Annotated in this window: 40 protein-coding genes (1 of these 40 running past the window's edge); 18 read left to right on the forward strand and 22 right to left on the reverse strand. The window is 60.6% G+C overall.

Going from position 1 to position 57671, the window contains the following annotated elements:
• Window positions 1-345: 345 nt before the first annotated feature.
• A complete protein-coding gene (locus P3G66_RS29590; protein ID WP_276117544.1) occupies window positions 346-522 on the forward strand; it encodes a hypothetical protein in 177 nt (58 codons plus the stop codon).
• Between the two features lie 80 nt (window positions 523-602).
• Here the strand turns inward: P3G66_RS29590 and P3G66_RS29595 are convergent, their stop codons facing one another.
• Window positions 603-1637 carry a DUF6615 family protein gene (locus P3G66_RS29595; RefSeq protein WP_276117545.1) on the reverse strand — a complete coding sequence of 345 codons (1035 nt, stop codon included), beginning with the start codon at window positions 1635-1637 and terminating at the stop codon, window positions 603-605.
• Window positions 1638-1947: 310 nt separating this feature from the next.
• Between P3G66_RS29595 and P3G66_RS29600 the strand changes: the two genes are divergently transcribed.
• Window positions 1948-2823 carry a helix-turn-helix domain-containing protein gene (locus P3G66_RS29600; RefSeq protein ID WP_276117546.1) on the forward strand — a complete coding sequence of 292 codons (876 nt, stop codon included), beginning with the start codon at window positions 1948-1950 and terminating at the stop codon, window positions 2821-2823.
• A gap of 22 nt (window positions 2824-2845) precedes the next feature.
• A complete protein-coding gene (locus P3G66_RS29605; protein ID WP_276117547.1) occupies window positions 2846-3070 on the forward strand; it encodes a hypothetical protein in 225 nt (74 codons plus the stop codon).
• A gap of 137 nt (window positions 3071-3207) precedes the next feature.
• Here P3G66_RS29605 and P3G66_RS29610 read toward each other — a convergent pair whose 3' ends face one another.
• Window positions 3208-3537, reverse strand: a complete 330-nt coding sequence (locus P3G66_RS29610; protein ID WP_276117548.1) for a hypothetical protein — start codon at window positions 3535-3537, stop codon at window positions 3208-3210.
• A 119-nt stretch (window positions 3538-3656) separates the two neighbouring features.
• Between P3G66_RS29610 and P3G66_RS29615 the strand changes: the two genes are divergently transcribed.
• The 5 genes from P3G66_RS29615 to P3G66_RS29635 all read left to right on the forward strand — a co-directional run bounded on the left by P3G66_RS29615 (window position 3657) and on the right by P3G66_RS29635 (window position 12838).
• Complete coding sequence (locus tag P3G66_RS29615) at window positions 3657-5162, forward strand: pentapeptide repeat-containing protein (RefSeq protein WP_276117549.1); 1506 nt, start codon at window positions 3657-3659, stop codon at window positions 5160-5162.
• 69 nt (window positions 5163-5231) lie between these two features.
• Window positions 5232-5906, forward strand: coding sequence for a hypothetical protein (locus tag P3G66_RS29620; protein ID WP_276117550.1), 675 nt, complete (start codon window positions 5232-5234; stop codon window positions 5904-5906).
• Window positions 5907-6628: 722 nt separating this feature from the next.
• Window positions 6629-10378 carry a P-loop NTPase fold protein gene (locus tag P3G66_RS29625; RefSeq protein WP_276117551.1) on the forward strand — a complete coding sequence of 1250 codons (3750 nt, stop codon included), beginning with the start codon at window positions 6629-6631 and terminating at the stop codon, window positions 10376-10378.
• Window positions 10379-10556: 178 nt separating this feature from the next.
• Window positions 10557-11729, forward strand: a complete 1173-nt coding sequence (locus P3G66_RS29630) for an ATP-binding protein (protein WP_276117552.1) — start codon at window positions 10557-10559, stop codon at window positions 11727-11729.
• A gap of 860 nt (window positions 11730-12589) precedes the next feature.
• Window positions 12590-12838, forward strand: coding sequence for a hypothetical protein (locus P3G66_RS29635; RefSeq protein WP_276117553.1), 249 nt, complete (start codon window positions 12590-12592; stop codon window positions 12836-12838).
• Here P3G66_RS29635 and P3G66_RS29640 read toward each other — a convergent pair whose 3' ends face one another.
• Window positions 12839-13039: a hypothetical protein gene (locus P3G66_RS29640; protein WP_276117554.1), complete on the reverse strand. Its 201-nt coding sequence runs from the start codon at window positions 13037-13039 to the stop codon at window positions 12839-12841.
• A gap of 135 nt (window positions 13040-13174) precedes the next feature.
• On the opposite strand from P3G66_RS29640, the gene P3G66_RS29645 reads away from it, so the two are divergent.
• Window positions 13175-13306 (forward strand): hypothetical protein, encoded by a 132-nt coding sequence (locus tag P3G66_RS29645; RefSeq protein ID WP_276117555.1) that lies wholly within the window; start codon window positions 13175-13177, stop codon window positions 13304-13306.
• A 265-nt stretch (window positions 13307-13571) separates the two neighbouring features.
• Here the strand turns inward: P3G66_RS29645 and P3G66_RS29650 are convergent, their stop codons facing one another.
• Complete coding sequence (locus P3G66_RS29650) at window positions 13572-13961, reverse strand: Lsr2 family protein (RefSeq protein WP_276117556.1); 390 nt, start codon at window positions 13959-13961, stop codon at window positions 13572-13574.
• 534 nt (window positions 13962-14495) lie between these two features.
• Between P3G66_RS29650 and P3G66_RS29655 the strand changes: the two genes are divergently transcribed.
• Entirely contained in the window at window positions 14496-14675 is a 180-nt protein-coding gene (locus P3G66_RS29655; RefSeq protein WP_276117557.1) for a hypothetical protein, read from the forward strand.
• A gap of 72 nt (window positions 14676-14747) precedes the next feature.
• A complete protein-coding gene (locus tag P3G66_RS29660; RefSeq protein WP_276117558.1) occupies window positions 14748-14915 on the forward strand; it encodes a hypothetical protein in 168 nt (55 codons plus the stop codon).
• A gap of 367 nt (window positions 14916-15282) precedes the next feature.
• On the opposite strand, the gene P3G66_RS29665 is transcribed toward P3G66_RS29660, so the two are convergent.
• A complete protein-coding gene (locus tag P3G66_RS29665; RefSeq protein ID WP_276117559.1) occupies window positions 15283-15486 on the reverse strand; it encodes a cold-shock protein in 204 nt (67 codons plus the stop codon).
• A gap of 463 nt (window positions 15487-15949) precedes the next feature.
• Between P3G66_RS29665 and P3G66_RS29670 the strand changes: the two genes are divergently transcribed.
• Window positions 15950-16279 carry a hypothetical protein gene (locus P3G66_RS29670; protein WP_276117560.1) on the forward strand — a complete coding sequence of 110 codons (330 nt, stop codon included), beginning with the start codon at window positions 15950-15952 and terminating at the stop codon, window positions 16277-16279.
• Window positions 16280-18032: 1753 nt separating this feature from the next.
• Here the strand turns inward: P3G66_RS29670 and P3G66_RS29675 are convergent.
• A complete protein-coding gene (locus P3G66_RS29675) occupies window positions 18033-18461 on the reverse strand; it encodes a hypothetical protein (RefSeq protein WP_276117561.1) in 429 nt (142 codons plus the stop codon).
• A gap of 376 nt (window positions 18462-18837) precedes the next feature.
• Here P3G66_RS29675 and P3G66_RS29680 point away from each other — a divergent pair, with 376 nt between their 5' ends.
• Together P3G66_RS29680 and P3G66_RS29685 are read left to right on the forward strand one after the other, a co-directional pair.
• Window positions 18838-19323 (forward strand): hypothetical protein, encoded by a 486-nt coding sequence (locus P3G66_RS29680; protein WP_276117562.1) that lies wholly within the window; start codon window positions 18838-18840, stop codon window positions 19321-19323.
• Between the two features lie 29 nt (window positions 19324-19352).
• Complete coding sequence (locus P3G66_RS29685) at window positions 19353-20330, forward strand: hypothetical protein (protein ID WP_276117563.1); 978 nt, start codon at window positions 19353-19355, stop codon at window positions 20328-20330.
• 40 nt (window positions 20331-20370) lie between these two features.
• Here the strand turns inward: P3G66_RS29685 and P3G66_RS31990 are convergent, their stop codons facing one another.
• Both P3G66_RS31990 and P3G66_RS29695 read right to left on the reverse strand, forming a co-directional pair.
• Window positions 20371-20784: a DUF1272 domain-containing protein gene (locus tag P3G66_RS31990; RefSeq protein WP_346349171.1), complete on the reverse strand. Its 414-nt coding sequence runs from the start codon at window positions 20782-20784 to the stop codon at window positions 20371-20373.
• Between the two features lie 14 nt (window positions 20785-20798).
• A complete protein-coding gene (locus P3G66_RS29695; RefSeq protein ID WP_346349172.1) occupies window positions 20799-21374 on the reverse strand; it encodes a DUF1272 domain-containing protein in 576 nt (191 codons plus the stop codon).
• Between the two features lie 91 nt (window positions 21375-21465).
• Here P3G66_RS29695 and P3G66_RS29700 point away from each other — a divergent pair, with 91 nt between their 5' ends.
• From P3G66_RS29700 to P3G66_RS29710, 3 genes are read left to right on the forward strand one after another with little or no spacing between them, the layout of a single operon-like run.
• Window positions 21466-21753, forward strand: a complete 288-nt coding sequence (locus P3G66_RS29700; RefSeq protein ID WP_276117564.1) for a hypothetical protein — start codon at window positions 21466-21468, stop codon at window positions 21751-21753.
• A 36-nt stretch (window positions 21754-21789) separates the two neighbouring features.
• Complete coding sequence (locus P3G66_RS29705; RefSeq protein WP_276117565.1) at window positions 21790-22611, forward strand: transposase; 822 nt, start codon at window positions 21790-21792, stop codon at window positions 22609-22611.
• The gene (locus P3G66_RS29710; protein WP_276117566.1) at window positions 22580-22891 is read left to right on the forward strand and encodes a transposase; all 312 of its coding nucleotides are present in this window, start codon (window positions 22580-22582) and stop codon (window positions 22889-22891) included. The genes P3G66_RS29705 and P3G66_RS29710 overlap by 32 nt, the downstream gene beginning before the upstream one ends.
• Here P3G66_RS29710 and P3G66_RS29715 read toward each other — a convergent pair.
• On the reverse strand, window positions 22873-23175 hold the full coding sequence (locus tag P3G66_RS29715; protein ID WP_276117567.1) for a transposase: 303 nt from the start codon (window positions 23173-23175) through the stop codon (window positions 22873-22875). The genes P3G66_RS29710 and P3G66_RS29715 overlap by 19 nt on opposite strands.
• A 254-nt stretch (window positions 23176-23429) precedes the next feature.
• Here P3G66_RS29715 and P3G66_RS29720 point away from each other — a divergent pair, with 254 nt between their 5' ends.
• The gene (locus tag P3G66_RS29720) at window positions 23430-24059 is read left to right on the forward strand and encodes a GNAT family N-acetyltransferase (RefSeq protein WP_276117568.1); all 630 of its coding nucleotides are present in this window, start codon (window positions 23430-23432) and stop codon (window positions 24057-24059) included.
• Here the strand turns inward: P3G66_RS29720 and P3G66_RS29725 are convergent, their stop codons facing one another.
• From P3G66_RS29725 to P3G66_RS29785, 13 genes are all read right to left on the reverse strand, one after another.
• On the reverse strand, window positions 24060-24869 hold the full coding sequence (locus tag P3G66_RS29725; RefSeq protein WP_276117569.1) for an alpha/beta hydrolase: 810 nt from the start codon (window positions 24867-24869) through the stop codon (window positions 24060-24062).
• Window positions 24857-29443 (reverse strand): non-ribosomal peptide synthetase, encoded by a 4587-nt coding sequence (locus tag P3G66_RS29730; protein ID WP_276117570.1) that lies wholly within the window; start codon window positions 29441-29443, stop codon window positions 24857-24859. Before P3G66_RS29730 ends, P3G66_RS29725 begins: the two co-directional genes overlap by 13 nt.
• Window positions 29440-31191 carry an ABC transporter ATP-binding protein gene (locus tag P3G66_RS29735; protein WP_276117571.1) on the reverse strand — a complete coding sequence of 584 codons (1752 nt, stop codon included), beginning with the start codon at window positions 31189-31191 and terminating at the stop codon, window positions 29440-29442. Before P3G66_RS29735 ends, P3G66_RS29730 begins: the two co-directional genes overlap by 4 nt.
• Complete coding sequence (locus P3G66_RS29740) at window positions 31188-32966, reverse strand: ABC transporter ATP-binding protein (protein WP_276117572.1); 1779 nt, start codon at window positions 32964-32966, stop codon at window positions 31188-31190. Before P3G66_RS29740 ends, P3G66_RS29735 begins: the two co-directional genes overlap by 4 nt.
• Window positions 32959-34149, reverse strand: coding sequence for an MFS transporter (locus P3G66_RS29745; RefSeq protein ID WP_276117573.1), 1191 nt, complete (start codon window positions 34147-34149; stop codon window positions 32959-32961). Before P3G66_RS29745 ends, P3G66_RS29740 begins: the two co-directional genes overlap by 8 nt.
• A gap of 61 nt (window positions 34150-34210) precedes the next feature.
• Window positions 34211-35218, reverse strand: coding sequence for an ABC transporter substrate-binding protein (locus tag P3G66_RS29750; protein ID WP_276117574.1), 1008 nt, complete (start codon window positions 35216-35218; stop codon window positions 34211-34213).
• A gap of 44 nt (window positions 35219-35262) precedes the next feature.
• Window positions 35263-36045 (reverse strand): SDR family NAD(P)-dependent oxidoreductase, encoded by a 783-nt coding sequence (locus P3G66_RS29755; RefSeq protein ID WP_276117575.1) that lies wholly within the window; start codon window positions 36043-36045, stop codon window positions 35263-35265.
• A complete protein-coding gene (locus P3G66_RS29760) occupies window positions 36032-41992 on the reverse strand; it encodes a non-ribosomal peptide synthetase (protein WP_276117576.1) in 5961 nt (1986 codons plus the stop codon). The genes P3G66_RS29755 and P3G66_RS29760 overlap by 14 nt, the downstream gene beginning before the upstream one ends.
• Before the next feature lie 109 nt (window positions 41993-42101).
• On the reverse strand, window positions 42102-43277 hold the full coding sequence (locus P3G66_RS29765; RefSeq protein WP_276117577.1) for an acyl-CoA dehydrogenase family protein: 1176 nt from the start codon (window positions 43275-43277) through the stop codon (window positions 42102-42104).
• Window positions 43270-49065 carry a type I polyketide synthase gene (locus P3G66_RS29770; protein WP_276117578.1) on the reverse strand — a complete coding sequence of 1932 codons (5796 nt, stop codon included), beginning with the start codon at window positions 49063-49065 and terminating at the stop codon, window positions 43270-43272. Before P3G66_RS29770 ends, P3G66_RS29765 begins: the two co-directional genes overlap by 8 nt.
• Before the next feature lie 63 nt (window positions 49066-49128).
• Window positions 49129-50469: a SidA/IucD/PvdA family monooxygenase gene (locus P3G66_RS29775; protein WP_276117579.1), complete on the reverse strand. Its 1341-nt coding sequence runs from the start codon at window positions 50467-50469 to the stop codon at window positions 49129-49131.
• Window positions 50466-56939, reverse strand: a complete 6474-nt coding sequence (locus P3G66_RS29780; protein WP_276117580.1) for a non-ribosomal peptide synthetase — start codon at window positions 56937-56939, stop codon at window positions 50466-50468. Before P3G66_RS29780 ends, P3G66_RS29775 begins: the two co-directional genes overlap by 4 nt.
• Window positions 56940-57099: 160 nt before the next feature.
• Window positions 57100-57671: the 3' portion of an aspartyl/asparaginyl beta-hydroxylase domain-containing protein gene (locus P3G66_RS29785; RefSeq protein ID WP_276117581.1), read on the reverse strand. Its footprint extends 319 nt past the window's final position; only the last 572 of its 891 coding nucleotides appear in the window; the start codon falls outside the window, past its right edge; it ends in the stop codon at window positions 57100-57102.

Below are 57671 nucleotides of genomic sequence, written 5' to 3' on the forward strand. Positions count from 1 at the left end.
GAAAGCGCAGGTAACCAGCGTGAGAACACACACCACCCCCAAAACGACACGAAGCCCCCACCGGGCCCACTGCGCAGCTCTCCCATATGTCGTCACCCACGCACCATAAGCCGAGCAGCTGCGCGATACGGCTACCGCTGATCAATCCGGCGAATCGACCAGACCCTCCCTGCACGCAACCACGCACGCAACCACCAAAAGTGCCGGCGACCTGATGCTGGCTGTCCCGATGCCGGCACCAACGCAGGTCACAACGAGATCGCCAGAACCTATGAAAAACGCCCTGGGCTGACTTCAAGGTGTGAGTCCTGCACTCGGCGGGACTCACACACCCGAGGAGCAGCAATGCCCGAACATGAGCAAACCAACGAACCCGAGCGGACTACACGCCGCGAGAAGCTCCGCACCCTCACCCAGCACATGCGGGGCGCGATCAAGGGCCTCCTCACCGTCTACATCGTCGACTGCCTCACCGACGCCAGCATCGAACAGCTCATCCAGACCATCACCAACCAGCAATAGCCTCACACACCCATGCACACGAAAAAGCCCCCCACCACACGGTGAGAGGCCCTTTACGGAGCACACAAACACTTACACAGCTAGCCCTGGTAGTTCTCATTGAAGAAGGGGGAATTTTCCGGGTCCAGGTCCAGCAGAAGCCTATACGCGGGTTCCGACTCCTCTCCGTCAGGATCTTCGAGTAGGTGGCTCAGGTCGGAGGGGGACTCGATCGAACTGATGAAGTCTTGTGCACGCTCCCGGTCTCTGCTTGGGCGCGTTCTGTCCTGCTCCGATGTGATCGCCTTCCGGAGCGTGAACTGGCCGTAGGCGGCAGCTTCCGCCGAGCTCGACGGTTGAGGGTGCGTCATATCCAGAAACTCTTCGTCGGTGAGTACCCCATCTTTGCCCTGCAATCGGTGCAGGTTCTGTGCTACCTCCCGGACCGTCGGGGTGCGGCCCGTATTGCTTGAGTAGAAGAGGTGCGACCAGGGAGTCGAGTGCGTGAGGTAGTGCGGGACGTAGAGCTTGCCCTTTGCCTGCCACCCGGTGAGCATTGAACGAGGAAAGCCGGATTTCTTCGGGTCCTCGTAGATGGTCTTGACCGTGTCGGTGGAAGCAATCGTGCAACCCCAGTGCCGTGAGTCCCACACTGAACTCGGAAGGAACACGTCCCGCCCAGCTCTCCGATCTCGAGCGATCACGTCGTGATGCAGGTCTTTGACGAGGTACCTGTCTTCTGGCCACCCGTTGAAAAAGACGTGAAAGGGAATTGCTCCCTCGATCAGGCTCTTCGTGATGAGTACGTCGTACTGCTTCTCGGTGCGGCCCTCCGTCGTGTAGCCCAGATGTTCGTACTTTCTTCCATCATGGCTGGATCGCTTGGCCTGAATGCGTAGCTGGATCCACCGGTCCTCGAAAGAGCCGATCCACCACTCCCAGTCCGCGCCGTTCCCTGCTTCTTCCGTCTTGCCGAACTTCTTCACTCTCAACGAGGGGATGAGTTGGCACAGTTGGATCAGGTTGACGTCGGTCAGACTTTCCTCCCCTGGGCCAATTCCATGCGCGATGCCGGCCTCCATGAGGGTCGAACTCGCGGCGGCGACAGTGTTCATCGCATTGAACATCTGGTTCATCGCTGTGTTTCCTCATCCTTCGGTCTGGGCGAGCGCATCGACTGTGGCTGCATCCGCCCGGTACGCGCGAACCCTCAAGTTTATGTATATCGAAAGGCGAAGGTGTCGCTGACGCACCAGAAGACACCTCCGTGCAACTAACGGCCGCGAGACGCAGGGTCGAACCAGGGCAGGTCCCATTGCCGGAATCCCCGCTTCGCCAACCCGCAGAAAGTGATCTACGTCACATTACGTGACGGAAAAACTTTGAACTCACTATCCCTCCGATAGAACCCGTACAGGGTTCGCCGAAGACTCTTTGGAGGGATCAATGGAACCAGAAACGACCATCAGCGAAGAGGAGCGCATTTACGCACTCTTTGAGCGCGCCCGCGTGTCGGGTGCCCGTGACCTCCACGGTCGGCTCACACCGGACTGCTCCGCGTTGGTAGAAGCACTGTGGACGGTCGCATTCAACACTCTGCGCGCCTTCCTGCGAGACGGCCGAATCCTCACCGCCAGTCCGATTCGCCAGTCACTGCCCCTGCTCGAGGAAGATTTGGACTATCTCTCGAAGTCCACCTACGACCGCGATGACTTGGCAATGGAGATGATCGTCGCCGCAATCGACCCGTTCGTGACCGCAGTGGTGGACGGGTCCAGGTGGGACAAAGAACGGTCCTCACTTGCGACCTATTTCATCGGTCGGTGCCTGATCAACAAGGGCACAGTCATCAAGAAATGGGTCGCGGAAAGGCGAAATCGACAACACATTCGAGAACAGGAAAGCAACGAAATCGGGACGCAACTCGATCGACTCCATCCCTTCGACCAGTCAGACCTCCTGAATGGTTTCGTGTTCGAGCTCATCCAAGGTGCCCCCTTGGAAGTGCGACCAATTCTGCACATGGTCGCCAAAGGTTTCACCATCGCGGATGCAGCACAGGAGATGGGTATCTCTGCGTCAGCGGCTCGCAACCGGCTCAGTCGGTTCCGCAAGAACGACGTCGTCACGCCCCTCGTCAACGACCTGCCTGAATCACTCTGGCCCCCGGGCTACTCGCTTATCGAGTACCTCAATACCGAGCGCAACCATCAACCTCGCCTCGAAAGTCCTCGACGAAGCGGCAAAGGCGTTGATCCGAAATACCCGAAATACGTTGGGCACCTTCGCCCCACGCTTGCACTCCCTGCTAGCCCCTTCTGAACTCAAGATCACGGAGACCCACATGAACTCGAATCGCTCTGACAGTCAGCCGAACCCGAGCGCCTACCAGTGGTACACCCATCCGCTGACCTCGCTCGTCACAGTGGGCGTGCTTGCCGTGGTGCTGATTATCCCGTTCGGTACTGCCACCGCAGCATTCATCTTGACCGGAATGCTCACCTTCTTGACCGCGTGCAAAGACGCGTATCAACCGGGTGGCAGGAGGGAAGAAACACCCGATTCATAGATGCTGGCGGACCGTCACCGCCCAATCGGTGAGGCCGGCGCCGTGTCGGTACATGCTGATCTGCACGTACCGACACGGCGATCCTGCGCACGGTCAGCCGTAGGCGTGGACTCGTCCGGGGCATCGGAGGTCGGTGATCAGCGTTGGTACCAGCGGGACACCGGTGCCGGCGGCGGCTCCGCGCTCTCGAACCATCGGGTAGGTCGCCGCGACAAATCAACCACTGTCTCGGCGCGGGGAGCGATCGGCCGCGGGGGCACCGTGATGGTGCTCGCGATGTCGTCGCCAGGATGCTCGAAGACTTTCTCGTAGGCGGCAGCGACGATCTCTCGATTGATCTCGTAGGTCTCAAGCGCGTCGAGAACGAACGGCAGCTGCGGCGAAATTTCCGGGCGAAAGAACGCGAGCAGCCGGTTGCGGTCGATCGGGTAGATCCACACGGCAGCATCGGCATTACCGGGCTTCACCCGGCGATCTGTGGACGGCCCTCCGACAACAACGACCGAGCCGCCCCCTATGGGCACCTGTCCCACAACACAACACGTTTGTTATCCGAAAAAGCGCCATCGGGCGGTCAGAATGAGGTGTGCGTCCCAACGAAGCGGAGTCTTTCACAGACGACCTGCAAGAACCACTCGAGAATACGACCTCGACGAAATCAGCCAGGTCGACCAATCACACAAGGCTCCTCGCCGGAACCGCCGTCGGAGTTGCCCTCACCGGCTTCCTGTCATTTGTAGTCTTGACCTTCTTCATCCGAGTGATCGATGGAAAGGGACCGTGGTGGCCGCTTTGGGACCATCACTTACAGGACGGTCAGTGGTTCGAGGCCACCCGAGTAACCGTCGCCTTCGTTGCACTCACTGCTGCCGGCGGCGCCGCATATCTGGCGTATCGCCGCCAGCGAACCGCTGACGAGAATCAGAAAACTGCCGCCGCAACACAATTGATCACTGCAAAGGCCTACAAACTTAGCACCGACCAGCATGAGGCCACCCTCCGAAGAGAGCTGCGGACGCGTTTTACAGATGCCGCTTCGCAGCTAGCACATCCCTCGGCTGCGGTGCGCATTGCGGGGGTTTTCGCGATGTCTGCGCTGGCTGATGACTGGCATTCAAGCAATGAGCCCGCGGAGGTTCAGACCTGTATCGACGTTCTGTGTGGCTATCTTCGACTCCCTTATGATCTAGCGCATGGCGTCAGTCATCAAACCAAACGTGTAATCAGCAGACCTCGCGTCGCTTCCGATGGAATCGCAACTGGAGAAATCGAGGAACACTTCGAGATCCGACAGAACGATCGAGAAGTCCGCAAAACAATTATCCGCGTAATAGGAGACCACCTGCAAAAATCCTCTTGTCCCTCGTGGAGTGACCGATCATTCGACCTTCAAGAAGCAGTGCTGGAGGACGTCCGCCTTGTGGGTTCGATTTTTCGTGGGCCGATATCATTTGACCGAGCGCAGTTCTACGGGACGCGAACATCGTTCAGCCAGGCAATATTTCATGGCGAAGGTGCGTCGTTCACCGACACGGAGTTCCACAGTGAAGAAGCGTCGTTCGACAAAACCGAGTTCTACGGCGAGCACGCGAAGTTCGACCAGGCAAAATTTCATGGAAGGAAAGCATCGTTCATAGAAGCAAAATTCCATCGAACGGAAACCTCGTTCGACGGGGCGGAGTTCCACAGCACAAAAACACTGTTCATCGACGCAGAGTTCACCGGCCAGGGAACCTCCTTCGGCCGCGCGAAATTCCACGGCGATTGGACATCGTTGAAGGGCGCGAAGTTTCTCGGGGAATGGACATCGTTCGACGGGGCGGAGTTCCACAGCACAAAAACACTGTTCATCGACGCAGAGTTCACCGGCGAGGAAACTTCGTTCCTTCGGGCGGGGTTCTTCGGAGAGGAAACCTCGTTCGATCGGGCTACGTTCCTCGCCAAAAAGACATCATTCGACAAGCCAGTCAGGTGGAATCAAGTCCATTTCGACTGGGACCCTCGACCTGGACTTGCGCCCACCGCAACTAAGCCCGACTCGATTTCCCCCGCCAAATGGCGGCCGGAAGCGTCAACCGCGGTCCACCCCTAGGCGTCCTGTCAGAGCAATCTCGCAGGACAGCGTCACTCCTACTCGCGATCTCCAGACGATACTGGGCATATGCCGCCCTACGACAAACCAGTCTTCAAAGCCAAACTTGCAGCGAAAGCTCTCGCAGACGAAATAAACGATGACCTCGACGATACGGTTGGGGGAATCAACTGGTGGGCCAACTATCAGTTGACCCGCAGTACTTTGGCTGAGCTCTCTCACTACGCTGTCAGCGCAGCTCGGAGCATTGCGACGAGCTTGGACGAATCCGCCCTGCACTATTACCAGTATCAGGAACGCATACGCGCTGAAGACATCTTCCTCACTCGCAAACTTGCCGAAGGATTCGGTCAGCCAACTAAACTCAATGACCGTCTCGAAATCGACCGACGCCGAGAAGCGGAAATCGGAGCACACCGAACCGCGTTCTTTCGCTCCATCGGATCCACCCTCGATATCCTCACCGGAACTGCAATCGTCGTCGGTGGCCTCTCATTGAACGTACTCCGCGCCGACTTCGGAATGCTTTGCACATCCGACACCTCGGACAACTACCCATATCTCACCGGACAAACTGGCAAAAAACTGCAAAAGGCCCTCTCCCTCGACGACGCTGCCGGTGCAGCGCTACAAGAAGCATTCCTACGCAGTATCGTGCGGCAGTCGTTGCCGCCGGCCCCAAGGGCTGGGTCCAATGGACCCTCGAGACTCGCAACAGCTTCGTCCACCGATCGCAATGGATGAAGATGACCATGCATCACCGATCACACCGCAAGGCCCCCCACAACCTGGATTCGCCCCCTCCCACGAAAGCCAGCCACCAGTGAAGGCGCATCCCTAAGGACCGCCGACACCCTTGCCGACACCTATCTCACCGAAGACACACTCGATTCCATGTACGGGGTCCCTCACCTCCATCGACGCGTTGACCAAAGCCGTCATCGAGCAGTGCTCTCAGCTGTGGCTCCGACGCCGTATCAATCCCACGCTCCTCGCACAACCAGCGTCGCAGTGGGCACCACCCCCCCTGCGCCCACCAACTTCGACGGATACAACCCACAAACCGCACAACAAGTATTCGACGACGCCGGCTTCATCCTCGTGCATCCCAGCGAAGGAAAACGTCTTGCGACACTCACAGACGAACCTACGTAAGCCTGGCACCATGTAGCCGAGAAGAATCATGCGCGAAAGAGCCGCTCTCGAAAGTCTCTCTCCCTCCGCCCGAATGCACGTGAAGCCAAATCCTTTTCTCATTACCCCACGTAGCAGGACGTGACGGCCCGTGCAATTTCGTATCGCCCGCAGTCGCATTCGGCGAAGGGACGCTGATTTTTACCACATAGGACCGCAGCGCTGTGCCCGTTTCGGAAGTGAATAGAGCGGCGCATAGAATCGCGGCAATACTGCTCGGCGCACAGACCCACACTGACCGGAGTTAGCACTACTGATGGAGTACGGACGCTATGTCACGAAGTGCAACCGAGAACGCCGGTTCAGTCACACTCCACGCTGAAGACCTAATCGATGATCGGGAACTGGCCGATGTTGGAGAGGACCGACTCGCCCATGAGGGCATCGTTGGTCAACTGGCATCTCTCGTTTCGTCGGTCAGTACCCCATCGAACATCGCGCTTTACGGCCCTTGGGGTTCGGGTAAGAGTGGTATTGCCAACTTGCTCCAATCCCAGATAGATCGCAAGAACGGCATTCGTTTCGTTCGCTTCGATGCCTTCAAGTACGCCGACGTCCCTCTGCGGCGCAATTTTATCAGCGCCGTCGCGAAAGGTCTCGGCCAGAACGACAGCAAATACCATGCCGATCTTTACAGCGGGCGGACGAAGACCGATATCCGTGTCCCACCGGCCGCGATCGTGAAGTTAATCTGCGTCTTCGCACTTCTCATGACCGCGCTGACATTGATACTAGGCGTCGTCGTTGCAATCGTGGCCTGGGTTCAGCACGGCGAATATTGGGTCTCGTTCCGTGCTCTGTCCAAGCAAGTCGTTACCGCCGGTCTACTGCCGGCAAGCCTGCTCGCCGCTTTGATCACCCTGGCCAGTAAGACATTCAGCGTGGATCGCAGTCTCGCAAAACCAGAGAGCGACGAACAGTTCGAACAGCTCTTCCGTGACCTGGTATCCGATACACGTGCGAAACGTCTGGTCGTATTCGTCGACGAACTCGATCGATGCTCAGCTACCGAAGTTGTCGCCACCCTGGACACGGTACGTACCTTCCTCGGTATCGACAGATGCGTGTTCATCATCGCAGCGGACCAAAACGTCCTCGAGGAAGCACTCACACGGGCGGCGAAACAATCGACACCTGCGAACGCGGCTAACCCCTACTACAGCACCGGCAGCGCCTACCTCGACAAAGTCTTCCAGTATCAGATCAGCCTTCCGCCACTGCTGACCCAGAGCGTCAGCAAGTACGCGAACATGCTGGTCAGTGATCGCGGCGGAATCTGGGCTGAAATCAAGACCGAGTATGTTCTCTCGGTTCTTGTTCCTACTCATGTGTCCAGCCCCCGTCGCGTCAAGCACCTCTTGAACACGTTTGCTTTGACCTACCGTCTGGCAGAGGAACGACACCGGACCGGTCTCTTGTCCGAGCATCCGCGCGACAGTGCCGCCGCGATCGCCCGACTCGTCTGTCTGCGCGTCGAGTTCCCCTTGTTCGCACGAGATTTGGCGGTCGACTCGAACCTACCGAGCTTGGTGCTTCAACTGATGCGAGACGAAACCGAACCCTTCCCGGCCAGCGTCTCCGAACGCGCACAACAACTGGCTCGGGCCTACGCCCTCGCCGGCGCGCCCCCAGCCACAGTTCTGACATCCAGAGAAAACACCAGCGCCTCCGGCGACGAAGAACAAACGGAGAATACGACCAGCGAGCGTGACGCCGACGCGATGACAGACGCTGGTTCGCCCACACCAACCACCAAAGCCCACAACAAACAACTGCTGAACTACCTGAGCCGCACGCGACAAGTGCCGGGACCTTCACGCAACCTGATCTACATGCAAAGCAGCGGAGCCGTTTTCGGCCTCGACGGTGAACTCGCCCTGGCCCTCGAACAAGCCGCCGAGGACGAGGACCTCGAAACGCTCAAGCGCCGAGTCACCGGGCTCAATGAGACGGAACGAGACGGTGTCCTCGAACTCTTGAACCAGCAGATCCGTACAGGAAGCGGAGTAGCCGCACCCAACACAGCACGCTCCTTCCTGCTCCTCACTTCGAGCATGCCGGATCTTCACATCGCCCGTGTCGTCGACGCCGTCGCCGAGGAAATCTGCGGACTGCATGACGACGCGACGGGAGTACTCGACAAAGACACCGTCGCCAGCGCATGGACGCTTGCCAACGCCTGCTCTGAGACCGGAGCACGCGCACTTCGCGCTCGCGTAGTGGCCGCGACACTCACACCTGGGTCGAAAACACCGAAAGACTTCCTCGTCAACGACGCACTGATAGCCCTCGGCGCGGCACCAGATGAAATGTCGGACTACCTCGCATCGTCGCTGGTCTCCGAGAATGGGATCAACACACTCGACTTGCTCTTCGCTGCTCCAGACGACGACGTCATACAGGTACTCACGACACTCCGCGCGGACGTCACCAGACGAGCCACAGACGCTCTCGCTGCTCACAAAGAATGGACCGAAGCACAACAACAGTCGAGCACTGTATCCCCAGGCACCACGAGCACCGCATCGGCACCCGAAGAGGAGCCCTACGACCCCACTACACTCCTACTCTCACTTGCCGAACACGCCGGCACACGCGAGACACCCGTGCAACACGAAACCATTCGCCTTCTCCTCGCCATCGATGCACGACCTGCACGGGACTCGGCCGAACAACTCATCCGTCGAAGCGAACCCACCACGCAGCCGGAACTAGCAGCCGCACTTCTCACATCTGGCCGACGCCGCCATGCGAACCTATGGCCGGTGTGGTTGCAGGCAGTAGCTCCGGCAGCGATCCAGCCGGCTCACGCCGTGTTGATCAATCGACTGCTGACCAGCTTGTGGGCGAACGAATCGCCGGATGACGAAACGAAAGCCGTACTCGATGCACTGCAACCACTTATCGCCGCCCTCCCACCCGGCGCCCAGCCAGACCTCACCTCAACGATCACCAACGAACTGGACACCTTCGTCACCAGTAGTGACGAAGCGTCCGAGCGCCGTCGATTGCTGACACGAGCTGACCTGTTCACCGCCGCCGGACTCGTCGACGGCTCCCTCGTCGCAGCGGCTGTCGTGTCCACACTTCAAGACACCCTCGCCGAAACCCTGAGTCCAGTAGGCCGCGACGACCCGCTGTACCGATACATCACCAACAACGGAGCCACCGCAGTCGCCGCCCGAGCAGGATCGACCAACGATACCGAGATCCATGGAATCCTGAGCGAAGCAGAATCCAGTCCCTGGCTCGACGAACTCGGGCACGTCGAAGTTCCGCTCATCATCGCTACCCACAGTGGGCTGGCGCCTGCCGAAATGACAGCGCTCCCTACGCCTCAGATGATGGCCGAGGTTATCGACAACTACGCAGATCAGTCATCTCGCGCCGCGAGTCTGTGGGTGAGTTTGACAAAACCAGGCCCGGACGACTTCGTATTAGTCTTCGACCGACTCGCGGCCGCCCACGCTGTCTCAACTGAGTTCGTAGAAGCCGCGGAGTCCACCCAAAAGGACTGGGGATCCGATCAACGACGCCCAGTCCTCAACCACTACCTCAACGAACCCGACACAAGTGCCCCCGACGAACTCACTCTGCGGGCAATCGGACTGGCCGCTGCCGACGACAAAATGGTGGCAGATCTACTCTGCGACCGCTTCTCCCGCGCAACGAACAACACTCAACGCCGTGCCGTCGTGGACCTTTGGACCAACGCGCACATCAACGAAACGGCAGCACGCAAAAAACTGATCGAAACAATCGTCTACGGCCTCCTCGCCCTCAGCACCTCCGACAGCCGCAACGTAAGCGCAACCGAACTCGCACTCACCGCGCTAGACACTCTGGGCGACCCCCTGCCCTACGGCATAAAAGGAGCACTCGGAGAACGAATCAAAACAGCCGTCGACGGAAACAAAGACCTCGAAACCAAAGCTTTACGTGTCCTCCCACGACTCGGCTACTCAACCACTACCGGCGGTTTCTTCGGAAGATCCAAACGGGTGCAGTACACCAGCAACTAGTAATTGCGCCGGGATGCCGGCTCGCACGGTTCACCGACTGCAGTCCGGCGGCCTCCGATGATTGCAACGGCCGGCCGATAAATACCTGCTGCCAATACTGGAGGGCCCGCGTATCGCGATCTATCGGTAGTTATCGCAAGATATGGGAAATTTTCCATATTTGGCTATAGTCGTCGAGATGGACCTCGAACTGAATCCCTTCAAACCCGGCTCCGGCCTACGCCCACCCGCCCTCGAAGGACGCGACAAACAGATCGAGGAGTTCGACCTCCTGGTAGCGCGCAGCAAGCGCCGCAATTACGACCGCGGCATGATCCTCTCCGGGCTGCGCGGAGTCGGAAAGACAACACTGCTCAATACCCTCGCCGAGCATGCAGATCGTCAGGGATGGCTGACCATCGGCATCGAAGCGCGTCCCAACGACGCCGGCACTGCGGCGGTCCGCGCCAAACTCGCCCAAGAACTGACCGTCGGTTTACGACGTTACAGTCGCAAACACAAGATTCAACACGCCATCGACCCCCTGATCGACATCGCTCGCGGCTTCTCCCTCGGTGTCGGGCTCGGACCCGCCACCGTCAACTTCTCCGCCGGCCACCCCGCGACAAGCGGCGACATCGACCTCGACTTCGAGGAACTCGTCGAAGCCATCACCGCTGCCCTCCGCACGCGCAACAGCGCATTCGGGCTGTTCATCGACGAAATGCAAGACCTCGACAACGACTTGCTCTCCGCGCTGTTGGCTGTCCAACACCGCGCCAGCCAACGCGAATGGCCGTTCTTCCTCATCGGCGCGGGCCTACCGAATCTCCCCTCCGTCCTCGCCGACAACCGCTCCTACGCCGAACGGCAATTCCTCTACAACACCATCGGCCCCCTCACCCGACACGCCGCCGCCGACGCACTACGAATACCTGTCCAGCGCCACGGCGGAGACTTCACCGACGACGCGCTCGCCCTCCTCGTCACCGCCAGCGGCGGATACCCCTACTTCCTTCAGGAATACGGCAAAGCGATCTGGAATCTCGCCCCAACCACGCCGTTCGAACTCTCCGACGCCGAACTCGCCGTCGACGTCGGACGGCGCCATCTCGACGAAGGCTTCTTCCCCTCCCGCTGGGACCGCGCCACCGACCGAGAACGCCGCTACATGAGAGCGCTGTCGGTAACCGGCGAACAACAACCACGGTCGGGCAAAGTAGCCGAACTCATGGGGTCGACCCCCGGCGGAGTCAGCGACGTCCGCGATACCGCCATCCGTAAAGGCCTGATCTGGGCACCCGAACACGGCCGCATCGCCTTCACCGTCCCCGGCATGGCCGACTTCATCCTCCGCCAATCCACCGAATAACCCCCCGACAACCGCACCATCGCCTGCTGATCGCAGTAGCAGACCTACAACCAGCACACCGCAACCGTTTGAGCGGCACGAGTTTCAGTCAGCCACGGATCACCGGCTGAGTGCGCTCATGGACCACGGTCTGGCCGAGGCTTCACAGCAGACGCTCGCTGGGCTGGGCTCGGCATCAACGAGGCACAGTGGAACCGATGGATCGGGGCCATCCGCGGGATTGTGTTCGGGTCGAGCGGCCGTACCGTGCCGACGAGTTGTTCGGTCGCGATGTCGGCTTCCCTCCCATGCCATGTCCTGCTCCTAGGCATGTTTCGAGGCTGAACTGCTCGTCGTTGGTGAACACGACCCCAGCACACACCATGCCCCGACTACGCACAGAACAAGCGCACACCACCAACCCTGTCCCACACAGTGTCCAGACCCACCCCAAAGCGAGAGCAGGGCCGGAACAGAGGCAGCGAAAACTACACTGGCCGAGCCTCTTTCAAACGCCTCACCGCCCCTGAACATCCCTCAGGTAACGGCGGAAGCACATGCCCCGCGACATCGGTACTCACCCGAGGCCCGTTCGGCATGCCTCACCGTTGCCGAGCGGGATATTCATCGCGTTGACCCAGGGTGCGCTTCGGCTGATCACACACAAGCTTCGCAGGATCTCCACGACGAGCCACCGTGTGCTACGGACACCAGGTTCCCGCGAACCGGCCTATAAGACAGTATGTTTCATTTTCGAGGACACATTTGTAGTTTCACCACATCACTGACGGGTACCCAGAACAACGGCGGCGCGCTGCACACGTGACGGGTCGTCGATATGGCTTCTGAACAGTCAGCACCGACCCGACAGCAGCCATTGCATGTCCACGCGAGCAACGGCGGATGTGCACGATCCGCCGACCACCGTCACCAGTAGTCGGCGGATCGCCCACGTCGCCCGTCCGTCCGTGCATGATGTCGAGAACTTTCTCGACGGCCGTGTCTCCCCTGACTGCCCGCGTACCGGCACAGTTCAGAAACAACGGCAGATACCACTCGCCGCAGCCTCTACGGGGCGCACGCGCGAAGACCACCCTCGATACGCGGTGAAGAACCGTCGAGTTTTCTGATCACCCGCCCACGGCCTGGCCTGAGTCTTCCACTTCGCGGAAGCCGGAGAGCAGTTCGCGGACGGTCGCATACCCGGAAGCGACGAACGCTCCGGCCAACACAGCAACCAGGTCGGTCCGCGTAGGCAAACGTGACGTGCTGTGACCACCAGGAAAGTCACGGACGGCCCCGACCAGGCGCGCCCCGATCGTCGATCGCATCGCTGCACGCTTACTGCAATCCCGCGACTCTCTGTGAGCACTGTCGAGGCCCAGTCGCCCGACATCCTTAGGTGTAGATGTTCCGCCCATATCAATGCGACAAGGTCAGATCCTTCACATGCGAAGATGAATACAATGAGCACACGAGACGATCAGATCGAACCGACCGGATACGGCGAACTGCTCGAACAGATCAAGACACAAGTACGCGACGCACGCGCGCAGGCTGCACGCAGAATCGACACCGAACTCATCACGCGGCACTGACAGATCGGCACCACGATCCAGCAACGACAAGCGAGAGAAGGCTGGGGCACCAAGGTCATCTCCCGCCTCGCCGACGGCCTACGCACCGAATTCCCCGAGCCAATTGCGCAACAACCTGATGCGCGATTGCCTTGGGGCCACATCACCGAGCTCCTCGACCGACTCTCGACTGGTGTTCGCCGCCGAGGATGGACTCGAGCTCGCCTAAGTCTTTCTCGTCTCCTCGAAGAGATTCACCGGATGCCGGTGCGGTACATGCTAGGTATCAGTGAGAAAAGATGCCGCTCACAAGACTTCGGTGTGCGGCGTCGAACGCATCGACGACGTCGGCTTTGATTCGCCCACGCGGGGAAACATCGAAGCCGTTCTTGCCGGCCCACTCCCGGATTGCCTGCAGTTGTTCCGCTGATCGACCAGACCCTGACGCCTTGCGTGCGGTCGAGGTTGTCGTACGCACCTTGCCTCCAGCGGAGACTCTCTCCGCAGACTTGATGAACGGGGCGAACGCCGCTTCGATCTTGTCGGCGTTAGCCGGGCGTAAATCAATCCGATAATCAGCGCCCTGATAGGAAAACGTGACCTGACGGCCCAATCCGGTGTCGATAGGTTTTCCGTCGAGATCGTCGACGAGTTGGCGAATCAATATTTCGGCCACAGAAGTCCTCTTCGTTGTCTCGATGAATGATATTGGCGTTCATGCTATCTGCAGTATCACGCAATCGCGCGTTCCCACTGACCTCGGTCCTACCGCGCCGTAACGCGGGCACCCCGGGGTGCCGGACGCGGCGATCACGTCCGCAGCCGCGCTGCGGCCACCCTCTCGCTCGAATCTTTCCTGGCCTGACTAATCCATCCCCTCCAATTGGACAATTTAACACGAATCCTGTTGCATCCTTTAGTTTCTCAGAACTAAGACCAGTCACTCGACAACAGAAGTGACACCCGAAGACAGTCGAACCCGTACGCCGGCGCCGCCGGTTCGCGCAGAATGGTAGTCCGCGTACACGCGAATGAACCCCCGGGAGCGGTGCAATGATCCGACGACAGCTCGGCCAAGCATTGACGGTGATCGCTCTCGCCTCCGCGGCCCTCTCGACCGAACCCGTCCACGCGCAGAAACCGTCGCCAAACACGACGCCGGGCACAGTGACCGCGGCACCCTGCCACACTCCTAGGCAAGATGGTCTCCATGAGCGCACACGCAGACCTGCTCCTGGCCGTCGCGATCCCCGCCGGCGGCCTGATCGTGTTCACGCTGGCCTTCTACCTGCTCGGCCGTAGGATGCGGCGGCTGCGCCGCGACGGCCGCCTCACATACCCCGCGAAGACCACACCCGGCAGCAACGACTTCTCCAACAATGCCGTGTGAGCCCGAGCCGCCTTGGAATCCGGAAGCTTTTCGATCACCGGCAAAGCTCTGCCAGGAACGAAGACTGGGTCCATGCACCACAATCGTCCGGCGCATTTCGCCCGCGCCCTTGCCCTGTCAGCCGGAATATTCTCCGGCGTGGTTGTGGGCGCCATGAGCAGCAACCCGTGGGAGGGAGTCTCCACCGGTTCCGCAATCGCTGCCGCCTTCGTCCTGACACGCATACCCATACGGAGCTGACCCGACCCATCATCGATGGACGGGGTTTCTTCTCACCCCGACGCGACCGACCACACACGCGCCCACCCGCCGGGCAGGTACACGACGAGCAAGCACAAGTCTCGAAACGCTTGCACCCCAACTGCGCACGAGAGCCTAAGCGCTTCAGTCCTCGTAAGACCATTTTGTGCATCCACACCCCAACCGGAACGCCACGTAGCCAAGAAGCCAAGAAGCCACAACGATCACGGCAGCAGGCATCAAACACGGAAACCAACGAGTAACCTCTCGCGATCTCGCTGCCGTGTGACCGGACCAGCGCCAGCACAAGCCATCTCAGCCTCCGACAGGGCGGGAGCCGGACACTCCCCCGCCCCGGCCACCTACCTCACAGGGCCTGAACGTCGACAGCCTGAGGCCCCTTCACACCGTCCCCGATCTCGAACTCCACGAACTGCCCCTCTTCGAGAGACTTGTACCCCGACCCGGCAATACCCGAATAGTGCACGAAGACATCCCCACTGCCATCCTCAGGAGAGATGAACCCGAACCCCTTTTCCCCGTTGAACCACTTCACGGTGCCGCGCGCCATAACCTGACCTTCCTTCCCGTTTCCTGGCCGAACCTCTCGACCACTACGAGCAATCCTGCCAGCGACGCGCTCGCTTCCCGGCCCCGACAGGCATCACTTTTTTCGAGTACATTCACGCCGGGGCCGGACTCGACAATGAAGATCAACTCGATCCGTCCCACGCGTGCACCGCATCGGCTCAGCTCCTGATCACATCTTCCCGCCCAGCAACTGTGATGAATGACTGCACACGGCCGGCGGACTGACGATCGGGCATCTCACCCAATAGCAGTTCATCTACGTTTACTTCACGTAATCAGTTAGCACTCGGATCAATAGAGCGCTAACTTGACTGAGGTCCGTGTCACATAAGGGGAGACGCCCGACCTGAGTCACAGCCACAGGGTTGGTCGAACCTCAGACGCGAAATACCGACCATGCCCTCGTCACGACATCAGCCACACCTCAACCACGAAGGAGGAACATGACCGCCGCCATCCCCCGCAACCCCCGTACCGCAAACCCCATGCGCCCCTCCGTCGATCGCACCGAAGCGCACCCGCAACAACCCTCACGACTACCCACCGCGTCGATCATCTTAGGGGCACTGTCTATTTCGGCGTTCTGGCTGGTCGAACTCAGCTTCGTGCTGGGGGTCACCGCGGTGATCTGCGGCGCCGTCGCCATCTCCCGGTCCACCGTTGCCGACAGTGATGCAGCATCACTACGAGCCTTACTCGGCATCGTCGCCGGTACCGCCGGGATCACCATCTCCACCGGCGCTGCACTCCTGCCGATGCTGGCAGAATTGTGAAAAACACGAGGATGCATCGCGCGCATCCTGCAGACGCCGCACAGAGGCGTACCTCGTGGTGTCAGAGCAGCAAGCATCGTAGACTTCTCTGCTCGACATGAGACAAGTTCAGCGAAGACCCCAGCCAAGTCACATCCCCCCAACGCAGAGACTTCGAAGACTCTGCAGCGCAATACAATAGAGAAGAATCCGAAGACCACTCGGGCCGACGGCTGGGCTACAGGACGGCGAACACTGCCGCACCATTCCGCCGGTACCTCCTCCTCTCGGACGGCTCACAGATCGCACGCCGGCAAGACCACGAGAACCACCAGAATGGATCGCTGTCATGTCTCGCCTCGCTGCTATGGCCACCGAACCACACACCGACACAGTCGCGCACCAGAAAACCGCCGCAGCCACGCTCCGCGCAGCGCCACTCAGGGTTGCAGCTGCTCGGCAGATGCCCCGAAATCCCGATCAACCACGTGCCTGACCACCCAGGGGGATAGGGAGAATGCCGACCAATCGGCCCCGGGCATGGCATTGTTCTCACCCAAAGGTCGAGTGAGGCGCGACACCCCACATTCGTTGAGGAGAAAGGCGGCTCTGATGCCCCGAGCCGGACTGACAGCCTCGGCCGTCCCGTATCAACACCCTGCTCCTCGAATCTCTCACCGGAACCCTACTCACTAGCTCAGAGGCGCAATACATTTCGAACGCCACCGAAGCCGTCACCAGCTACCTCGACACCACCTCCGGACGACGACGATAATCACGACGGGTTGATGTCCGGAATTCCCCGATCAATCGAGCACTCCTGGTCTGTTCGTGCACGTGAGGTCATCACAGAACCGTCCACCATGGAAGACGGCCGAGCTGCGAGAGCGGGTGATCGACCTACTGCCCGGCTGCCTGGATCAAGTGTTACCGCGCTCGCATCACCAAATCCTCTCGCGCCGATATCATCCAACGCCTACGAAAATGTTCCCGCAGCATCCGGCCCCTGACGCTACGAACACAACGACGAAGAGCATGAGAGCACGCCGCCGAAGGGCGGCACACTCCGAACCAGTAAGAATGTGCCGGGCCGACGCTCGTGCACCCTCACTCAGCTGGGCCAATGCTCGAAAGTATCAATGACTTTGTGCTCGTCGGGGCGCCACGGCGTGAGGTTTCGTCAGCGTCGCGCACCACCCCCAGCTCCGCTGCGATGTTTCTTACGGAATGTTCAAGGGTGCAATTCTTTTCGCAACGCCGCCCGTTGCAACGGTGTGAGGAAATTATTGGCCCGGGCTGTGCCTGCTGCATCCATATCCTGATTTACTATCCCACGGCAGGATCGGTGCTTCTGGGTGAACGACCGGTCCTGCCTCACAAGCGGGCATCACGCCGGTCGCGTGTTCCTCACGCGTAGAAATGGCCCCACATAGAAACCCGCGTGACGGGCGATTCGGTCGACTGCCCCGACAGAGCACCTAACCACCGAACACGTCACCACCGACCGGACAGCAGATGCGATGTCAGAGCAAGCGACGCAGGCTCGCAATCCCTCAATACCATCGAGCTACAGGTTCGCAGCATTCTGGTTCGAACAGGAGGTAGCGGATCAACAAGAGCTGCCGCTTCGCTCAACGTCACGGTCCCCGGCCACGCTGAGGCCCCGCGGACCCCGAACAACAGCGCCGCTGCATACACCCACGCCACCGAAACCATGCATCAAGATCACTCACACAGAATTCGCCACAGGCAGCATTCCCCCAATCAGAGATGATCAGCTCAGACTCAAACCACCGAGTAGCGCACGCAGCGGACCCAGCAGATCTTCGACACTCGAGACGACACTGGTTTCACCCACCCGTACAGAAACGGTGTTTTCGAACTTCGTCTTGTTGTTGTCCTTGCACTCCCACGACACGGAATAGAGACCTGCTGCGTACGGGCCGAAGGTGATCGACTCGACGGCAGCACCGTCCTTGTACTTCGCTTCCTTCTTCGCCACCCGTGTCTCGGACGAGTCGTAGATCTTGAATTCGCACTCGCGCAATCCGTTTGAATCGGCAGTCGGCGTAACGGTGATGGTCAGATCGTCGTTTCCGACGACACCGACGGTCGGCGCTGCAGCTGCGATACCGCTCGACAGTAGAACAACCGGTGCGGCGAGCGCTGAGACAACAGATGCGCGGAACAGGGTTCGGTTCATGAATCCTCATATCTGGAGTGAAAGCCAAGTGGGACAGTTCAGTTGATGGTCTCCGCGCGCGACACAGTACACGTCCGGGAGAATCAGATCGAAAGATAGCAGAGATTCATTGGTTGTAGTTGAGCTACGATTTACTCTGATCGATCACTCATTGAGGTGACGTGAAGGCACAGATATCTCCGTACGTTCCAGGTGGTTTCGCTGTACTGAAGGAACCGACGTAGCTCCCCATCTCGGGAACCTTCGGTGTTATCGTCCAGCACAGCCGCGTATCGAGATGCGGTATTCCGCACAGTATCAACCATTTTCGCGCTCACGGATCCACCGAGCACCCGTGTCTCCGGTTTGCAGCGCCGAACGAAAGAAGCAACCGAACATGAAGCACACCGCCATACGTACCGCCGCTCTGGCCAGCTTGACCGTGCCACTTCTGCTTCTGGCCCCGGCATTGGCCTCGGCCGACCCCGTCGTCACCGTCACCGCCAACACCGACCTCACTATCACCGTGAACCCGGTCGCCGACGAGAACGGCTTGAAGGAATGCGAGTTCAAGATCAAGAACTCTGCAGACAAGACCGTCGACGAAAAGAAGATCAAGTACGTCAAAGAGGGGATCGATGTCGGCCCCATCTCTTTCGGCCCGCTCGCGGTCGGCGACTACGTCGTGAAATCGGAGTGCGAGACCATTCCGGGCAAGAAGTTCAAGACGAATATTCCCGTCTCGGTAGCCGAAGTACCGATCGTCGACCCCGGCACAACCGAACCCGGCACGACGGAACCCGGCACAACCAATCCGAGCACCGGATCTGCAGATCTCGGATCGTTCTTCGAATCCATCTTCGGCAAACTCAGCCAGAGCTGACCCACTTCCGCAGCAAAGGAACACTGTTCGTGAAATCGATGCCGGTAGCGCTCGCGCTCGCAGCAGCAACGACGCTGAGCACCCTCGCCCTCATTCCAACGGCCGAAGCTACGCCGAGCCCGCAGCGCACCGTCGTCGACGCTTCCTCGTGGAGGGCCTTGTGCACTCCGACCGACAAGGGACTCGAGGAATTGTCGGGCCTGACTGTCACCGGCGGAAGTATGTACGCCATCGGTGACAGCAATTCCGACGACCGTGTCGCCGAACTGGACTCACACTGCCGCCTAACGCGATGGATACCGGTCCCCGTGCCGCGTGTCGACGTCGAGGACCTGGCGGCTTCCAGCGATGGAACTCTCTGGCTCGCCGACATCGGTGACAACAAGGCCAAGCGCTCGGCTGTCGCCTTGATTCCGATAACACCCGACGGCGTCACCACCGGCGCACGTCGACTGTCCTATCCCGACGGCGCCCACAACGCCGAGGCACTCCTGCTGACGCGGGCCGGAACACCGATCATCGTGACCAAAGACTTCTCCGGAACCGCCGGAATCTACACCCCGGCAACCCCTGCCACCATTTCCGAACTCAGCACCACAGCGGTCACTACACTGCAGAAAATCGGGTCCGTGACCATCACACCCACGGCGACGCCCGGGGGGTACAAAGGTACGGAGGGCAGCAAAACCGTCACAGGCGGTTCCGTCAGCGCCGACGGAACCGTAGCGGCACTACGTACATACTCGGACGTCTACCTCTACTCGGCGCCCGACGCAGACATCGCATCCGCGCTCACCACGACCACCCCGGTACGTGTCCCGTTACCCAGCCAGCCACAAGGTGAGGCCATCGCCTTCACCCCGGACGGTGACCTGATCAGCGGATCGGAAGCGAACGGCGGCGCCTTGCCACCACTACTCGTCTTGCGCGGCGCAACCACGCTCGCCCACGTCGGCGCCGGGGCAGTCGGTTCTCTCGATCCACTCCTCGCGCCGTTCGGATCCTAAAACATCGAGGACGCCGGAAGGCTTGCGCTGAGTGAAGTAGCTACCTACCGATCCGACTTGACCACCCTAGACGAATTACTCGGGCTTGCGCGACGCGAGCAGGACGCGCGGTCGACTCGCCGCCACAGTTCGGGCACTCGTTGCCCATCGCCGCCGAACAGTCGACGCAGAAGGTGCATTCGTATCGAACGAGGGGTAGCGGGTGCCGGCCTCCCAATCGCCACATGCCGGCTCCTGCGCCCCGCATGCAACGTCGACGTCGGGGCCGTACAGCTCGGCGGCGTCGAGGGCGCGGGTGATCCGGTACGGGGCCCAACGCGCCGGTGGCCCACTGCTCGTAAGCCAGGTCATGGGCGGCTCGACGCTGCGCCGCAGTGAAAGCCCACTCGGCTCGTTTCCGCAGACGCGCTGCTGCCCGGTCCCCCGCTGCACGAAATCTGGAGCGTGCGGGCATCGTGTTCTCGTCGGTCACAGCGTCTGCGGTTTCCCGTCGGCGCGAGCTGCGTTCTCGTCGAGAACGTAGCCGGCAGGGGTTCGGAACACGTCTTCCCCCCACGCAGTGTGAGAACGGTGACGAGAGCTTCTCACGGTGTGCAGTCGGGACGGGAGATGACGCACCTCGATCGCTGCCAACCTTTCCCCGTCGGTGGCCTTGATATGCGAAATCAGATCCCGCTCGGCATCGGAGAGCTCAAGGACGCCGGAAGGCTTGCGCTGGGCGAGATAGCTACCGATTCGACCTGCCCATCCCCGACGAATCAGTCGGGCGTGCGCGACGCGAGCAGGATGCGCGGTCAACTCGCCGCCACAGTTCGAGCACTCGTTGTCCATCCCGACTGAGCAGTCGACGCAGAAGGTGCATTCGTAGCTGCATATCGTTGCGGCGGAGGCATTGTCGAGGCAGGTGCCGCATCTCTCGCACATTCTTTTCATCGCCAACATTCGCCGCTCCTGGAGCCGCCTCGCTTTCCGCCGCAGCGCATCTGTCAACGTCACAGAACTACACCTGCCCGGATTCGACCTACACCGGTCACACACACCCATCTCCCTGCCACTTCACGCGTCCGTCAAGCCCGCCCGGCGCGGTGTTACGGCACGATGATGTGCACGATCGATCGGTGATTCGGAGGAAGCAATGAGCAAAGACTTTTACACTGCGCCGGAGCTAGCGGATCTGGGCTATGTGTCCGAGCGTCTGACGTCGATATTCGGTGAACCTGATTCCGTCGACGGGGAGCTGCGTTGGGATGCCGACACCGTTGACGCCGTCGAGCCGGACGTACTCGCTCCCGCTGCTCGGATCATGTTCGATGCCTTCGCTCCGGACCCGAACACACCCGTCCAGATGAACGGATCGAACCTCGCCCTCGGCTGGCCGCAGATGAAGCAGATGCCCGCCCGCGCGGCGATGCGGGAATCCTGACCACTCGTCCAGCACGCCGCCTGGAAGGACTCGTTCATGAAGACCTATCGCGACTTCGAGTGGAAGGCAGCACACGTGAACGCAGCGCCGACAAACCCGAACATTTACTGCGGAGTAGATACCCACGCCGACACCCACCACGCGGCAATCGGCACAGAACACGGCGTCTTCATCGAAGAACGCCAATTCTCCACAACACGAACGGGATACGACGAATTTGCTGAGTGGATGAACAACGTCGGACACGTCATCGCCGTCGGAATCGAAGGCATCGGCTCCTACGGCGCCGGCTTGACCCGACACCTTCGCAACATTGATACCGCGGTGGTCGAGGTTCCCCGCCCCAACCGACGCTTGCGGCGCGATCACGGCAAAAGCGATCCCATCGACGCCGAAGCTGCAGCCCGCACCGTCCTCGCCCGCCACCAAGTTTTCGAACCCAAATACTGCACTGGTCTGATCGAGTCCATTCGAGCCCTGCGCATCGCACGGAACAGTGCAGTGAAAGCGGCTACCGCCGTGATCAACGCCCTCCGGTCGATGATCGTTACCGCACCCGAACAACTTCGCACCCAACTGCTAGGGCACTCGCAGGGACAACTGCTCGACGCATGCGCGGCGCTCACCCGTAGTCTCGGCGATCTTGCGGATCCCTCCGAGGCGACGATGGGCGCATTACGGTCCCTGGCACGTCGTGTCGGCGAACTCCGCAAGGAAGCACGTGATCTAAAAAAAGACACTGACACAACTGATCAACGATTCCGCACCACGCACAGCCGGGCTCTTCGGGCTCGGACCGGACACCGCGGCTGCCCTGTTGATCACTGTGGGCGACAATCCGGAGCGACTCCGAAGTGAAGCCTCGTTCCCTCACCTGTGCGGGGTGGCACCGATACCTGCCTGGTCGGGGAAGACGAACCCGCATCGGCTTCATCGCGGTGGTGACAGACGCGCCAATCAGGCGCTGCACACCGCGGCCGTCGTTCGCCACAGGTACCGCGACACCGCCCGCGAATATGCGAACCGTCGCACGTCAGAAGGTAAATCGATGCCCGAGATCATCCGGTGCCAGAAGCGCTACCTTGCCCGGGAAGTGTTCAGCGCACTACGAGCGGATTATCAGGGGCTGACCACTTGACGTCTATACGGAGCGTCCCGAGCAGTCTCCTTGAGCGCGGCCTTTTCGAGTTCGACTTCGGCGAGGAGCTTCTTGAGCAGGGCGTTCTCATTCTTGAGTTCCTTGAACTCTTTAGCGTCGTCGGCTTTCGTACCGCCGTACTGCTTGCGCCAGTTGTAGAGCGTCAGCATTGACGTCGAGTTGTCGGACGATTTCCTCGACGTCGCGCCTGCGGCGACAACTTCGTCACCTTGGCGCAGCTTTCGGATGACCTGTTCGGGCGTATGCCGTTTGCGTCCAGCCATGAGATGAAGCCTTTCATGCCCCTTGATCAGGGCGGAAGGATTCTCATAACTTGCGGCTCACTTGATGGGGGCCATACCAGACCAGCCCGTCTACCTCAGTCCCGGGCCAGCAACGTCTATACCCATAACATCTAGTCCGATACAATGATCTGATAACCTTTATCATCCCAACTTTCGGAAACAAATTTTCGTTTGATTCGTGGTATTTTGAGTTCTGCAATCCTCCCCCGAATTTCCCATCCCAAAGGAATATGATGAACCCTGCTGCCCCTTACACACTTATTCCCCGCTACCGACCAAACGGCACGCTTGTCGATATATCTCCACCGCCGACAGAATTTGTTCGCGACGAATTCACCTTTCGTGTGGTTTCAGGTTCCGACGATATCGCAACCGTCCACGAATGGATGAACCGACCACACAACGCAGAGACATGGGGGTATGACTGGCCGGTCGAGAGGTGGTCTAATCATATTGCAGCACAGCTGGATACAAACTATTCTCGACCGATCATCGTCACGGTCGACGGCGCCGATGTCGCATACATGGAATTTTACCGACCATCGCAAGACATTATCGGAGAATTTTATGAATGCGATCCACACGATTTGGGCCTACATATTGCAATAGCCGATATTGAAAGTTCACCAAAAGGTCGAGGAAGCAGATTAATGAGCGTTGTCGTCGACGAGTTCTTTTCCTACGACCCTAATTGCAAGGCGGTCGCTTTCGAACCTGATGCTTCGAATATCGCGGTCCGCAAAGCTGTTCTCAAAACCGGCTCGACTTTCATCGGCGAGATTCCCATTCCAAATCGAGAAATTGCTTTGTATCTGACACCCAGACCTGGCACTTCCCTTACGGAAACCCGACGCGGTTACTGATCATTTCTCGAGAAAGTCGACGAGGTGGTCATTGACCGCAGTCGGTTGTTCGAGGTAGCCCACATGCCCAGCATCAGGGACGATGACGAACCGGCACCCGTGGATTGCCTTGGCGACGGCCTTACCCATCCGGGGTGGAGTGATCCGATCATCGGCAAATGCAATCACCATCGTCCTCACCGTCACGGCCGAGTACACGGACAGATCAGCTGGGTACTCGGTCGTGACAGCAGCAAACTGTGACGCCACACCCGCCGAGAGCTGCGCGGGGCCCATCTGAAATGTGGCCAACCAGTCGTCGGCACCGAGCGGATTGTTCAGTGTTGCGGGCGATAGATTCGCGAGCGCACCGAATGCAGCCCTTACGTTCGAAGGAAGCTCGATCCCCGACTTCGCCAGCTCGACCTGCGCCTGCGAATAGGTTTCGATGACGACATCAGGTTGTGCGTGCGCCGCCAACAGCACCAACGATGACACCAGGTCCGGACGTCGGAGCGTCAAGCCAAGCGAAATCCGTGCGCCTAGCGATGTACCAATCAAGTGAACCGGTCGGTCGGCAACCTCGGCGAGGACCGATTCGAGATCGTCGACGAATCCTGAAATCGTTGCAGCTGCGGTACCGCCACCGCTTCCACCGACACCGCGGTTGTCCATCGTCACGACGCGGTATCCGCGATCGACGAGTGCAGGGACTTGGTAGGGCCACCACACGCGTCCTGGTGATCCAGCTCCCATCACCAGCACCACCGTTTCACCTTCTCCTTGGACGTAATAGGTGATGTCGCCGTTCGACGTCTTCATCGTGTGCATGATTGCTTTTCCTCTGTCCGTGTGATGTTCGACGCGCCACCGATGACGGCAGCTGCCGTTCGAATGGCAGCACACCAGTGCGTTGCAAGATCTTCGACGAGAACCTCGTCAACCCGCGAGGGGTCGAATCGCCACAAAGTCTCGATCGTCGAACTGTCCTCACCGACGTGGAGGGCGGCGATCAGTTCGACGGCATGTACCGGCGACATGGCGAGGTTGTTGTTCTCGGAGAGCGCTCCAACGATCGCTGGATCGGTCACTGATGTCCACGGACGGCCCGCTCGTGGTTTGCGTTGGTCGATCCGGCCGAGGTAGCTGACCAAGAATTCCGGCCTGACACTCGTTGTCTGTTCCGGCCTCATCCGCCACAGCCACTGATCGAGGGCGTACTCCGAACTACCATGCGTGGTGTGGACGTTTGCCATCGATTCGAGACCGGCGGTGGCGGCATCCTCGATGCCGATGAGCGGGCTCTCGTTCCCGTCGATTCGGACCTGCTCGAGCACGTTGAACCATCCGACGGTGCGCGAGAGGTCGGCGGGTCGACCGTCGATGTCGATGTGGTCAGTTCGCCCGTGGGTTTCACGGTCTACGACCAGTCCTGCGGACGGCGCTCTGCCATGTTTGCTCAGTAGCGAGAACCGTGCCCAGGCCAGTGCGGCCAAGACGGCCTTTTCGACCGACATCGATGACGCGACCAGCGCGGCGGACGTTCGAGAATCCGCGGACTTTCTGATGGTCCGGCTGCCACGGAGCGCCGAGTCATGCTCGGTGGCAAGGCCATCTACTTTCGCACTGGTGAACAACCTGTCCTTCACCACTGCATCGGCAGTCAAATCGGCCCCGGTTAGGCTAGTGCGGTCGGGCACCGATACCACCAATCGAGTGTTCACTGCCTTGGCCCACTGATGGATGGACGTCACCTCACTGAGCACCTCGGGTTCAGCCCCGGCGGAGAGTCCTTCCCATGCGTGCGCGAGATCCCCGAGAACGATGTTCCACGAGACAATGTCGGCCACAGCATGATGGATGGTGAGAAACATCAGTCGCTCGGATCCGTGAACGATGAACGTGCCCGCCACCATCATCCCCGCTTCAGGATCGAGTCGATCGACGGCGCGTTTCCCGATCTGTGCGATCACCGATGCGTCGAGGACATCTACCTGCAACTGCGGGAGTACGACTGCCGCGTCGGCGATCCGTCCCGCATGCTCGATCAGTCGTGGACGGCAATTTTCGACGACCAAGGATGCAGACAGGTGCGGATGTGCGCGCAGGACTGCGTCCAGACACACCGTCACGTCTGCATGAGCAGCATGAGGTGGACAGGAGATGAGATGCGACATGGAGAACCGTCGAATATCTGCGCGCCCTGCCATCCACGCGAGGATCGGCGTATCGACGAGACGATCGCCCTCTTCACCCTCGGTGAAGGACTCATCCTGTGTGAGACCAATGGTGACGAGCGATGCCAGGGTGCGGGCGGTCGAGGATTCAAGAACCGCACGGGGCCGGCAGTCGTACCCTGCTGCCCGCAATTCCCCCGATACGGAGATCGCTGCAATGCTGTCCATTCCTGCGGCAAAATACTCGGTGTCCAGCCCGATTGCGTCGAAACCGAGGACGGTCGCCAACGCATCTGCTACTGCCTTTTCCGCCTCGGATTCGGGGGCATCCGACCCGCCGATCGAGACTGCCTCTGTGGTAGGCAAACTCGATACGTCGAGCTTTCCGTTGAGGGTCGTCGGCAATGACTCGAGTGTGTGCAGCTGAGCGGGGATCATGTAGCCGGGCAACTGAACCGCCAAGTGCCGCAACAGGTCGGATCTGAGGCTCGGTTCCTCGTGACGCCGGGTTGCGACGTAGCCGATCAGGGCTGCTCCACCACGACGATGCCGGTCGACGATCACCGCACTCTGCTCGGTGTCGGGATGCGCATCCAATGCCGAAACGATCTCGGCGATCTCGACCCGGTAACCGCGGATCTTGACTTGATCATCGGCACGGCCGAGGAATTCGAGCGTAGCCGACCGAGTCCACCGGACGAGGTCGCCGGTGCGATACATTCGCCGCCCCGCATCGTCGATATCGGCGACGAAACGTTCAGCGGTCAGCCTGAACCGATCATGGTAGCCACGCGCTACCTGCGGTCCTGAAATGTACAACTCCCCCACGACCCCGACAGGAACCGGTCGAAGATCAGGCCCGAGGACCCGGACGTGTGAATGCGCCGTGGGCCGTCCGATCTGAGGTGAAGTGCCTGGCTCGATGGCTGACGCCACAGCCTCGACGGTGATTTCGGTAGGTCCGTAGAAGTTGTAGGCACGGCTGCCGTCGAATTCGGACAGGCGGACCCATGTGGCGGCGCTGATCGCCTCACCGCCGAGTGCGACAATTCTGAGAGCACAGCGACCTTCCTCGGTCAGCCCGGCGGCTTCGAGCTGCGCGAACATCGACGGAGTCGTGTCGAGCATGTCGATGCGGTCACGCCGGATTCGATCGAGTGTCAGAGCTGGATCTCGCTGTGTCTCTTCGTCGAACAAGACGATGGTATGACCGGCCAGCAGTCCCAACTGCGGCTGCCAACTGGCATCGAACGCGAATGACCAAGTATGTCCGATACGCAGCTGTTCCCACCCGTCATCCGCTGCCACGTCGTAGACGAGCGTTCGGTGTGCAGCGAGCAACGCCAGAATCCCACCGTGAGTGGCGGTGACGCCCTTCGGTTCTCCAGTCGATCCGGACGTGAACACGATGTATTGCGCAGAATCGGGGTACACCGCCACGCTCGGACGGATCGACGACAGCTGAACCGGAGCGGAGTCGATCACGATCGTGTGCCCACCCCACCACGGGCTACATCCCTGCTCCCCTACGACGAGGGCTAGCGATGCTGTGTCTGCGATCGTTGCGTTTCGGCGCGCGGGCGCGGCGATGTCGAAGGGGACACACACTGCCCCTGTTTTGAGGACGGCCAGCATGGCCGCAAAGTAGGCGGGGCTACGGGTCACCGCGATTCCCACTCGATCGCCACTGTGGATGCCGCAGTGGGCGAGGTCGGCGGCGATCGAATTGGCCCAGGCGTCGAGGACTCGATAGGTAACCTCGGTATCTCGGAATACCACCGCCACGCGGTCGGGATCGGCATCGACTGCCGCCTCAAACGTGCGATGTACGCCGTAGTCGAATGCTTCGGATCGCGATGCCGCCACGCTACGGCGAGCAGATTGAGGGCCCGCACCCTGGCGCAGCAACGCCTCACTTTCGCCCGGCAACAGGATGTCGATGGCGCGCGGTGACGTTTCACTGGTGCGCGTGATGCTGCGCAACACGTGGAGGAATCGTTCGGCGAGATCACCGGCGTCGAGGCCGGACAACCTGCTGTCGTCGTAGTCGATGTTTACATAGAGTCGTTCATCGAGAAGAAACGGAACCACGACAAGTGGATAGTGAGTGAAGCTGTCCATCGATACAGGCGAGATCCCTCGACCATTCGGTACGGAAATAGTTGCCCGTGCACTACCTTTCGGCGAGTTGTGAAAGATCATCAAGGTGTCGAACAACTCCCCGATACCCACCGTGCGTTGCACCTCGGACAGACCGAGGTACCCGTACGCACGTCCGCTGGCCGAATCACTTTGCACTCGGCGACACAGGTCCAGCACGTTCCGATCGGTTCGTTCTTTGTCCGATAGTTGGATCCGGCACGGCACAGTGTTGATGAACAGCCCGATCATCGACTCGATGCCGGGTACTTCCTCGGGCCGCCCGGAGACTGTCACTCCGAAGGTGACATCAGTTCTACCGGTGAGACGGCTGAGAAGAATCGCCCACGCGACTTGCGCAATCGTATTGACGGTCAAGTTGTTCGCCCGTACCCAGGTCAGCACGTCGTCGAGTTCTTCCCCGTCGATGAACCGCATCGTCATCTGAGGCTTGGCTGCGGGGCTGTCTCGATCGGGCACGGTCCCCACTCGGGTCGGACCGTCCAGGCCACGCAGATAGCGAGACCAGTATTCCACCGACTCGTCCCGATCTCGTTCGTTCAGCCAGGCCACGTGGTCCCGATACAGCGCGGGCACAGTCACGACCTTGACCGCATCGGAACCCAAAGCAGCAGCGATCTCGTTCCACAGTAGCGGCACTGACCAGCCGTCGATGATCAAGTGGTGCAGTACCAGCAGCAGCCGGTGACGATCTGGCGCGGTCTTCGCCCAGACGGCACGCAGGAGCGGTCCGTCCTCGAGATCGAATGCGGCTCGCTGCTCGGTGACCACGACCATGTCGAGTTCGTCGTCAGTGCATTCGATTTCTCTCCAATGCACACTGGCTTTGTCCGGGACCAACTGCACGGGGTGCGGAAGTCCGTCGGCGACGAAGGAGACGGCCAGGTTCGGATGACGTGCCAGTACCGTGTCGATTGCCTCGGCGACCTCGTGTCCCTCGAAGTCACCGTGGAAGTCGGTGAGCACTGCGATCGTGTAGATGTCGTTGCCCTCGGAAAGCGAAGCAAGGGCGTAGAGCCCTTCCTGCAGTGGCGTGAGCGCCAGAACGTCGACGATTTCGATGGTCACTGCATAACTCCTGTATGGGAAACGGATGATTCGGTCAGCGTCCATTCGCCTGCGAGCGCACGTGAGTCGACGAAAGTTCGATAGATGCCGTCCTCGAGGACGAGTTCGGTGTGAGTGCCTTGTGCAACGACCCGACCGGAGTCGAGCACTACGATGCGGTCGGCCGCTTGTACGGTCTGTAGTCGGTGTGCGACAACGATGACCGTCCGCTTACGCGACAGTTCCGAAACCGCTTGCTGGACATGAAGTTCGTTCTGAGAGTCGAGCGAGGAGGTAACTTCGTCGAGGAGAACGATCGGTGAGTCTTTGAGCAATGCTCGCGCGATCGCCACTCGCTGCCGCTCGCCTCCGGAGAGGTGACTTCCGCCCTCTCCCACCAGCGTTTGCCACCCATCGGGCAGCCTGTCGACGATTTCGTCCACCCGTGAGCGCGATGCGGCAGCTGCCAACTCGGCCTCGGTGGCATCGGGTTTGGCCAATCGAATGTTCTCTTCGATCGTTCCAGAAAACAGGTAGGGGTTCTGGAACACGATCGAGACTCGGTCCAGGACCCCCGCGGTCCCGATCCAGCGGACGTCTTCACCACCGATCGAGATACGTCCGGACGCGACATCGTCGAAACGCGCAATCAATTTCAGGAGTGTCGACTTGCCCGAGCCTGATGGCCCGACGATCGCCGTCAGACTGCCTTCTTCGGCCCGGAACGAGACGCCGTCGATGACAGGTGCATCGGGACGATAACTGAAATGCACATCGTCCACATCGATCGAGTATGTGTTCGGGTACACCGGCTCGGCGGGTTCGACAGCACGCGCGATGGCGAACAAATCCTGACAGCGGCGGAACCCGACAGCGGCAAGGCGAATGCCCCCGGCGATGTCCGCGACCGCGGTCAACGGTTCGATGAAGCGAACCGCCAGCACAGTCAAGGCCACGAGAACCGCGACGCTGATATCGCGCTGGGATGCCAAGTGCGCGGCGACAGCGAGAACACCGGTCAGAACAGCAGAGATCGCCAGGTAGAGCGGTACCGTTGCCGAATAGGACGAGAGCACCAATCGTCGAGCACGCGAATCCTGCTCGTCGAGTGCGTCGGTGAGGGGTCGGTACGGGATCGCACCGAACGCGCGGATCACCGGCTGCTGTGTGGTGAATTCGAGTACCGCAGTCGAACAGACGAGTGTGCCTTCATCCCATTGGGATTCGAACTTTTCGATCGAGCGCAAGTACGCCCGGTATCCAAGCAGCACGAATGGGGCGCCGATGGCCAGAACCATGCCCATTTGCCACGACACAGTCAGCATGTACACCGTCACGACGACGGGCACGACGATCGCATTGATCACCGGACTCAACAGATGTGCCGGTGCGTTCGCGATGTCGAGGGCGGTCTTGGTGACCAACCGCATGATGGTCGCGCTCGAATCTGGTTCGACCGCGCCCAGTCTCATCGATTCCACTGTGGAGCCGATTCTCCCGTGGAGCTGTGCCAGGACCTGGGCAGCGAGCTCTCCGGAGCGCCTATGATTGGTCACCACCACCAGGTGGTGGGCAACGGCGATAATCACGATGGCGCCCAACCAGAACCAGCTGGTGTCCCAGTCTCGCGTGAATGCTGCTGTCAAGAGCGGTACCAGCATGCAGCACAATGCCGCGTTCAAGACTGCACCGAGCGTCAGCCGCACGAGTAGCCACCGCAGTTCTGTACGCCCCTCCTCGTCGAGTACGGTGAAGAGTTGCCTGATCATCGTGCCACCTGCATTCCGGTCGACTGTCCGGCGGCCTGGGCCCGTGAATCTGCCTCCCACATATGGAAATAGAGTTCCTTTTCGGCAAGCAGTTCGTCATGAGTACCTCGCGCCACGATGTGGCCGTGATCGAGTACGACGATGGCATCGGCTCCGCGAATTGTGTGCAATCGGTGTGCGATCACCAATACTGTGCGCCCGACAGCAAGCGCACTGAGCCCTTTCTGGACGGCGGTTTCGTTGTCCGGATCGATTGCCGATGTCGCCTCGTCGAGTACGAGAATCGGCCTGTCGGCGAGCATTGCGCGTGCGATGGAAATCCTTTGCCGCTCACCACCGGACAATGTGACCGATTGCGCGGGCGCGTCGTAGCCTCCAGGCAGTTCCTCGATGACCGTATCGATATTCGCGGCGCGGGCCGCGCCACGCACAAGCTCGTCGGACGCGTCCGGCCGGGCGAGCCGGATGTTGTCTCGAATGCTCATGTTCAGCAACGAAGTGTCCTGGAAGACAAAGGCAACGTGTCGATACAGATCGTCGACGCTCAGGTCCCGGAGGTCGACACCGCCGATCGAAACCGTTCCCGAGGTGGGATCGTCGAAGCGTGCGAGCAATTCCGCCAATGTCGACTTCCCCGCTCCCGACGGACCGACCAGCGCGGTCACCGTTCCGGGCAGTAGCGTCACATCGATCTCGCGCAACGCCTCGATGTCTCCGAAATCGACCCCGACACCTTCGAAACGCACTGTGCTGTCGTCAGGGCGGATCGAGATCTCAGGCATGAGCAATGGTGGCTCGGTGAGGACGCTCTGGACGCGAACTGCGGCCGCACGGGCGGCCAGCAGGCTGTGATACCCGTATCCAACCACAAGGACCGGAGCTGGAAGTGCGCTGCCCAACAACAGAAACGGAAGTATGTCGACGGGGTCCTGCAACCATCCGGCCTGCAACAGCGCCACCCCCGCGATCGAGGTGAAGGCGATGACAGTCACCGGTGAGACCGCCAGCTCAAGAATCGTCGCACCGCGAGAACTCGATCTCATCCACCCGACATGTCGACCGCCGAAGTTCTCGACAGCGTCGCGGTAGGTCCGGTAGCGATCTTTGCCATGAGACTTCACCTCGACAAGTCCGTCGACCGATTCGACGGTTGCCGACCCTAGAGCTGCAAGCGAGCTCGCGTACGGAATCAGCTTGTCGTCGGTTCCTGCCGAGGCAGTACGAAATCCGATCCCGGCAACGATCACCGGCACCAAAGTCAGCACTGCCATCAAAGGATCATCCGAAGCCAGATAGATCACGATCGTGGTGGGGACGACGACCGCAGCAGTTACGTCCATGATCGAATGCGCGACGAGGTGGTGCAGAGATCCCACGTCGTCTTGAACCACGTTTTTGACCAGCCCCGAGGTTCGTGCCGAGAACCAACCCAAACGAACCGTACCGAGACGCTTGACGACCTTTCCGCGCACCGTGCCGGCAAGCGAGACGTCCGCGAGGTGCGCGATCATCGAAGCGATCAGCAAGAGCGCCAACCGAGCGACGACGGAGACCGCAGCCACGATCACCACTGTCCACAGTCGACCACCGTCGACTTCCCCCCCACCCTCACGCGCGTCTACCAGGAGGATGTCGGCGAGTTCGATCACACAGAGCAATGGAACGAGTCCGAGCACCGCGGAGAGGCCAGCCGCGATTGCGCTGGCAAACAAGCTGCCGCGAACCGGAGCCAGTAACCCCCACAGAGTGGGTGTCCGGACATCACCGTCAGCCACGAGGATCTCCCGCCGGTTCGCGTTCGGGAGTCGCTGACGTCGAACGGAACGCAATCATCAACAATGCCAACGCTCCGATCGAGGTCACCGCGGTGACTAGCGGAAGCGCGCCAGGCCCGACGTTGTCGAGTACGAGACCTCCCAGTGCCCCGCCGACCGCGATGCCGAGGTAGCTGACACTGGTGTTCATCGCCATCGCTTGTGCGGCAACATCACCTGCCACCTCGAACATTCGCGTCTGGATCGCTGGCGAGCTCCAGAATGCGAGCACACCCCACAATGCGACGACGGGCACGAACATGAGCAGAGGGATAGGGCGAAACGGCCACATCGCCGACAGCACGCACATCACCACGACGAAGACACCCATTCCCAGGGCGATCGTCCGGTTGGGGCCAAGTTTGTCGGTGGCATATCCACCTGCGAAAACCCCTACCGTACCGGCTATTCCGGTGACGGAGAACAACAATGTCCGCGTACTGGTTTCGGTCCCGATCAGCTCGTTGACGAACGGCACCAAATACGTCAGCAACATCATCGAACCCATGATCGCCAAACCGGTACCCGCAAGCGCGAACGAGATCGATCGCGAACGCAAGACACGAAACTGCTCGATCACCGCGATCGTCGGTGGCGCTGCAACGGTGGGCAAGGATACCGACACCCACACAGCAGCGAGCACACCGAGCCCGGCGACAAACAAAAACGTTGCGTGCCAGGAGAACACCGTTCCGATCCACGCGCCGAGAGGGACCCCGAATGCAATCGACCCTGTCACCCCGATGGCGAGAAAGCCCAGATAGCGTCCTCGCTTCTCCGGCGGTGCCAAACTCGCCGCGGCAACGAAGATCGACGGTGTGGCCACCGCTGCCGAGAGCGCAGCAATGATGCGCAGTACGACCATGACCGCGAAGTGATCGGTGAACATCGCTGCCACATTCGCGGCAGAGAACATCATCAGAGCGCTCACAATCAGACGCTTACGTGGTGCTCCCGACAGCAGCACCGCTGCTGTCGGAGTCGCAACGGCGATGGTGAGGGAGAACACCGTCACCAATTGGCCTGCAGCGGCTTCCGACACGTTCAAACCCTCCGCCAGCTCAGGAAGAATTCCTGCGATCACGTAGTCGTCGGTATAGAACGCGAGAGTAGTCAAGAACAGTGCAATGAGCCAGATCGGCATCAGGTGTCGCTTCCTTCTAGTTATGTCGAATCATGCTGTTAGATATTGTGATTCGACACGGTCATTCGTTGACGGTCTGCTTCGTGAACGAATCCCACAACACCTGAACGTCGTCCGTGGTCGCGACATCGGTACCCCCGCCTGCAAGAGTGCGCAGATCAGACGCGGTGGCGAAGTATGCGAATCCGTACGTACCGAACCACAGTTCACCAACAGGCTTGACGATCGTTCCGGTCAACGAACCCGCAGTGGGCAGCGCCAGGACAGCATCGGCGGTGTAAAATTTGCCGTTGGGAATGGCGATGAGCGGCGCATTCTGTTCGGCGAGAAGCTCCGGCGAGAGTACGACAGAGTATCCCTCAGCCTCCTGCTGCTGGAACGCCGGCCGCACGAAACCTGCATCTGCGATCAGATTCGAAATCGGCAAGTGCGGGGGCATCGTAAATGTGGTCGTGGAGAACGAATTTCCTAGCAGCGAGAGCACCTGGGGATCGGGCTGAGCGGTCTTCGCCGCTGCGAGTTCCGCGGAGATGGCGCTGATCTGCCGAGCGCCGATCTCCTCCTTGCCGAAGAACTTGGCCGAGGACTCGATGTGCTCGCGCCAAGTGCCCTCGACATCGATGACCAGTGTCGGTGCGATCTTCGAGAGTTGATCGTATGAGATACCCGTCGCGCTCTGGGCTCCCGTTCCGATCAGAACATCGGGGTCTTTGGTCGCCAGTTCTTCGACCGGAGGCAGTGTTCCGACTTCGACGTCGATAACGGCTGAGCCGGCTTTCGTCAAGATTGCCTGTGCAGGAGCATCTCCGGTGGATGCATACACCACTTTGGGCGTAACCCCCAATGACAGTGCTGTCAAGCCGGCGATCTCGTCGAGCGCAATCAGGTTCTGCGGCTCTGTCGGTAGCCTGACCTCACCCAATACGTGGGTGACCACCCTGGATTGTGTCTCTTGCGCGGTCGAGGAATTCGCTGGTTCCGTCGAGGAGTTCTCTTGACTCGTCGAGCATGCGCCGCACAGGGCGACCGCTGCGACAAGCGCCACGAAATAGCGTGAACGTCGATACATGTACGTGCTTTCCTTTCATAGTTGCGTGGTCTACACGCGGGTGTTCAAGATCGAACCGACGAATTGCCGATAGTCCGGTTCAACTTCTGTCCCAGATGTCTGGGGAGCTTGGGTAATAGGCCGTACAGGATTCGATAACCCAACCCCGGGATGGACAGTGTTCGACCGCGGTCGAGGTCGACGAGTGAACGGTGGGCGACGTCTCTCGCCTCCATCCACCATCGGTTCGACATCGATGTCAGATCGATTCCTGCACGCGCGTGAAACTCGGTACGGACGAAGCCCGGGCACAGCACTTGCATCTGCACGCCGGTTCCCTCCAATGCCGGCGCGAGTCCCTCGGTGAAGAAGACGGCCCACGCCTTCGACGCGGCATACGTCGCTCCCCGACCGGGCACAAGACCTGTGATGGACGAGACGTTGATGATCGCCCCTCGGCCAGCATCGACCATCGGTCCGAGCGCAGCCCGCGTGGTTTCCATCATCGCGGTGACATTGACGTCGAGTTGTCCTATGAGATCTGTCCGTGGAACGGTCCAGAAGGCGCCGGACAATCCGAGACCAGCCGCATTGACGAGCAGGTCGACTCCTTCTTCCAATCGGGCACACACTGCGTCTCGCCCGGCTCGGGTTATAAGATCCGCTTCCATCACCTCGTGTGAAATACCGACATGCTGTGCCGCATCGGCATTGCGCTGCAACCGCTCTCGCTCACGGCCGACGAGCACCACACGATATCCACGCAATGCGAGCGCCTTGACGAAGGCTGCGCCTATTCCCGAACTTGCACCGGTCACCAATGCGACCCGGTTCTCACTCCTCTGCATCGACGTCCGCACTCAGATACTGCTCGAGCTCCACATCGCCCATGGCGTCGATCTCGAGATACCAGGAAGCGATCTCGTCGAACCTCCCGGGCGTGGGCTCGAGATTTCTCAGGCGCACGGCGCAATCCTCCGCCGACTCACTCGCGAAGACGATACCGACACCGAAGACTGCCTCGTCGAAGATCTCTCGCAGAACCAGAACGATGCGTGAGGCCACCAACGAGTCACCTCCGAGCGCGAAGAAGTTGTCCCTCGGCACTGCTTCAATTTTCGGAACATCGACAGTGACAATGCAATCTGACCAAATTTTGCACACCAAACGATCCAGTGGTGCGGCGTCGGCCAACTCGGCAACGCCATCACCCTGTGACCTCACCGCGTTCGCCGAGACCATATCGCGGACTGACCCTCGATCGACCTTTCCGTTCCGAGTCAGCGGAAGCGCATCGGTGAACGTCATCGACGACGGAACCATGTGCGAGGGCAACCGTGCCTCGAGGTGGCTCCGCAATGCTGTTGCATCGAGAGCGCTCACAGGTCCTGTCTCGGTCCCAGTACGGCAGTCGACCTTCCCGTCGACTGCGACTTCGATCAACCCATGCAACACAGTTCCGACGACGAGCGCGGCGGCCTTGCGTACGCCGGGGAACGACTCGATCGCTGATTCGACCTCGCCTGGGTGTATGCGGTGGCCGCGGAGCTTGATCGTGTCGTCCCAGCGGCCGAGGAATTCGATCAGCCCGTCGGGCCGGAATCGTCCTCGATCGCCGGTTCTGAAGTGGACGACGCCGGTACGGCGGTCCTGACGTCTGCGATCATCGTCGATTCCGGTGATGTAACCCGGTGTGACGCCGGGGCCTTCGACGACCAGTTCCCCGGCAGCCCAATCCGGTCTATCTCTTCCTGCATTGTCGACTACTCGATAGTGCGCACCAGCCATCGCAGCGCCGTACGGCACCGAGGACCAGCCCGGTGGGACCGTACCCTCTGGCGGAATCCGGAAGAAAATGTTCCACCCCGTTGTCTCGGTCGGTCCTCCGATCGAGACCATCTCGGCGCCGGGCGCCTGCTCACGCAGGTGCTCGATCAGCGGCAGGGGAATCCAGTCACCACCGGTCAATACGAGACGCAGCGGCAATTTGCGTCCGAGAACGCGGGCCCCGCTGAGCACCATCTCGACCATCGCCGGTACCGAGCACCACGTCGACACCTGATGACGCACCACCAAATCCGCCCACTGAACGGGATCGGCGGCGCCCGCAGATGGGATCACCACCGAACCACCTGCTGCAAGCATCACGAACACGTCGAACAACGACATGTCGTGATGGACCGCCGAGACTGCCAGGGAACGATCTGCCGCGGAAATCGCGAAGCGCTCGATCGTATCCGTCACGCACGCCGTCACTCCGGCAATAGTGATCGGTACGCCCTTCGGTTCGCCCGTCGACCCCGAAGTGAACAACACATACGCCCAACTCGCCGGGTCGTGGGTTCGGTGCTGTGTTACCGACTCGCCGAATGAAAGATCGATCTCCCCGTCCAGAAGAACCGTGGGCGCATCGACAGGAACCTCGCGATCACTGCGGTCGATCAGCACGCAGCGGGTGCCGACCGTCGACAAGATTCGTTCCGTACGTACCACCGGCTGATTCACATCGATCGGTAGGTATGCGTATCCGGCGTGCATCGCCGCCAGGCAGCCCGCGTATTGACGCCATCCCTTCTCTGCCAGGACCGCCACAACGCCCGCGGTGCTCGCATCGACGTCGGATTCTGCAGTCGCATTACGGATTCGACTGGCGACATCGTGCACCTGCGCAGCCAGCTGTCCGCGAGTGATGGCGTCGTCACCGTCGATGAACGCGACAGCCGTGGGATCACGACGAGCCCAATCGTCAATCATCACGTGCGGCGCAAGGTGGGCAGCCGGCCGCGCAACGTCGGCGCCTCTGTTGTCCGCATCTGCCGGCGAGACTGCCGAAACAGGTAGCGACGACCATTCGTGCTCCGCCAGTGCAAGTCGTTCCACTTGTTCGACAAGCAGCCCGAACATATCCTCGACCATGCCGTCCGGGAACATCGACTCCACGACATCCCAGTTCATCACCAGTGCACCCTCGCGCTCGTGGACGAGTAAGTCCATCCAGACCTGCGGAGTTTGACTGACGGTGTACGACTCGCGCAGTACGCCGCCGAAGATTGCGTCTACGCCACGTCCCACTCCGAGTTCGCTCGTCAAGACCACCGGTGCGATCGGGCCGGCGAGGCCGCCGCGGTGACGGATCAGCTCACGGACAACCTCCATTCCGCTGAAGTGGCGATGATCGAGATCGCGGGTCAACCTCTCCTGCAACTCGATTGCTGCCTTCTCGAAGGAATTTTCGCCTGAGATGTCCACTTCGAGAAGCTCGAAGGAGGCGAATTCACCGACGATCCCTTGAACGTGTTCGTCGAAGGGGAATCGGTTGCCGGTCGGGATGTTGAGCAGGAATCGACTCTCGTCTGACCACTGCGCCAACACACTGGCGTACGCCGTAGCCAGAATTCCCGTCGGGGTGAGGCCGCGCTGTCGTCCGAAGCGGCACAGTCTCTCCCACTGCGGCGCTGACATGACGTGGCGACGACTGACGAACTCGGGCACTGTCTCGGAAGCGGCCACGGGGTCGACGGTCATCGGCAATGCCGGTGCGGCGGGCAGCGAATCGACTCGATCGAGCCAATACTGCTTCGCCTCCCGAAATGCGCTGGTACTGGGGAGCTTCGACATCGTGCGCACGTAGTCACGGAACGATACTTCAGGCGAGGCGATCTCACGTCCGGCATAGGCATCGGACCATGCGTCGAAGAAGATTTGCACGCTGCGGGCATCGGCAAGCAAGGAGTCGATGCTCACGCACAGTCTCGTCATCTTTTCAGGAAGTTCGATTGCCGTCACGGTGAACAACGGGAATCGGTCTGCCGGGCATGCCTCGTGAGACAGGCGACGACGAACTGATTCTGCGACCTCGAGGGCGGGGTCCGTTCCGTCGAAGACTTCGATGACGTATGGCTCGACGTGCGCGAGCACCCGCTGGCTCGGTCCAGTTTCATCGAACACCACACGCAGCATGTCGTGCGTATCTATCGTGCGGCGCAACGATTCCTGTGCCCGCGCGATGTCGAAGTCATCACGACGGCCGTCGAATTCCATGTACAGATGGCAGGCGACGTTTCCGCCGGTTAGATCCGACCCTCTGCCGATCAGATATGCCTGCTGTTGATCGAGCAGCTCGAAGGGCTCGTACCTGCTCTGCAAATCGCGAACGATTCTCAGCGGCAACTCCGGATGCGCGATCACCGAATCGGCCATGCGCGCCTCGATCAGTGCGAGTTGGTCGGCGAATCGCGGATTGCCGTGGATGTCGGCCACCCCCATGCGAACGCTGAAGCGATCGTGGACTTCTGCCGTGAGCCTGATGACAGTGAGGGAATTACCACCGACGTCGAAGAAGTCGGAGTCTGACGTGAAGTCCGACCGACCGGTGACTAATGTCCAACAGCCAGAAAGTATCTCGGCCGCATAACTGGTGTAGCGAGACGACACACTCCCTGGCGCCCGATAGTCGTCACAAAGCGCAACCAAGTCGGATTTGGCGACTTTGCCGCTGGGCGTCAAAGGCAATCGATCGATCGAACGAACCGACTCCGGCACCAGATACGAGGGCAGCATCTTCTCCAGTTCCCCTCGCATCGTCTCGCCGTCGAAGTGCACCCCGGTGTCCACGACGACGAACGAGACCAGAGCCGCAGTGCCACCCTCGATGCGGCGGACGACCGTCGCAGCACCGCGCACCTCGGGAAACTCCAACAACCGAGTCGAAACTTCGTCGGGTTCGACCCGGTGACCGCGAATCTTGACCTGATCGTCGGATCGACCGACATACGACAGCGACCCCGCGCTCGACCGGCGCACGATGTCACCCGAGCGGTACATCCTCGCCCCGGGCGCACCGTAGGGATCCGCGACGAAACGCGCAGCGGTGAGCCCCGGCCGGCCGAGGTACCCACGCGCGAGTTGCCCCTGAGTCGGGTACAACTCACCGATCTCGTCATCGGGAACAGGTGTCAGATCCTCACTGAGCACTCGCACATCGGCACCACTGATCGTCGGTCCGAGTGCCACAGGCCCTCGCGCGACCGATCGCCGCGGCAACGCGAGCGCCGTGATCACATGTGTCTCGGTCGGTCCGTAGTGATTGTGCAGTGTTGCTCGAGGGTTCGCGTGGAAAAACCGGTCGATCCACTCGTTCATCACAAGTGCCTCGCCGGACTGGAATACATGTCGCAGCAACGGGACCGTATGCCCTTCTCGTACAGCGGTTCGGCAGACCTCCTGCAGAAGAACCTGTGGACAGAAGAACTCGGTGACACCAGCCTCACGAATGAGTTCAACGAGCAATGTCGGGTCGGTGCGTTGTGTTTCCGTGGGTATGACGAGCGTCTTTCCTCCCGACAGGGCCGTCAAGATCTCCTGTGCCGCAACATCGAAGTTCAGGCTCGCGAATTGCAGTACCCTGCGATCACGTTCAGCCGTCGACGTCGCGATGTGCCAATCGACGAGATTGGAGATCGCTGCAATAGTGTGCGCCACAGCTTTCGGGGTCCCGGTGGATCCGGAGGTGTACAGCACGTACACCGTGTCGTCGGCACTGGTCTTGACCCACGGCATATGTTCGGCACCAGGTTGTGCAGCTATACCGACATCAATTCGACGACAGTACTTTTCGCTCCCCTCGTCGGCCGTGATCACGACCTCGACGCCGGAGTCGGCAGACATGAACGCCACCCGGTCCTGTGGATAACTCGGGTCCAGTGGCAGATAGGTGCCCCCGACCCGGAGTACCGCGACTGTGGCCACGACAGCGTCGATACCGCGTCCCAGAGCTATACCTATGATCGAACCGCGTCCGAACCCACACCGGACAAGCTCTGCCGCCAACACAGCCGACCGTCCGTCCAGGTCGCGATACGTCAATTCTGTGGTGGTGCCGTTCTCGCAGTAGGCAATGGCTGCAACGTTGTCGCCTCCTTCCTCCACCTGCTCCCGAATTCGTTCAGCAAGACTCCGTACCCCATCATAAGAATTGCTGTCCGGGATCTGTGATCGAAGGCTCTGTGTGAACTCCCTCAGACTCGCGGGATCGACGGTGTCGGCGTCGTAGTCGATCGACACGGTCGATGAGTTCTGATGTGCCGACACCACGACGGAGACGGGTGTTGTCATCGAAGGATCGTGGGAGTGCTCAATCAAGGTCCCTGCTTCGATGAGACGCGGCGGCCAGAGCAGCCTGGAACCGCGAGCGACTGTCGAGCCCGCCTGATCCGTGAAATACAGTTGCTCGTACCTGCTCTCGCTCTCCAGATCGATGTCATCGAGGTGCAAGATCGCCGAAGGCGCCAGCGCGGGCATTGCCCGGGTGATGCGGCGTAGGATCTCCACATCCGAGCACTCGACGTGCTCGACGATGCGCCGCCGGTCCGGGAACGTCTGTGGTGCGGGTCGGTCGATTGCCAGCCCGCCTGTCGCGGAGTTCAGCCGCGCGATGTCGTCGGCCCACAGCTCGATTCCGGCGATCCGTGAGGCAAGAGTCAACGCCACCGCCAACGGAAGTAGTTCATGCCCACCGTCCGCCGGTGCGCAGACATGAATCCGCCCGGCACGGCGGTCGGTGGAAGATCGCTGGCCCACGACAGCGATACCGGCGTTCCATGCACCGACGTGAGCCGATGCTGCGCGGCGCTTCTCACTGCGGGCAAACCGCGCCATCTCGAGTTCTACGTCAACGTCACCGATGTGTGCAAGGTGCACAGCATTCGGCTCCGCCAGTGCCGTCGCTGCGTCGATCCATCGGTCGACGTCCTCGGTATGCAAGATGGCGACGGCGACGGGTTCTGCGGTTCTCATCGAGATGTCGCCTTCCGGGCGTTGATTGACAGGTGCCAGACAGAGTTGGTCGACAGATGCCGGAAAATGGATGTGGGAGAGTAAGGACTGTGACGTGGAGTGCGGTCGGTCATCCGAACATTCCCAGATCGAGGTCGTTACCACGCGCCCATTCACCGAGTGCCTCTGAACTAGCAGTGCTACGTGGTGGATGAAATGCCATCGCGCGAGATGCTCCGATCATGTAGGCCGACAACGGATCTGCTACGAAGTCCAGCCCGCCCAGTAGCCGCGACAACTCTGCACACAGAGCAGGTGCGCTCTCTTGCACGAAGTTCCGCGCCATCAGCGCGTGCGCCATGGCGCGGTCCGAATCCGTTGTGGTCTCGAATGTCCTTGCTGCGCTATCCGCCGCTGCTCGGCAGGCGTAGATTCTCGCCGAGACGTCGCCAAGACCGCGGTGGTCGATTCCCACCCGCCCCGCCTCGACGGCCCGCTCGTAGAGCGCCATGACCGGTCCGAGGTAGGTGCCGCAGGCGAGGATTTCGAACCAAATCCATGCCCGCACCTGCAGTTCGTCCATGCGCTGAGTCGGTTGCCCACCGGGAAGAACCATCTCTGCGGTGACCTCGACATCGTCGAGGATCACTTCGTCGTTCTCGGCCGCGTCGAGCACACTCGTGCGCCAGAACTTCGCCACCCGTAGGCCTTCGACTCCAGCGGGCAAGATAGCAAGTCCGACGGTCCCATCATCGGGACCCGACGAGCGTATCGTCACGCTGGCGGTGAGCAGATCCATCGATTCGGCGAGACTGCACGGCTTCTTCGATCCACGCAGCACGAACCCGTCAGGGGTCTGTGTCGCAACGGTTCTCGGTACGAGCGCACCCTTCCCGCTGCGCGCCTCCGAGGACGCCGACGCCATCAACAGGCATTCTCGGGCAACGACTTCGAGCAGACCCCATTGCGGAGCGTCGTCTCCGACATGGACCCGTAGGTACTCGACGAACGAGACTACAGCGAGATGGTGCATCATCGTCGCCACCCCCAGCGCCGGAGAAATGGACGAGAGTACCGATTGAACGGCCAACGCATCGGAGCAGGACAGACCCTGTCCGCCAGCCGAAACCGGCACCAACATCGACGGGCCACCCGCGGTCTTGAATTCCGTCAGCGCCAGACCACGGATGTTCTCGAGGTCAAGCGTCGAATGCTTCCCCAGCGCGGTTGCCAGCCCTGGAAAATACCTCTCGGTCGTCTCTCGATCTTGCTGTGCCAGTGATGAACCGAACGAATTGTCAAACATTGCGCTCTCCCATGGTCGATGCGGTAGCAGACTGGTCGACTGCGGCGCGAACCATCTCCGGTGTGCTGGTAGTGGACAAGATCCCTGCGGGAACCACAACGCCGGTACGCGTCCTGATCCGCCGCCGCAAATCGACGAGCATCAGTGAATCGAACCCGAGGTCCGCGAACGGCCGCCCGGGCTCGATGCCGATCCCCGAATCGAGTTGCAGTACATCTGTGATCAGCGAAAGTATCAGAGTCGACGTATCCGTCAGTGCTTCTTCAGCATTCGCACAATCAGACTTATCCGTAGACCCCACACTCGCGTCACCCTCGGCATTCTCGATGCCCGGCCCTGGTATCGGACGGAACCTCTGCCGTAGCAACGAGGTAACCGGCACGTCGATCACCCGTGCCTCGAAACCGAACGCCTCGGGAGCCCACTTCGCGAAAGCCCCCTCTACCCACGCACGCGTCGACGCACGAAGGAAGTCGCGATATCGACCAGCGCCTCGACGCAGTGTGCCGATCACCGCCGACTCGTCGAATCTCTCATCAAACACAGCAGTGACCGCGGGAGTCAAAATCTCGTGAGGAGAGACTTCGACGAAGGTCCTGAACCCTTTGTCCGCCAGCGTTTCCACGGACGCAGCGAACGAGACTGTTTTCCGAATATTGGCGAACCAGTAGCCCGCATGGAGTTCCTCACCGGAGACGAAATCGGCGGTCACTGTCGACATCATCGGTATCGTCACCGCTCGTGGATGGAGCGATCCGAGAGCATCGAGCAAGGGTGCTTCGAGCACGTCCACCGCCGACGAATGCGACGGATAAGCGACATCGAGTACATGGGTTCTGTGTCCACGGGCCTCGAGTTCCTCGACGAGCGCACAGACGCCCGCCGTGTCTCCTGCGACGATGGTGTGACGCGGACCGTTGACTGCAGCGATTTCCACACCCCCGTGCCCACGGTTCAGCGTTTCCTCGACCTCGACTACCCCGAGATCGATCGCTGCCATCGCACCTGCCGGTACATGAGCGGTGATCATCCGAGAGCGTTGCGCGACAACCGAAACAGCATCGGCAAGCGACAGGGCGCCCGCGACGTACGCAGCGGCCACTTCCCCCTGTGAATGACCGACCACAGCCGACGGGACCAGACCCACAGATCGCCACAAACCTGCCAAGCCGACCATCACCGTGAACAATGTCGCTTGGACGACATCCGTGCGGCGTGAATCCAGCCCTGCGACGGCCGGATATTCGAGGGCTTCCCGAACCGAGAAATCCACATGACGTGAGAACTCGGTGCTGCAATCGTCGACGATACGTGCAAATACCGCGCTTTCCCGAAGAAGCTCCGCACCCATACCTACCCAGTGTGAGCCCTGACCTGCGAAGACGAAGACTACAGGCCGACTCGGAAGCGCTGTTCCAGATTCCAGCGCAGCGCCTGCACGAAGCGCTCCGCGTAGTTCATCGACTCGGCTTACCGACAACGCCGCCCGATAGCGATACGAAGGACGCGACTCGTGCAGTGACCGCGCGATGTCGCGGACATCGGTATCGGAGGGCAGCGTGGCGACCCAGTCAGTGACAGCGTCCCATTGACGCGCCAGTCGTTCGGCACTATCAGCGGACATCAGGATCGGTACCGCTGTGTCCTGAGGATTTCGTTCGACCCTCGGACATGTGGAGGGGTCTTCCAGAACGAGATGCACATTGGTTCCGCTCATGCCGAATGACGAGACCGCCGCTCTACGGGGTCGCCGAGTCTGCGGCCATGGCGACACGCCCACCGCGACCTCGACGCTGCCCGGCCAGTCCACCTTGCCTGTCACCGGACCGGACGCAGCAACGCCCGGCACCGCGCCCCGCGCAAAACCCTCCAATACGGTCATCACACCAGCCATCGCCGCGCCGGCCTGTGTATGTCCCAGAATTGATTTCGAGGAGGTCACCAGCAACGGATTGAAATCTTTGCCACGCACACCATAGGTATCCACCAAAGCTTGAGCCTCGATGGGATCACCGAGGACCGTGCCCGTTCCGTGAGCTTCCACGACGTCGATGTCTGTCACCGCGAAGTCTGCTCGCGCGAGAGCAGCAGCGATCAGCCTGCGCTGGGAACCGCCGTTGGGTGCGGTGAGCCCGTTACTCGCTCCGTCATGGTTGATCGCGCTGGCCCGCAGAATTGCTCGAACGGGCATCGAATGCTCTCGCGCATACGACTCTCTCGCCAGAACGAGGACCCCACCACCCTCACTCCACACGGTGCCGTTCGCCAGATCAGAGAACGGCTTGCATACACCGTCTGGGGCCAGCCCCCCCAGCTTCTGGAAATCGGTGAACATTCGGGGGGTACTCATCACAGTAATCCCCCCCGCCAGCGCCAGTTCGCATTCGCCGGACGAAAGTGCAGATGCTGCAAGGTGTATCGCTGTGGCACCGGATGAACATGCAGTATCCACGGTCAGGTTCGGGCCGATCAAACCGAGTGTGTACGACACGCGTCCGGAAATGACTGCGGACGACGACCCGGTGAGACGGTGCCCTCCGAACGCGTCACCGACTTCGGCGGCTGCCACGTCGTAGTCCCCGGCCATTGCGCCGAAGAAGACCCCGACCTCGTTGCCACGCAACGATGCAGGGTTCACAGATGCGCGTTCGATTGCCTCCCAGCTTAATTCGAGGGCGATCCGTTGCTGCGGATCCATCGCCCGCGCCTCGCGGGGAGAAATACCGAAGAAGGCGGCGTCGAAGTGATCATGGTCGTCGAGGAATCCGCCCACCTGCGGATGGTCACCTGGTTCCGACCACGACGGCGCCCTGTCGCTGGGCCACGCAGATCGGATGGGTATTCCCGATGCGATTCGGTCCCAAAGCATCTCGGTATTGCTGATACCTTCGGGAAACCGACAGGCCGCTGATATCACCACGATCGGATCATCGGCGGTGTCCGTTCGAGCGCCGCGCGGTGCGAGCGCAGCTTTACGGGGCTCGGCGTGGTTCTGTGCCGCGCTCGCGTGTGCAAGTGCGTCGGCCAGCGTGCGAGGTGTCGGATATTCGAAAACCATCGCAGTCGGGATCTGCAAACCGGTCAGATCGCTTAGTTCGTCACGCAGTTCCAACACCATTGCGCTCGTCATCCCGAGGTCCGAGAGCGTCGAATCCGCGAGCGGCAGCGTACTGTCATCACTCCCGAGCGTCAGTCCTCGACTCGACCACACAAGTTCCAAGGCCGCGAGAACCTCAGGCAGTGAGACAGAACCCGGCTTACGCTCACCGCCCACCTCGACATTGTCGAGTCGGTCATCTGCGGCGGAGACCTTGGCACCGAAGTCGTGCCCCGGAAGGTCCGCCCATTCCCCGTTCAGTCGGCTGTCGATCCTTGTCCAGTCGACCTCGTGGCCGAGAGTGTGCGCCGCTACGACCGATGTCAGGAAGGAAACGAATTCCGCACCCGGCGTACAGCACGAGACGGCTGTCACTCGGGTCCCACGAGCGTGTGATCCTTCGATCAGTGTTGTCAGCACAGATTCGGCGCCGACTTCGAAGAACGCGGTTACCCCGATGTCGAGTAAGCTCGCGAGGCCGAGATCGAATCGCACACTCTCCCTGATGTGGCGAACCCAATGGTCGGGAGATTGCATCTTCTGCGCGTCGGCCGGTTTCCCGTCGGTGGTCGACATCAGTGGTCGCGAAGGCGGGTTCAACCGCACGCCTGCGACCTCTGCGCGGAAGTCGTCGAGAACGGCATCCATGTGGTGCGAGTGAAACGCTGCGCTGACTTCGAGGTTCCGGGCGCGCAGACCTTCCTCTGCCAGACGATGAACCGCCTCGTCCACTGCATCTCGGTCACCGGAGATGACCGTCGAATACGGACCATTCGCTGCAGCGATGTCGAGCCGACCGTCACCGACTGCCACCACAGAAGTCGTGGTATCGATGTCGGCACGAACCGAAGCCATCGCTCCGTCGGTACCGACCGAATCCATCAACCTGCCCCGAGCAACCACGATGCGAACTGCATCTGCGAGATCGAATACGCCGGCCACATGCGCTGCCGCGATCTCGCCGACCGAATGACCGATCAGTTGATCGGCCTTGATTCCAGCCTCTTCGAGTGTGCGGCACAGCGCGACACCGTGGGCGAAGAGCGCGATCTGGGTGAACAGGGTCCGATGCAGAGCGGTGTCCTCTGACGTGTCGAACATCGTTGCAAGCAACGGCGCAGGCAGTACCGGATCCGCCAGAGCGGCGATCTGGTCGAGGTGTCGCGCGTATGCGGGGACGTGTGCATACAGTTCGGCACCCATCCCTGCTCTCTGACTGCCCTGACCAGGGAAGACGAACGCTGTCGGATTGTTCGAGGTACCACCGCGAAAAACTCCGCGGACCGCGCGCCCTGCAGCGCTCGCATGAAGAGCATCTACTGCGGACTCTAGAGTCGAAGCCACGAAGCCCACACGGTGCGCCAGATGCGTGCGTTTGGTCGTCAGGGTGGCGGACACCGTCGACCGAAGACCACTTTCTCCCGGGGCCTGCGCTCGGACGTGGTCGGCGAGGCGAATCATGTTCGCCGCCAGCTCACTGTCCGTCATACCCGAAACCACGAACGCCGACGGCCGGTCATCCACATTCGTCTCTCCCGCAGGCTCGCCGGCGAAACTTCTGAGCACGACATGGCAGTTCGTTCCCCCCATTCCGAGCGAACTGACCCCGGCGCGCCGGATTCGGTCGGTCGGTAGCACTATCGTATTGACAGGCAATCTGATTCCGAGAGAGTCGAGTTCGGCTGACACAGCCCCCGGATGGCGGTTCGCAAGACCCGGGACCCGCGCCTCACGCAGAACCTGCACTGCCGACAGAAGACCGAGGATTCCTGCGGCACCCTCAAGATGTCCGGTTACCAATTTGATCGATCCGACCATCAGCGGCTCTGCACGTCCAGAGACGAGGGCCCGCAACATTTTCGCCTCCGCATTGTCACCGACTTTGGTTCCCGAGCCGTGCAGCTCGACGTAGTCCAGATCCGTGGGGGTAATACCCGCCGCTGCATGCGCTTTGGCCACGACGCGCAGATGCCCCTCCGGCGAGGGTGTCACCAACGCTGCATCGCCACCATCGTGGCCTGTTGCCGTCGACTCGATCACTGCGTGGATATGTCGACCCTGACTGAGGGCGTCTTCGAGTCTTTCCAGGATCACGACGGCGCCACCATTTCCAGGGACGAATCCATCGGCGTCGTCCTCGAAGAGGGTCGGGCGAACTCGGGTCGAGATCACACCGAGTTTCGCTGCTGCGTCGTGTGATCGTGAGTCGAGATTGAGGTGAACGCCCCCGGCGACGGCGATCGTGCACTCACCGTGATCGAGCGCACGCACAGCCTCGTGCACAGCGACCAATGACGAGGACTGACCGGTGTCGAGCGTCACGCTTGATCCTTGTAACCGGAAATGGTGCGAAATGCGATTGGCCACCATCGCCCGCATTCCGCCGGTGAAGGTCGTCGAATCTACCGACGACGGCCTCGACGGGGCTGTGCGCCAATCATCGTTCATGATCCCCATGTAGACCGCTGTCTCGGTGCCCGCCAGGTCCGCCGGTAGCAGCCCCGCATCCTCGAAGGCCGACCACCCGAGTGCGAGTGCGAGTCGTTGATGCGGGTCCATCGACTCGCTCTCACGGTCGGAGATCCCGAACAGTGCGTGCTCGAACTCTGCTGCTTCGTGGACGCGAGGCCCACGCGGAAAGTCGGATCCTTCACGGAGCCGGGCATCCCACACATCACGATGATTCGACATTCCATCGACGTTGCACGAAATGCCAATCACAGCAACAGCATTCGATGATCCTGCAGCCATTATCTAGAACTCGTTTCCGTCGCGTCGCGCAGAATTGTGTGTGGACAGTTGTTCGGACGAAGTGGGAACCGACTCGGCCAGCACCTTCGATCCTGAGACCCCTTCGAGCACACGATCTGCCAACAGCCCGAGACAACTCAGGTTCGCAAATCCTGGGCCTTGTGCATGTCCGGCCAACGACGGCACGAACAGCTTCGGTTCCAACGGCCCGATCGACAGGTCGTTCGCCATCGACCGTTCCAGGAACGCTTCGACCGGATCCCCGCCCGCGAGTTCGACGAACCGCTCCTTGACCCTGCCTCCGAGAAGGTCGACAAACCAATGAGGTCCCGACCCTGTCCCGTCGATCACGATGTCGAACGAGGCCGACTCGTCAGCCCTCCCCTCGTTTCGGAGCCCCAGTTGCACCTTTCCATCGAGCGACGAGCAGGACACGACACGTCCCTGCAGATGCCGCAACCGCCCGTCTTCGACTGCGCAGCGCAGACTACGAACCGAGAAGACTCCTCTGTCAGTTCGCGCTACCAGCTCACGGCGTTCAGCGTCGGTCAGCGTGGTCCACTTCTCGGGCGAGGAATAAATCGCGTTCTCGAAGTATCCTTCACCGCGGCTGTAGAGAACCGGCTTCGGTGTGACACAGGTGATATCGCGGCACCGAAGCTCGGTCAGTTGTTCGACAATCGCCGCGGCCGTCTCACCGCCTCCGATAACCGCAACCGTAGGATCGGCAACATCAGCCAAGTCGAGGCCGAAACGCCAGAACTCTTCGAGACTGCAGATTCCGCCTTCGCGAAAACGCTGCAGCAGCGGCCCGGGACCGGTCACCATCACGTGGTCGAACATCCGATCAACAGGGTCCGATGTCCCCGGGTCGATGTTCACACACCACTGACCGTTCTCGATGTCGAACGCTCGCACCCAGCCACGAACCCGATCGAACTCTGCTCGCGACGCCGCCCATACCAAGTATTCGGCCCACTGCGCGTGACGCGGGCTCGGCCTCGATCGGTCAACCCAATCCGCATACCGCCCAGTCTCCACCATGTAGGTGACCCAGCTGAATCGTTGCATCCGCATGTCGACTTCACGATCCAGATCGCCGTAACACGAAGACGTGTAGGGAAATCCGAGATCCTTCTCCGGACTCGTACCGAGCCGTAATGTGCCATTCGTCCGGCCCCCGACCATCGTCCAGTTGCTCCCCGTAGTGTGTGGCTCAACTATCGTCACCCTCGGAGCGGGCAAACCCAACTCCCGGAGAACCGTCGCTTTCGCCGCTACCGCGAGCGATTTCGGACCCGCCCCGATCAGCAGCAGAGTCGTAGCAGAAAGATCCTCGCTCACTTGGCCTTCCACGATCTCATCAACGCACTGAGCGCATCCTTATCCAGACCGGACGCAGACAGCGCTTTAGATTTTTTCGGAACATCACTCCGGGAGGGTGTTCGGGCCACTCGATCGCACGCCGCCGCCAATTCCTCGAGCGTCGGATGCTCGAAGATCATGTGGGCCGAGACGGGCAGTCCTCGAAGTCGAGCGCGACTGGCGAGCTGAACAGAAATGATGGAGTCTCCACCCAACGCGAAGAACCCGTCTCCGCGACCCACTGCAGTGGTCGACAACAGATCCGACATCAACTCGGCCAGAACCCGTTCCGTCTCCGTAACCGGCGGGTCGTCGACTCCCGTCGTCACCAGTTCAGGAGTGGGCAACGACGGACGATCGAGTTTGCCCGACCCCGTCAACGGCATTGCTTCGAGCACCACGATCGCCGATGGAATCGTATACGAAGGTAGGAGAGTCGAAAGGTGCGCTCGAATACGCGCCGCAATCTCGACGTCATCACCGTCGGAACCACTGCGCAGAGTCACATACCCGGCAAGGGTCGTGTGTCCACCGTTTTCATGGGTACGCGCGGCGGCCAGTTCCACCTCCGGTGAACTACGCAACGCCGCCTCGATCTCGCCGAGTTCGATTCGGATGCCACGCACTTCGACCTGATGGTCAGTTCGTCCACGGAACTGCAGACGACCCTCGCTGTCCCATTCCGCCCGGTCCCCCGTGCGATAGAGGATGCTTCCCGGCGGACCGAATGGATCTGCAATGAACCTCGCCGCCGTCAACGCTGGGTTTCCCCAATACCCTCGCGCTCGCTGTGGGCTCGACCCATATACCTCGCCTACGACACCGATCGGGCAGGGCCGCAAACGCTCGTCCAGCACCAGGACACGCGCACCGTTGATCGGCTCTCCCAGATGCAGCGGAGCATTCGTCAAGAAGCCGCGAACGATGCCGCCGCACAGCTCCGTCGCACCGTAGTTGTTCGCGATCTCACTGTCCGGCGCGGCTTCGCGAAGTCGATCGAACAACGATGATGTGAGCGGTTCACCGCTGCACACCCAACGCTTGACCGACGCCACCGACTTCGGAGAACGATCCAGGAAAGCTCCCACTGCCGTCGGGACCGCAGTAACCTGCGCAATGGGATAGCGATCCATCAACCCGACGAGTGCACCCATGTCTCGGGCTTCCCGCTCATCAGCGAGAACGAGCGTTGCTCCGGCAACAATCCCGGCAAGGATCTCGCACCCGCCGTCATGAAAGCTCAACCAACCTTGACAAAGTCGAACATCAGGATCGGCGATCGGGAACCGGACCGGTTGCCAGCTCAGCCGCTCGCAGTACCCGCGTTGAGTACCGATCACCCCCTTCGGCATACCCGTCGACCCTGAGGTGAACAGGAAGAACGACAGGTTATCCCCGTGGACGCGCCCACGTACATCGGCAGGCAGCCGGCCGCCATCCATCGCTGCCAGCGCGTCCTGCGCGCTCGGGCTGTCCACAATCAGAACTGCGGTCCCACCTGGAACATCGAGTTCGAGGTTCGCATCGCTTCGAGTGAGAAGACAAACCGGGGCGGCGTCGCCGATCATGAAGTCGAGCCGCGCTTTCGGAAGACGCAGGTCCAACGGAAGGTAGGCGGCACCGGTCTGCAGCACAGCCACCAGCGCCACAGCCATGTCGATCGACCGCGGAACGGCGAGCGCTACGAACTTCTCGGGACCGGCGCCCTGCTCGAGCAGCAATCGAGACAACCGAGCTGCCCGGGAATGGAACTCCGAATAAGTGATCGTCTCCGATCCACACACGATCGCGATCCGCTCGCGACCTGCCTCGTCTCTCAGGACATCCCGAGCGCCGTCGAGAAGCTCGACGAGTGTCGAAGGACCACCTTTTATCGATGGCTGTCCCACACCCAGTCGATTGAGAATGGTGGCGGTTTCCTCCGGGTCATCGATCGAAAGCTCGGACAATCGTGTGCTGGGGTGCTCGCCGAACGCACCGAGTACACGGCTGAGGCGACGAACCAATCGCTCGATCGTCGATGCGTCGTACAAATCGGTGCGATAAATGATCTCACCGACATATCCTCCGGCCTCGGGTACTTCCTCGAAGTCGATCGACAGGTCGTACTTGGCGGTTGTCGTGAACTGGGGTCGATTGGTCCACTTCATCTCGCCCCCAAAGGAGATGGACGACTCGGATTCGCGAAGTTGCACGAGCACCTGAAACAGCGGATGCCGACTTGCGCTGCGCTCCGGACGAATTGCCTCGACAACCTTCTCGAACGGGAAGTCCGCGTGCTCGTAAGCATCGAGCGCGGTCCTCTTGGCTCGTCGTACCAAGTCCTCGATCGTCGGATCATCAGTCAGATCGTGACGCAGAACGACGATGTTGACGAAAAGCCCGATCAGATCATCCAGTTCGGAAAACGACCGCTCGGAAATTGGGCTTCCCAGTGGAATATCCTGCCCAGCACCAAGTTTGCTCAGCAAGACTGCCACCGCCGCGTGAAGCACCATGAACGGTGTGGCACCGACACGTTGAGCCACTCGCTCGACACCTCGCCGCACACTCGCCTCGACTGTGAAGTGGACGACTCCACCGTCGCTGGACGCGCGGGGTGGTCGTGGCCTGTCGAGACACACGGCCGTCTCGGCGGGCACGGCAGCTAGGGTCTGCTTCCAGAAGTTCTCGAGTGCAGGCACTCGACAGCCTGGAGTGTCCGGGTCGAACGAGCGGTGCTGCCACAGCGCGTAGTCGGCATACTGCAGTGGCAACGGCTCCCTTGCCTCGCCGCGGCCCGAGACGATTGCGTCGTACGCCGACACCAACTCTTCGATCAGCAGGTGAGCTGATCGTTCGTCAGCGATGATGTGGTGCAACAAAATCGATATAATCGAGCGGTCATCGGCAACACGCACCACGCTCACCGCGATAGGAATCTCGCGTTCGAGATCGAACTGCGCCTCGGCACAATCCGAGAGCACTCGACTCAGATCATTGTCATTCGAGTCTAAGACACGGATGTCCCAGGTAGGTCGATCGAGGACTTTCTGGAAACCCGTTTCACCATCGGCCGGAAAGATCGTTCGCAAGCTTTCGTGACGGGAGATAATTCGGTCGAAAGCACTTCTGAGCGCAGACACGTCAAGTGTGCCCTCGACTTCGAGTGCGATCGGTACGTTGTACGTTCCCGCGTCCTCGAAGCGGTCGAGGAACCAGATACGTTTCTGCGCCGTCGACATCGGGACAGCGTCAGGTCGCTCCGCCCGGTGAATCTCACCCGCAGGACCTGAACTATCCGCGCCTCCCACCGCCGCCGCTGTGTCCTCGGACGACGGCGATGCGCACGCGTCCACGGCAGAGGCAAGAGCACGCACCGTCGGGGCCGCGAACGCATCGGCCACCGAGATGCGGCATCCGAACTCGCGCTCGAGGCCTGCGAGCAGCTTCGTCAGAAGCAACGAGTGCCCACCGAGACTGAAGAACGACGAATCGACACCGACGACGGGAACGTCGAGAAGACGAGAAAATTGTCGGGCAACAATATTCTCGGTGTTCGATCGTGGGCTCTCGCTGGTTTCCGCTCCGTCGGCCCAACTCGGCCCAGGAAGCGCGCGACGATCCAGTTTCCCCGATCGATCCAGCGGTAGCTCATCGAGTACAACAAGAGACGCCGGCACCATGTAGTCGGGAAGCATCCGAGCCAGCTCCGTCCTGACTTCTCCTGCTGTCAGACCCTCGTCCCCACTGACGTAGGCCATGAGGACCGTCCCTCGCTCCGCGTCGAGACCAGCGAGGACTGCAGCAGAACGTACCGCGGGCAACGAGCGCAGCGCATTCTCGACTTCGAGCGGCTCGACCCGGAAGCCGCGGATCTGTGTCTGGTCGTCGATTCGACCCAAGAACTCGAGATCGCCTGCGGCGTTGTACCGGACGAGATCACCTGTCCGATACAGGCGGGATCCCTCGTCGAACGGGCTCGCGACGAATCTCGTCGCAGACAAGGCTGGACGATGAAGGTATCCACGAGCGAGAGAGGAACCTTGAATGTAGAGTTCGCCGTCTCGCCCGGGCGGAACCGGCGTCAATGCCTCATCGAGGACGAAGGCGGTATTGCCCCACTTCACCTTTCCGATAGGCACCACACGAGCCCCCTGCAACGAACGCACTGGATACTTCGTCACGCACTGCGTGGTTTCCGTAGGTCCGTAGAAGTTATCGAGCTTTACCGCTGCGGAACCATCGGGACCCGGCTTACCGAGCACATCGTTGAAACGATCCGCGACATCGCCCGGAAGCGCCTCACCACCGACAGGAACCCACGTCAGCGTCTCGCCGAACAGCGGAGAGCCATCCGTCTCTACGGTGTCGTCGAGGAAATACGGGAGCATCGACGGCACTGCGTGGAAGGTGGAAGCACCGGTCTCGGTCAGCAACCGACTCAAGGCAGCGGGATCGCGTTCGATCCCTTCTGGGGCAACAATTACTTCCCCACCACTGCACAATGGCGCAAAGACTTCCCCGATCGAGACGTCGAAACTCGGCGACGCGAGTTGCAGCCAGCTCACGGTCTCCGCTCCGAAGCTGTCGGCGATCAGCCATTCGAGATGGTCTGCCAGAGCTGCATGCGAGATCGCAACACCTTTGGGCACTCCCGTCGAACCTGATGTGTAGATCACGTATGCGAGTGCGTCCCGGTCAGGGTGGCGGCCGACGAGTTCACCAGAGGTCGCTGTCGCCGTAGTCCACTTGTCACGCCCGACCACGGTCCGGGGCACACCGACATCGGGTACGTGGGACTCGGTTGCCTCGTCAACGAACAGGTGGGCCGGTGCAGCATCGTTGAGGAGAAACTCGATTCGAGCCTGCGGGGACTTGTAGTCGACAGGGAAATAGGCCGCGCCGCAGTCAAATACAGCTGCCGACAGTACGATCGAATCGATGCCACGCGAGAGTGCACACGCCACGACGGTCTCAGGTTCGGCCAGACCTTGCTCGCGCAACCAATTCGACACCGCCGAGATCCGATCGACCAGTCCGCGGTAGTCGACAACCAGCTCACCGTCGCGCACGGCCGCAGCAGTCGGCGTTGCCTGAGCCTGCTGACGCAGTCGCTTGCTTACCGTACTGGTGACTGCTTCGATTCTGCGTCCGGTGCCGAAGCGGCGCAGCGTCTCCCATTCCCCGTCTGTGAGCAACGACAAGCCCTCCGGACCCATCGCCCCGTCAACAGACGCCGCCGTCAAGGTGCGTTCGAACGCACTGACGATGTCCTCGACGATTCCCTTGTCGAACGCACGGCCGAAGTACTCGAAGCGAACGTTCCAACGCCCCTCGACCTCACATGCGAGAACGCTGAACGGAATCTGCCCGACGCCACTGCGAGCCTCCACCGACGTCACGTCGACTCCTGGCAGCTCTAAACCTGTCACAGCAGATTCGATCGCGAAACTGGTCTGTATCGGATGACTGGACCCCGTGGAGGACAACAACTCCACAACGGTCTCGAACGGCACGTTCTTGTTGTCGACGGCCGCGATGACACTACGCGAAACCATGTCGAGAGTCTCACGGAAGCTTCGTCCCGGATCGACTGTGACCGTGACCAATCCGACATTTCCGAAGTACCCCACAACCCGGTCGGAAGCCGGATGATCACGCTGAAGCACCGGGGTCGCGATCCGCATCGATCGTGAGACCGTGCATCTCCTCAGCGCCAGAGCAAGGGCTGTGAGCAAAACCGAGAACGCGGTGGTTCCAGACGCACGAGCGAGATCACGCACACCGCTCGATACCGATTCGGAAAGAGACAGTTCTACGACGTCCACACTGGCCGAGCGCTCAGTCACAGATTCGATTGTGGGGATCGGAGCAGTCACAGCAGGCAACGACAATGTCCGCACCAACTGTGCCCGTTCACTCTCGCCGTGCGTGCGGATGTCGCGATCGACGGTCGCCGCGACGGAAAGAAACTGCCGCCCGACATCGACGGATCCCGAGACGAAGGCGTCACTGAGGTCGCCGAGCAGCACCGGCCAACTCGCGTCGTCGAAGGCGATGTGGTGAATCACCAGGACGAAGAGGTGATCATCTGCTCCGTTGCGCTGAAGCACGGCTCTGATCGGGTGGTCGCGGCCGAGATCGAATCGCCGCCCGATCGTCGCCGCCACCACGTTGTCGACGGGTGAATCTACGACGTCGAAGACGTGCGGGGCTGCGAGATCTGTCATCGCAACCAACTCACCCTCGTCGGTCAGTCGATATCGCGTACGAAGAATCTCATGTGCGCCGATCACTTTCCGTACGGCGTCACGAAAAACGTCGTGGTTCAGGGCACCCTGCAGTCTGAACGCGGCGCCGACATTCAATGCGCAACCCGTCGGGTCCCCCTCGTGTTGAAGCCAGATGCGGTGCTGAGCCGCAGAAGCTACGGGAAGTTGCCGAGAACGACCTTCGCCTGCATTCACCGAAACTTGTTCGATACCATTGCCCTGCATTCGTTTACGCAATGCAGCAATTCGCTTGGCGTGCAAGTTACTGGCGCTACTGGCCGTCGACATCATTGCCCTCTTTGTTGTGACGCTACGTGAGCGTGCATGACGGATCGATCGTGGTGGTGGGGCTCGGTCAGACTGCGACAGCTCGATCAGTCCAGGAGTTCAGATTGAAGCGTTCGGTCAGGCCGCGCGCTTCAATGGCGTACTCGGTCAAACGACGCGCTTTGTCTATCAGCGCGACGTCGCCTGTACGTTCGGAGATCGTACTCAACCAGTCGTAGGTCGATTTTCCCGTAACATCAAAAGAGTAGTGAACTTTCGAGAGCAGGAACAGGATCTCTTTGAAATTCGTGCGGTTCGTCAGCAACGCGAGGTCCAGAATCCCCGACAGTTCGGACTCCGTCAACTCTGGGCGTGCAATGAACGTCGGGGCGAGGGTCGGATCATAGGATGCAGAATCGGCGAAGATATCCGACTCATCGAAATCACCGTCGAAAACGAAGTCGAGACACAGCATCTGCCGACTGTTCGCGGAGAAATTGGCGGCAGAATGCACGGATGCCGCATCGAGGAACCAGACCTCACCCGGCTGCATGTTGAATACGGCGGAATCGTTGGAGTGAAACGCCGAACTGTTCGCTTCGAGGAACATCAGCACTCGGAAGTACTTGTCGACAGGCTTGTCCAACTCAACGAAGTCAC

Origin of the sequence: Rhodococcus sp. C3V, assembly GCF_029269915.1 — a bacterium.
Taxonomy (GTDB): Bacteria; Actinomycetota; Actinomycetes; order Mycobacteriales; family Mycobacteriaceae; genus Rhodococcus_F; species Rhodococcus_F qingshengii.

Excerpts from the sequence above, each read along its gene's own strand:
- P3G66_RS29590 (WP_276117544.1), top strand. The coding sequence starts at position 346 with ATGCCCGAACATGAGCAAACCAACGAACCCGAGCGGACTACACGCCGC.
- P3G66_RS29595 (WP_276117545.1), bottom strand. The coding sequence starts at position 1,637 with ATGAACCAGATGTTCAATGCGATGAACACTGTCGCCGCCGCGAGTTCG.
- P3G66_RS29600 (WP_276117546.1), top strand. The coding sequence starts at position 1,948 with ATGGAACCAGAAACGACCATCAGCGAAGAGGAGCGCATTTACGCACTC.
- P3G66_RS29605 (WP_276117547.1), top strand. The coding sequence starts at position 2,846 with ATGAACTCGAATCGCTCTGACAGTCAGCCGAACCCGAGCGCCTACCAG.
- P3G66_RS29620 (WP_276117550.1), top strand. The coding sequence starts at position 5,232 with ATGCCGCCCTACGACAAACCAGTCTTCAAAGCCAAACTTGCAGCGAAA.
- P3G66_RS29625 (WP_276117551.1), top strand. The coding sequence starts at position 6,629 with ATGTCACGAAGTGCAACCGAGAACGCCGGTTCAGTCACACTCCACGCT.
- P3G66_RS29630 (WP_276117552.1), top strand. The coding sequence starts at position 10,557 with ATGGACCTCGAACTGAATCCCTTCAAACCCGGCTCCGGCCTACGCCCA.
- P3G66_RS29635 (WP_276117553.1), top strand. The coding sequence starts at position 12,590 with ATGTCCACGCGAGCAACGGCGGATGTGCACGATCCGCCGACCACCGTC.
- P3G66_RS29640 (WP_276117554.1), bottom strand. The coding sequence starts at position 13,039 with ATGCGATCGACGATCGGGGCGCGCCTGGTCGGGGCCGTCCGTGACTTT.
- P3G66_RS29645 (WP_276117555.1), top strand. The coding sequence starts at position 13,175 with ATGAGCACACGAGACGATCAGATCGAACCGACCGGATACGGCGAACTG.
- P3G66_RS29655 (WP_276117557.1), top strand. The coding sequence starts at position 14,496 with ATGAGCGCACACGCAGACCTGCTCCTGGCCGTCGCGATCCCCGCCGGC.
- P3G66_RS29660 (WP_276117558.1), top strand. The coding sequence starts at position 14,748 with ATGCACCACAATCGTCCGGCGCATTTCGCCCGCGCCCTTGCCCTGTCA.
- P3G66_RS29665 (WP_276117559.1), bottom strand. The coding sequence starts at position 15,486 with ATGGCGCGCGGCACCGTGAAGTGGTTCAACGGGGAAAAGGGGTTCGGG.
- P3G66_RS29670 (WP_276117560.1), top strand. The coding sequence starts at position 15,950 with ATGACCGCCGCCATCCCCCGCAACCCCCGTACCGCAAACCCCATGCGC.
- P3G66_RS29675 (WP_276117561.1), bottom strand. The coding sequence starts at position 18,461 with ATGAACCGAACCCTGTTCCGCGCATCTGTTGTCTCAGCGCTCGCCGCA.
- P3G66_RS29680 (WP_276117562.1), top strand. The coding sequence starts at position 18,838 with ATGAAGCACACCGCCATACGTACCGCCGCTCTGGCCAGCTTGACCGTG.
- P3G66_RS31990 (WP_346349171.1), bottom strand. The coding sequence starts at position 20,784 with ATGCCCGCACGCTCCAGATTTCGTGCAGCGGGGGACCGGGCAGCAGCG.
- P3G66_RS29695 (WP_346349172.1), bottom strand. The coding sequence starts at position 21,374 with ATGGGTGTGTGTGACCGGTGTAGGTCGAATCCGGGCAGGTGTAGTTCT.
- P3G66_RS29700 (WP_276117564.1), top strand. The coding sequence starts at position 21,466 with ATGAGCAAAGACTTTTACACTGCGCCGGAGCTAGCGGATCTGGGCTAT.
- P3G66_RS29705 (WP_276117565.1), top strand. The coding sequence starts at position 21,790 with ATGAAGACCTATCGCGACTTCGAGTGGAAGGCAGCACACGTGAACGCA.
- P3G66_RS29715 (WP_276117567.1), bottom strand. The coding sequence starts at position 23,175 with ATGGCTGGACGCAAACGGCATACGCCCGAACAGGTCATCCGAAAGCTG.
- P3G66_RS29720 (WP_276117568.1), top strand. The coding sequence starts at position 23,430 with ATGAACCCTGCTGCCCCTTACACACTTATTCCCCGCTACCGACCAAAC.
- P3G66_RS29725 (WP_276117569.1), bottom strand. The coding sequence starts at position 24,869 with ATGCACACGATGAAGACGTCGAACGGCGACATCACCTATTACGTCCAA.
- P3G66_RS29735 (WP_276117571.1), bottom strand. The coding sequence starts at position 31,191 with ATGATCAGGCAACTCTTCACCGTACTCGACGAGGAGGGGCGTACAGAA.
- P3G66_RS29745 (WP_276117573.1), bottom strand. The coding sequence starts at position 34,149 with ATGCCGATCTGGCTCATTGCACTGTTCTTGACTACTCTCGCGTTCTAT.
- P3G66_RS29750 (WP_276117574.1), bottom strand. The coding sequence starts at position 35,218 with ATGTATCGACGTTCACGCTATTTCGTGGCGCTTGTCGCAGCGGTCGCC.
- P3G66_RS29755 (WP_276117575.1), bottom strand. The coding sequence starts at position 36,045 with ATGCAGAGGAGTGAGAACCGGGTCGCATTGGTGACCGGTGCAAGTTCG.
- P3G66_RS29760 (WP_276117576.1), bottom strand. The coding sequence starts at position 41,992 with ATGAGAACCGCAGAACCCGTCGCCGTCGCCATCTTGCATACCGAGGAC.
- P3G66_RS29765 (WP_276117577.1), bottom strand. The coding sequence starts at position 43,277 with ATGTTTGACAATTCGTTCGGTTCATCACTGGCACAGCAAGATCGAGAG.
- P3G66_RS29770 (WP_276117578.1), bottom strand. The coding sequence starts at position 49,065 with ATGTCGAATCATCGTGATGTGTGGGATGCCCGGCTCCGTGAAGGATCC.